Consider the following 54,266-nt stretch of genomic DNA (forward strand, 5'->3'; position numbering starts at 1 on the left):
TACTCCCCAGACTCCCGCCCACGACCAGCGCGAGCACCCCGGGGACCGGTCACACCAGCCCTTTGACCTGCTACTTCAAGTTGGCGAAGGCTCACGGCGAACGCACTCTCTCAGTGGAGCCATCTCAGACCGGAAAAGTGGGGCCGACCCAAAGCGTTAAAGCCACGATGGCTCGGGAAGCATCTGGAAGCTGTAGAGCACGTTGTCGTGGAACCGGTCGATGATGTCGCCGCGGGTGACCCGTTTCTCGCACGGGAACGGTTCACGGTTGATGCGCCTGCACAGCCACGGCGGGGCCCGCCACCTCGCTGGTTCAGGAGGCCGGTAGTGCGGCCACTGAATGCTGCACGTAGCCGCTGGGTGCCTGGACCAACCCGTAGCGGTCTCGCAATGTCCGGGCCTCGGTCGCGGTCGGGTACTCGGGGGTGTGACCGCAGGTCGGCGTCTCGGCCGGACGCCGGGTGGCCAGGGCGGGCACCATGTCGGGACCGAAGGGTGATTTCCCCACCGGTTCCGCAGCCCTCCACCACAGCGACATGTACTGCGGCGCCCGAGTGTGCTCTAGCACCGCCGTCCCGTGAGCCAGCCGGGACGAGAAGCGACGCCACAGCACAGCAGGGGGCTTGCCGCAGACCACGGTGCGTCCCGAGTTCGCCCAGTCGCCCGTCAAGGTGGCACGGTCCCGGCGAAGGTAGGTGACCGATGCCGAGGCTCCCAGCAGGTCATAGCCAGCGGACCGCGGGAAGTGCACGACGCGATCGGTGGTGATGTCTGCGCCCGGCTCCAGGACGGCGACCGCGCCGGACCGCCCCAGGACCGGACCCTGCGCGAGCAGATCGAATCCCTGTACCTCCGTCTCCCGCAGCAAATCCCGCTGCTGGTCCGCCAGGTCCTTCTTCCAATCCCCGGCCCGTCTCGCCCCCGGCGCTGGCGCAGCCTTCCGGCCGCTGACCTGGTAGAGCGACCCCAGAACGTACAGCCCAACCTTTCCGGTGTTCCTGGCCCTCACGCGCACTACAGCCTCGACCCTGCCGGACCTGTCCACGACCGAGCGGAGCTCCACCGTGGTGACCACCTGAGCGATCTGCGAGTACGGCGCGTACACCTGGGCTTGAGCGAAGTTGGCGAGTCCGACCAGAGCGGTCACCACACCCGCGCCGGCCGCGAATCCACGCATACGCGGAACCAGCCGGTGCAGGCCGTGCCGGTGGAGGACCGCCAGGGCGCAGAGGCCCCAGGGCAACAGCAGGGCCCAGAACCAGACGAAGGATGTGCGGCTGCCGGCTTCGATGTTCAGGCCGAGGAAGAGCAAGTTCGCGAGTAGAGACACGATCACGCCGGAGACGACCAGAACCGCCGAATCCCCGGACGGTTCCGGGGAGAGCGCTTTGGGAGTCGCGGAGGCCGCGCCAGCGACCAGGAGGGCCCCGAGGAGGAACAGCACCCCGCAGATCCGTCCGGCGTAGGTCAGGGCGCCCCATGCATCGGTCAGGCCGAAGAGGACGAACTCGACGGCCGTCGCCGCCAGACCCAGCATGATCACCGCTGGCCCCATGGCCTCTGTCGCCCTGCTCACGCTACACACAGTGGCCCAAAACACGTCCCCACGCATGCATCACACGCTGCAGCCAACGGGTCACTTCAACCCGCAGCCGGCACGGTACCGGTGGCCGTGGTGATCTCCAGCACCAGGTGCTGCGCGGAGGAGGGTGCCAGGGCGATGCCACGGTGCGCACGGCGTTGGCGAGGTAACCGCCGACGCGCAGCCGCAGGCATCGGGTGACCTGCTCGCGGGAGTCGAGGCCGGTCAGGACCAGTGACGGCGGCCGGGTCCGATAGCGCGAGCAGGTGGTGTGCGGCGGTTGTTCCGTAACCCCATCAAGCAGTCCGGTGCTCTCGCTGATGCTCGGAGCTGCTCATTTTCGAGTACCGCGCAGAACACCATGGATGGACCTGCCCGAGCACTTCGGGTTGTGGAAGGCCTCCCACAACCGGCTGCGGAAGATGGCCGCCTGGCCCAGTCACCGGGCGCGTACCCACTGACATATCTCTGCGCGGCACTGACATTTACCCTGCGCCCGACATGTGGGGTGGGAACACCCCGGCGGCCCGCCGGAGGCTTCTCGTGACGGGCCGTGCTGAACTGTGGAGGCCTTGCTTCTCAGGATGCCAAGAGGTCGCCGGTGGTTGTGCGCAGTGGAGGCGGGGGTACTGCGTGGGGCAGGTTCACAGGCTGGGTCGGGGCGGAGTCGCCGGTGAAGGTTCCGGTCTGGAGGGTGAGAGTCAGGACGAGGGCGAGCAAGGCCCTGGTGGAACGGCCGCTCAGCAGACGGGTGGTATCGCCGATGCGGGAGTGGGCGGAAGGAGGCAGGGAGAGCCCGACACATCCGTTGCGGCCGGGGAGGGCGAGAGAGACCGCAGCACAGTTCTCGGTGTCGTTGTACTCCTGACGGTCGTAATACACAGGGCGCTGGCCGGTGGTGGTCAGGCTGCGCTCCAGCTCCGGGAGATCGGTGATGGTGCTGGCCGTGAGTTCGATGAGCTGGTGGCGGGTGAGGTGTTCCTTGCGCTGTTCGCTGTTGAGCTGTGCGAGGGCGGCTTTGCCGAGGGCGTTGGCATGGGCGGTCTCGCGAAACGGCACGTACTCGTGGACGGGCGGGGTGTCGGGTCTGTGCCAGGAGCGGGTGGCGTCGAGTTCGCCGTCGACGTATTCGCCGAGGTAGACCGCGGCGTGGGTATCGGCGCTTAGCTGTGCCAGGAGCCATGAGGGGACGTCCTGGCCGTTGTGGATGGCAGTCAGCAGGGGGCCTGCAAGGTAGGTGCCGTCGTTGAGTTCCCTGGCCAGTCCGGCGTTGGTGAGCCAGACCAGGAGTTCGCGTACGGACGGGGCCAGCAGGCCGGCCGAGCGGGCGAGGTCTGTGTCCGTGAGCGGGGAGGAATTCTGCCCGAGGGCATGCAGGACCTCCATGGTGCGCAGGACCCAGTCCCAGCGGCCTGGGCCGCTGCGGGGCTGGCCGGCGGGGGCCGCCCAGCCGACGGCGGCCTGTGTGCTCAGGTCGCTGATGGGCGCCGGCCTGGAACCCTCGCGGGGCTCGGCGGGCCGGGGTGCCGTCGTTGGGGGAGATGACGGCCGGAGGGGTGCTGCTGCCAGTGAGCGGGCGGCGTTCATCTGCTCCCACAGGGCGCGGAGATCGTCCGGGCTGCCGCGCAGCGCGGCGGCTAGCCGGGCGACGAATGACCAGTCCGCGAGGTGGGCGGCCGGGTTGTCGGACTCTAAGGCGCCTGTGATCTGTTCGGGGGTGAAGCGTCCGTTGCGGCACAGGGTGTCGGTGTCCGGGTATCCGGCGGCCAGCCGCATTCCGCGCAGGGTGGTCTGCATGGCCCGTGCGGTGCGGGGATAGTCCTCGGGGCTTGGGGGTGGGACTACGCGCAGGCCTTGGGCCTTTTCATACAGGGGCCGCAGGTCGTCGGGGTCGGCTCCGCACAGTTCGGCGAACTCCTTCACCACACGCCACTTGGGCGGGCGCTTGCCCAGCAGGATCCGGGAGAGCAGGGAGGGTGAGATCCCCAGCCGGGCGGCGAGGGCGCGGCCGGTCATGCCCGCGGACCGCTGCAGGTGGGACAGGGCGGTGGAGAGCTGGTAGCCGGGGTGGCCGGGCAAGGAGGCGTCGGGGGGCGGATTGTCATCGGTGGCCAGACGGGTGTCGCCGCGGGCGAGGGTCGGTGCCCGGACGGCGGGCTGCGGCATCGGGCCGGCCCCGAGGCTGGATCGGACGGCCAGGACCCGGGCCACCTTCTCGTTGCTGAACCGGTTGCGGGCGGTGCCGGGGTCGAGCGAGAGGACCTTGCCGATCTCATACCAGAGAGCGCCCATTTCGTGGGCCTGGCGGACCGCGACCGCTTTCAGGTCGTTCAGGTCGCGTTCCATACGCCGGACCTCGGCGATCAGGTCGAGGGGGCGGGCGGGAAGCGGGCGCTTGCTGAGCTGCAGGGCGGTACTGGCCTTGTTCTGCAGGGTTTCGGCGATCTGCTTCACGTCGGCGTCGTGGGCGGCGGAGGAGCGGCGTGTTGTCGGCTGTTGCCGTCCGCGGTAGGCCGCCTTGCGGCAGGACGTCGAGCAGTACGAGGGCGGCCGGCCGGTCAGTTTGGGGCGGTCGAACGTGTTGTGGCAGTGCCGACAGGTCAGAGGGCGTGCAGCGGCTTCCGGCATCGATTCCTCGGCAGTGGTGGGGGAACAGCCCCGAGGGAGGGTCCGTGCGGAGTTTCGTCATCTGTCGCCCGGACCCCCCGGGAAGAGGGCGGAGTGGGAGAAAGGGGGCTCCCGGCCGCGGGGAATCTGCCTGCAGCCGGGAGCGGATGGTGTGACTCAGGACGTGGAAGCCAGTGGCGGATGCCCGGCGAACCGGTGCCGGGTCCGGGAGAATCCCCAGGCAGACCGGCGTCCGGCCGTCACCAGGACCGGCAGGAGCACGATCAGCGGTTCTGCCAGCTGGGGTTCACGGATCAGGATCACTCCCGCGAAAAGGATCCCGATGAACGGCATCACCTGCGCGTTGACATGGCTGTCAACCCGCTCTGCGGAATAGGAGGCCTTGCACGGGCGCATGTTACGGTCGAAACCGCAGCTCAGAGCGGCAGTGAGGCCCTGGGTGAGAATTCGAATAGCGGACATAGTTCTTCCTTGTGCGACGTTCGAATTGATGTGGAACAGCTGCCCCCCGGACTTTGGTTTGACGGCCTGCCGGGGGGCAGTTGCATCGCGACCCTAACCCGGCCCGGGCGGGAATCCGGACCTGCGGCTGGAAGAAACGTGCAGGTCCAGCGGACCTCTCAGATAAAGCGATGAAGTGAACGTCGAATCGAGCAAATTCGATCAGCGCGATTCGAAACCGGACATCACAGAGCCTCCTCCCCCGGCCGCCCCGCTGCGCCCGCCCCCGAGGGCTCCTCCATCCCGCAGCCACGCCCACCCCTTTCCCGCGTCGAGGCATCAGCACCGTCACCCGGACGCGCGCCCTCAGGACCGACGCCTCCCGCCTCCCGCGAGGGCGTCGACGAGCTGGTCGTGCGTCATGGCCGAGCGGCCGGGGATACCGGCGGCCGCGGCCCGCTGATAGAGGTCGGCCTTGGTCAGCGAGGTCAGATCCCGGGCCTTCGGCGTGGAGCGGATCCGCTTCTTCGGGCTCTTCTTCCCGGGTGTTGTGCCGCTGGCGGTGGCCTTGGCCTGGGTGTCCTTGGGGCTGCGGGCCCGGCTCGACGCTGGCGCGCAGGGCCTCCATCAAGTCGACGGCGCCGGTGGCCCTGGCGGCGGGCTCTGCCTTCTCGACGCTCTCGCCGGCCTTCTTCGCCTTGATGAGGGCGGCGACCTTCTCCTGGAAGGTGTCGTGGAACTGCTCGGGATTCCAGGTCATGCTCAGGGCCTCGATCAGTTGCTCGGCCATGCGCAGCTCCTTCTCGGAGGCCTTCGCCTTGCCGGGCAGGGTGTCGATCTCTTTCTTCGGGTCCCGGATCTCGTCCGCCCAGTGGAGGGTGTGCAGGGTCAGGATGCCGTTCTCGGCCTTCACGGCGACGAGGTACTCGTGCTGGCGCATCACGAAGGTGGCGATCCCGGCTTTGCCTGCCTTCGCGAGCGCCTGCTCCAGGAGGGAGTAGACCTTCGCGTACTCGGCGCCGCGCGGGCCCAGGTAGTACGTCTTGTCGAAGAAGATCGGCTCCACGTCTTCCAGGTCCACGAATCCGGCGATCTCCAGTGAACGCGAGCGGCCCGGGGCGATGTCGTCGAGCTCGCCCGGTTCGACGATCACGTACTCGCTGCCGGTGTCGTAGCCCTTGACGATCTCGCCGAGGTCGACCTCGTCACCGGTGCGCTCGTTGACGCGCCGGTTGCGGATGCGGTCCGAGGTGCCGCGCTGGAGCTGGTGGAAGCGGATGGTGTGGCTGTCGGTCGCGGTGTAGAGGCCGACGGGCAGGCTGACCAGCCCGAATGCCAGGTTTCCTGCCCAGACGGGTCTGGCCATCACCCACACCTCCAGCGCTCATCCCCCACCTTCAGCTCAGCCCCGCCGGGCGGTGATCGCATCCGTGGCGGTCAGAGGTCCAGGAGTCCGAGGGCGGAGTCGGCGCGGCAGATCTCGCACGCGCGGGCCGGGGTGTTCTGCAGGGTCTCGACGGCCTGGGCGCGGGTGGCCGGGCGGGAGCGGCCGGAGGCCATGCGGCAGTCGCCGGTGTGGACGAGCTCGGGCCGTCGTTGGGCGCTGATGCCGTACTCGATGACCCACTCCACCACCGGCGGATGGCGCCGGGCGGCGTCGGCGCGGATCCGCTCGGCTTCCTCCAGGCCGGCGATCCGGCGCCGGGTCTGGTCGAGGAGGACGGCGAGGAGGGTCTCGACCGTGCGCAGCCGGTCCAGGTCCGGCGGGAGCCAGGCCGGCTCATCACCGGGGTCCATGACTACGCCTCCCCGCCCTCGGGGGCCCGCTTGAGCGCCATCCGTGCCGCCACGACCTGCTCGCGCTCCACCGACTCCCAGAACGGGTGGTCGCCGACGGCGGCGGCCGGGCGGCGCAGCCGCCGCTCGAAGGCGGTCTTCCGGCGGCGCTGCTCGTCGGTGTAGCCGGGGCTGGGCGGGACGTTGCCGCGGTGCGTGTAGACGCCCTCGGCAGCCTGCCAGCCCGGGTGGGGTTCCGCGGACCGCGGCAGGGCCTTGCAGTAGGCGTTGTAGTCGGCGCGTACGCGGTGGAGCTGGGCCTGGAGGGCCTGAAGGCGGGGCGGGAAGTCGAACGGCATACACAAATCGTACTAGCGTTCGAACATCGTGGTGTAATCAAGCCATGGCGGAAACCTGCTTCCCGGAGGACTTGATCCAGCTCAGAGCGGAGTGGATCCGCACCTACAACCGGCTCTCCACCCCGCCTCCCCCTCCCGACCCCGCCGCCCTCGACCGCCGGCTGCTCGACCTCTCCTTCCGGATCCGCGCCCACCCGCACTGGCAGGAGCACCAACCGACCCCCGCGGCCCGGGCCGCCCTGCACCGGGCGGCCGTCGCCTCGCCCGGCGGGGAGCCGGAGGTCGTGAAGAAGGTCATCGACGGCCGACTCGTCGTCGTGCCCCCGGGCGGATTGGCCCCGGGGCACGACGAGGACGGCTGAAGAGCGCAGGGGGCTATTGCGGGGCGGGGGTATAGGTGACGGTGTCGGTGCCGCAGCCCGCGGCGATGTCGAGGAGCCGGTCCTGCTCGGCGGCGTCGACGGCCAGATCCCAGCGGAGCTTGGTGGCGGTCCACTCCGAAACGTACCGGCACAGCGCCCCCGGGGCCGGCGGCAGCCACTCGGCCGGGTCCTGGTCGGCCTTGGACCGGTTCGACCGGGCGGTGACAGCGATCAGCGACGAGGCCTGACCCTGGTCGTTGGCGTAGGCCTCGCGCCGGGCCGCCGTCCAGGCGGAGGCCCCGGAGTCCCAGGCCTCGGCGAGCGGGACCATGTGGTCGATGTCGAGCGCGTTCGCCGGGGTGACGGTCTGCCCGTCGTAGTACGACCACCAGGTGCCCCCGGTGATCGCGCAGCGCGCCCCGACGGTCGGGGCCTCGACCGCTTCGGCGAGGAGGACCTCGGCGCGGGTGTTGCAGCCGTCACTCGGGTTGTCGCCGGCATTCCAGTGCTTGAACGCCTCGCGCCGGTAGCCCGTCCGGGACTCGTCGGCCACTTGGAGGGCGGACACGGCGACGCCGATCGGCAGGACCTCGGGCTCCAGCATCTTCGCCTGGGCGGGGGCGGGCAGGGAGAGGGGAAGCACGGCCAGGGCCAGGGCGGCGGCCGTACGCATCACGGTGATCATCACGGGGCCGGTTGTAGCCCCACCGATCGCCTGAAGTCCGGGCTCCTGCCCGCCCGTCACCCGATCGGACCGGCGGATTCACTGCAGAAACGAAGCAGCCAGACTCGTCGAGGAGGCCAGCCCCGGTGACCGCCCGCGGAACCCATCAGCCAGCCATGAGCATCCGACAGGACAGTTGGACGCCGTCAGGCGGTGTGAATGGAGCAGTCACTGGCTCGCTGCAGAGGGATGTTCCCGTTGTTCCTCGGCTGCAGCGGCAGTGTCCAGGCCGCACGGATGCCGTCCAGCAACGTGCGCGCGCTGTACGGAGAGATCCCCAGTTCCTGCCGGGCGTCGGCCAGACGCTGGAGGTCGCCCTCGCGGCCGAATGCTGCGGCAAGGCGGGTGCGTCGGTCCAGGCCGCTGGTGCTGAAGATGTCGAGCAGGGTCAGGGAGAAGTAGGCGTAGGCGGACGCTTCCTCGATGAGCTGGCGCGTCGTGTCGACCAGGTCGGGGTCGGCGCTGGAGTCCGGATGGTCGGCACTGCCGTAGAAGGCGAACCGCTCGAGGCTGGGCTGCAGGCTGATCTCGGCGCATGGGCACGGAAGCTGCAGATCTCGGACTAGTGCGCCGAACGAACCGAGGATGGTGCTCGTGCTGCGTGAGAACTGGTGCTTGCTCAGCAGAGTCCGGAAGCCGGCCAGTGTCTCGGCCAGCTCTTCCAGGATGAGGTGCCGTGAGATCTCGGTCAGCTCGTACGACTGAGACTTCTCCTGCATCTCCAGGATCTGCAGCCCGTAGCGCAGGAGATCGCGCAGGCCCCCGCCCGACAGGGCGTGGGCCAGCGCCGCCGCGTGCGGGCTCGTCAGCGTATCTGAGCGGCTGGAGAGGATCTCCCGGGACTCCTTCAGGGTGCTGGGCTGGACATGCAGGATGTCGTCGAGGGAACTGTCGGTGACATCCCGGTGCGGCAGGCCCCGCCGGACGAAAGCGGCCCCGACGTCCTCCGCCACCGAGATCAGGTAGTAGACATCCGGCACGCCAAGGATGGCCTTGATCTCGCTGAGGAACGCGAGTGCCTTGGTATCGGACCCCAGCCGGTCGACCTCGTCGATGGCGATCACGACGACCTCCCCCACCCTGGCCTTCTCCGCGGCGATGAGCCCCAGCAGGCGCCGGAAGTCATCGACAAGCTCAGGAAAACTGACCGGCACCGTCGAGAGCGAAGAAGTGTGGGCGGTGCCCAGGGTCAGGACCTGGGCGACCCCGCTGTTCACCGCGTTCGACGACGACTGGACGGTCTGAAGCCGGTAGAGGTAGTCCTGGCAGCGCTCGACGAGTGCGGACTCCGCGGGGCGGGGCTTCCACAGCGCGACCTTCATCAGCAGCACCGCGACCACGAATCCGACGAGCCGCAGCGGGTTCTCAGAGTCGGCGAGCAGGGCCCGGATCTGGTCGTTGCGCAGGAGAAGGACGACGAGCAAGCCGCCGACGAGATACGTGGCAGGGCGGAAGACAGCCCTGGCCGAGATCTCCCAGTAGCTGATCCAGACCGTGGCGTCTGACTTCTTGGCTGCACGACAGGTCTCCCAGACCAGGAACAGGACTCCCAGGATGAGCGCGGTGCGGATCTCGAAATGCCGGAGCACGAACAGGATCTGCTTGTCGGTGACCAGGTCAAGGACGAGCAGGGCGAACAGCAGAACTCCCATCACGCCGACGAACACCACGGGAACCTGGAGCAGAACGCGGACGACCCCAGCCCTCCGCCGTCCCCGCCACCACAAGAGCCCCGCCACCGCAACCAGCACACTGCCGGCCACCGAGTGCCCCTGCCACAGCTGTACCCCAGCGCGGCTCAGACGGCTGAAGACAACGTCTACAAGATGAGCCCCGGCGGCAAAGTTGTCGGCGTACACCGAACGCACCGACGCTGCCGAAGACACCACCACCAACGCAGCAGCCGGCACCGCGAACAGAGCCCACAGCCCCGCACGTTTCACACTGGCCCTGACCCGCCGGCCAAGCCGGGAGAGGGGCGACAGCCGCGTGAACTCGGGCACCGGCTTGCCGCTCTTGCGGATGTACGCCTGGCACAGGCGCACCGACAGCGACACCAGGAAGTCATGCGGGGTGTACGAGGCCGGCGCCTGAGCGAGCACGCCGAAATCCGCCTGCCTGACAGCTGCCTCCAGGAGCGTGGTCTTCCCCGAACCCCGCGGACCACAGACGGCGATGGTCCCGCCGTCGATCTGCTGCACCTTGCGCTTCAGCTGCAGAAGCGCAGCGTTCTCCACCAGGTAGTGGGCGGCTCGCGGCGTACGCAGACCGTCTTCGTCCTCGCCGCGGATGAGGAGGGAATCAAGATCCTCTCCCAGCATCTCCCGGACCAGCACCACAGCCGAGGGCCCAGTCCCCTCCCTCTCCAGAGTCCCGGCCCATTCCACGGCGCGAAACCCTGCACTGACACGGCACCTCAGCCAGCGGTACTTCGAAGCTCCCGCCCGCAAGCACTGCCACAAGTTCACCCACACCGTGCTACCCCGAGAGTGCAACCAGGCCAGCACCCCCGCCGCCAGCACAAGCACGACCGGCGCAATCAGCGGACCACCCCACACGACCAAGGTGAAAACGCCGACCGCCAGCAACACACAGACCGGCGGCCAAGGCCACTGCGCCCCCTCGACCACGCGCTCGTGAACACGCGCGGCCTCATCTAACTGCGCACAAGCCCTCTCAAAACGGCTCCGAGTGCGCAGCCGATCAGCACACCGCCCAATCACCTCTCCGCGATACGGCTCCGCGCACATGCGCTCCAGCGCTGCGGCGTGATCGATCCCCTCGCGCCGGCCCAGAAGCCGAGCAGCCTTCTCCTCACGCAGAGCGGCACTCGCACACCGGTAGTAGATCTCTTCCGGATCCGGCGCAGAGAAGAGGTGCTCAGCCCTCGAAAACCAGGTCTCCAGCTCAGTCTCCGACGTCCCCATCGCTCGGCCTTTCCCCCGGGGTGAAAGAACCAGCGGATGCTACGCCCCCGACCAGCCAGCACACGCCGACCGGCTAGAAACCATCGACCCACAACGAGTACCTGGCGAAAACACAACGCTCCAACTGAGACCGCCGCCCTTGGACATCGCGACGGTCAAGGCAGACAGCCGGTCCGCGAACGGCACAGAACACCGACCCGAAGCCTCCTCTGGCAGAGGCACGCCTGGAACGTCTCACGGGCGACCGCTGGCCATACCCCGGGAGCACTCCACTCCTGGTCTGTTCCCACGGCCCGGCGCCCTCGGCTCTCAGCCGCACGTACGCGGTAAGCGGTGTCGTTGCTTCCGGTTAGTCTGCGGCCGTGATGATCGACAGCGACACCGAAGCCCTCCTGCCGGCCTTCGAAGACGAAACACTCAACCAGCTGCTCCGCGAACAACTCGAGCAGGCAGACCAGGACGACATGCTGGCTGCCTTCCTCTGGGTCGCGGAAGGACGCCTGGCCCGCATCATCCTGGACCGCCTCACCTTCCACCGGACTACCGTCCAACGGGAGATCGACGAAGCAGAACGACGCAAGAGGCACCGTGCAGTCCTTCCTTCAACCAACCCTCTAACCCGAGAACTACTGCAAACCCATGCCCTCCTGTTCCGGGCACTCGTACCCGAACTCGAAGAAGCGCAGAGCGCGGTCGAAGAGGCAGAACAGGTCGTTGACGCAATGAGCCGCGGACTGGGCACCGGCCACCGAGCCCGCCGCTTCACCCCACAGCGGACTGACGAACCCACCAGTCTTGACGGACTCGCACTGCTCTGGGACCAGATGGACGAAGCACAAACCCGTCTCAGCACACTGTTGAACCAAGACCGAGACAGACTCCACGCCCTCGCCCTCAGAGAACAAGCCCAGGTCAGACTCCCACCCGGCATCGACGGCCTCTCCCGGGCTGAATTCACCACACTGGCCAGAGCCTGCCTCGAACGCGACGGATACGAGGACTTCTCCCACCTGACCGAATCAGGGCCCGACGCCCTCGCCTGCCTGCCCGACGAACACTTCATCGCGCTCTACTGGCTCCCCAAGAAAGACGCCACGTGGATCAGCGGCACAGACAACAACAAGGCCACCCTCCACGACATCCACCACCTCAACTGCAACCCCCACCCCGACACCGGCCTCGTCACGATCGTCGTCGTCAGCAACGCCCGCTTCACACCCGCAGCCAAGAGACACTCCACCGCCTCAAACATCAGACTCTGCGACAGAGACGACCTCATAGCCTGGACCCACTACGCCACACCCCTGCCAGAGATCCTGGCCTCCCGACCGGCCCCCGCCACGAGTCGAGAGAACTGAACATGCGCATAGACCGGAACGCCAGAATCAGCCCGGCCAAGTACGCCGACCCATGGCTGCGCCACGCCATTGGCAAGGCCATCGCCAGAACCGAGCAGGACGACCTGTTCGCTGCGTTCCTCTACGTAGCCGAAGGCCGCATCGCAGCCGACATCTGGCACGAATGCAACAGCCACCTCAAACGCCTGCAACGCGAGCATAACGAAAGCCAGACGCGAACCCGCCTGTTCTGGGACGCAGACACCTGGATGACCAACAGGACACCGACCAGCGACGCCGTCAGCAGCTCAGCCTCAGAACTCGCCACCACGCTCACCATGGAAATGGCCAAGACGGAACACCTGCTGACAGACGCCTACACCGCCTGGGAGTCCCTCACCCACCTCTACGGCCGTATCCCCCGCTACCAGCAGAAAAAGGCCGCCAAACCCTACACGTCACCCCTCGACGACGCCGTCAAGGTCCGCCACGCGCTCGCCGAAGCACGCGAACGCCTAGAAGCCGCCCTCCGCCAACACCGCGAAGCCGTCCACGCCCTCGCCCACGCCGAGGCGGAGTACCAGGATTTCCGCAAGACACCAAACAGCATCACCATCTCCGACATCGATGCCATGACACCCTTCCAATTCGAGAAGGCCATCGCCACCCTCTGCCGACGAGACGGCCTCACCATCCAGCGAGAACGCGGAGGTGCCGGCGACCTCGGAGCCGACGTCATCGCCACCACACCCGACGGCCGCAAAATCGTCATCCAGTGCAAGCACGTCCGATCCCGCACCACCACCGTCGGCTCCCCCGTCCTCCAACGTCTCAACGGAACAGCCCGCCCAGTACACGGCGCCGACATCGCCCTCGTCGTCACCAACGGCCTATACTCCCGACCGGCCTGCCGGTTCGCAGCGTCCCAGAACATCCACCGCATAGGCACCTACGACCTCAAACGCTGGGCGGAATGGGGAGAATCCCTCCTCCACGTCCTCGACCTCGACAACGCAGCCGCCATCGTCTGAAGGCGACCCCAGGCGCCGATTCGAGGTAAACAAGAAGGCCCACCCCGCTGGGTGGGCCTCTCGGCTCCTCCTCACTCGGCAGTCGCCTCCGGTTCGCCAGCGTCCGGAGAATCGCGATCGTCTACTTCGCCGGAGCCAGAGGACGCCTGAACCTTGGCCGGCCCGTCCCAGCGGCGCATGACCGAGTGCTCATGACGTGACCGGTCGAACTGGGCATTCCAGTTGAAGGTAGCCCCGGCGTTGACGAGCTCCAGGACCGCATCCGCTCGGGACGCCTGAAGGGCTGACTCGATGACGAAGTTCAGAGCCCACGCGTAGTCCTGCCCAGTCACCACTTCTTCCTGAAGACAAAAGCCCCGCATAGCTTCCTCGCCGGCACCCAGGTATTGATGGCCGACGGCACCCGCCGGGCCATCGAACACATCCAAGTCGGCGACCTCGTCACCGCCACCAACCCCACCACCGGGGCCACCGCCCCGCAGCCGGTCACCCAGACCATCACCACCCCCGACGACCGGGACTTCACCGACGTCACCCTGACCGACGGCTCCGGCCTGACCTCCACCGACCACCACCCGTACTGGGCAGAAAACCGCAAACGCTGGATCGACGCCGTCGACCTCCGCATCGGCGACGCCCTGCGCACCCCCGTCGGCACCGCGATCCAGATCGGCAAGACCAGCCACTGGAAGGGCCTCCAGCCCGCCTACGACCTCACCGTCGACAACACCCACACCTACTACGTCAGCACCGGCACCAGCGATGTCCTGGTCCACAACACCGACGGGCCCTGTCCCGCCTGGGTATCCGACATCCAAGACCAGCTGCCTAAGAGGTCCTAACACAATGAGGTAGTCACCAGCAGGCGACGCACTGGGTGAGGTCTTCCGACAGGACAAGGATGAATCGCCTCTGCGACCCAGTGACGGTCGCCATGTAGACCCGAGCTGTTCCTGCGGCCTGGAGTCCGGTGATGGCTTCGGCAAGTCCGGGCCGAGGTGTGACGCCCGTTTCGAGCATGACTTCGTGCCGCCAGGACCAGATGTCCCAGAGCTGTTGAGCAGAAGCCGTTTGGTTCAGGAAGACCTGGAAGTCCGCGCCTGCCTCCAGCTCGGCCAGGGCTGCGCGTGCTGAGATGCTGCCGTCCTGGGACAGTGCGGATTGCAGGGCGTCGCGGTTCATGCGATCAGTTTGCCGGGCCGGCCAAGGACAGCACCTGGCGGTGGGTGATCAGGCAGCACGCGAGTTTGAGGAAGGCTTCGTGGATGTCGGCTCGACGTTCCCAGCGGACACGAAGTCGTTTGAAGCCGTGGAGCCAGGCGAAGGTGCGCTCGACCACCCATCGGTAGGCGCCCAGGCCGCTCCCATGCGCTGTGCCGCGGCGGGCGATGACGGGGAGGATCCGACGGGCCCGGACCTGGTCGCGGTAGATGTCGTGGTCGTAGCCGCGGTCCGCGAAGACCTACTGAGGCTTGTGGCGAGGCCGCCCGGGCCTGCCGCGGACTGGTGGGACGGCATCGAGCAGGGGCATGAGCTGGGTGACATCGTTGCGGTTGCCGCCCGTGAGGATGACGGCGAGCGGGGTGCCGTGTCCGTCGGTGATCAGGTGGTGCTTGGAGCCGGCTCGTCCCCGGTCAACTGGCGACGGGCCTGTCTGGAGCCCCCTTTCAGCGCTCTGACGTGGCTGGAGTCGACAACCGCCCGCGACCAGTCGAGCCGGGCCGCCGCGTTCAGCTCGGCCAGCAAAACCTCGTGCAGCTGCTGCCAGACCCCTGCCTCGTTCCAGTCCCGCAGTCGACGCCAGCACGTCATGCCGGACCCGAAGCCGAGCTCCTGGGGCAGGTGTTCCCACTGAATGCCGGTATGCAGTACGAACAGGATCCCGCACAGCACCTGCCGGTCCGGGACCGGCTTGCGACCCGGGTACCTGAACCGTCTCTCCCGCTTCGGTAGAAGCGGCTCAATCCGCTGCCACAGGTCATCCGACACGATCCACGGCGAAGCCCCCATGACACGGACAACGCCGAACCCGCAGACCGGACACGGCCACCAGGGCCGATCCATCTCATTGTGTTAGGCGCTCTAAGTGGACCAGAACTAGCGCGACTAAAGCTGACAAGACTAGGGGACAGCTCCGCGCTCCGGACGGAACTCACTTCCCCAATCTCCCGAAAGAGCTCCGCGAAGCAATCAGCGGGGAAGTCCTTCGGGACGGCAGTCCTGACCCTTGGTACGTGAAGGCCCAGAAAATGATTTACACCTCGGATGCCGGTGACTTCAAGAGGCCCAGCAAAGTCATCCCAGGGTATCCGCCGGCATCGCATGTGGAAGGAAAATATGCGGCCTGGATGGCAGAAAACGGAATCAGCGAAGCATCCGTCGTGATCAATAACAGCGAAGGTGTCTGCAATAAGGCTCTCAACTGCAGCATGGCGATCGAGGCGATCTGCCCGAAGGACACAAGCTGCACGTGTACTACCCTGGCGACGGCTCGCCCAAGACGCTGGTCGGCAAGAGAAAGAATCCGGTGCGATGATCTTGTTTGTTCATGTCGATGAACCCCTCGTCCTTGCTGGCGAGCCCGAGGCGCTTGAGGCGGTCAACCGTGCGCTGACGGAACGGATCAGCAGTCTCGGCTGTGATACCACCTCCTTCCTCTACAGGGAGGAGACCAACCTGTCACGCACAGAAGCCTCACTTACCGTATCGGTGAACCACGAGAACGGATACGGCGGCCTTGCGTGGTTTGCTGACGGAAACACTGCCAAGCGCTTGATGAACACCAGGGGCGAAGAGTTCGCTGATTCCATCTGGGTCTCCATGAACCCCACCCCGCCAGAGTTCGATCCGGAGATTCTTAGCGACCCCTGGGTGCCGACATACATTCATCGAATCAGCGCTCTCCCGATCCCGACACTACGTGCAGCTTTGGAAGAATTCTGCAAGGCCGGGACCGGCGATCGGCCGGAATGTGTCAATTGGGTGGAAGGTAACTTCAATGGGACGCTTCTCAATCCTCCGATTGAATAGCTTGAATCCTGCGGTCTGAAGTTAGATGCGGGGCACCGCCTCGGTGGCGGTGCCCCGCGTGGGTGTCTACCGCAATTTAGTAACGAAGAAGTGGGTCAAGGCTTTACGTCGGAGGTCGAGAAGTCTGCGCGGATTAACCAAGGCAGGTATCCGAATTGATAGACTTCCTCCTCTTTGGGCTCCGCTAACAAGGATTGACCCCGGAGGTATCTGAAGTCGTAGCCGAGGGGGCAACAGTCAGCGAGGTGGCGTCCTTGACCGGGAGGAGGGTCCGTACCCGGGCGTCCGGGTGGCGCTGCTGCCGGCGGGTGCCCACATCGTGGGTGTCGATCAGGCGCAGCTCGATGTCCGCGAGGGCGATGGTGTCGCCGTGGACGGCGAGGGTGTGGCGTCCGGCGTCGTGCCGGGCCGCGTTCACGCTCGGGGTGCACGATGTGCCCCTGCTGCCGGCAGGTGCTGCATACTCACACGATGCCCACCGGTAGGGGCATCAGCTGGCGCAGCTCCTGCGCCGTCGGCGCGCTGCTGTCCTCGGTCGTCGTCATGCCCGGCCCAACGAGGCCGAGCGCAGGACGGTACGCCGTCCGGCCTCACCCGCCATACCGAGCCCGGTCGCGGGGGCCAGGCTGGGCGCGATGGGCAGTGCGGACCGGCGAGGAGGCCTTCGGGATGGTGCTGCGGCCGCCGGTGGAGCCGAGGCTGGCACAGGCCGCCGAGGCGATCCCGGGCCCGGCCGCGCTGCGCGCGGGGGTGGCCTATGAGCAGAAGTTCGACGGGCACCGCGCGCTCCTGTTCACCCCGGCAGGCCCGGGCGGGCGGTGCTGCTCCAGACCCGGCGGGGGTCGCTTGCCCAGGACCGGTTCGCAGACCTGGTGGCGGCCGCCGAGGCGCAGCTGCCGCGGGGCCTGGTCCTCGACGGCGAACTCCTCGTCTGGGATCCGGATGCGGGTCGGCTGTCCTTCGAGGCGTTGCAGCGTCGGGCCGCCGCCCGCGGCCGCAGCGCCCCTGTCCTCGCCGCCTTGCTCCCGGCCTACTTCGTGGCGTTCGACGTCCTGCAACTGGACGGCGAGGAGCGGCTGACCCGCCCGTATGCCGAGCGCCGCACCTTGTTGGAGGCCCTGTTCGAGGAGTACGGGCTGACGGCCCCGTGGACGCTGTGCCCGATGACCACCGACCTGGCGAAGGCCCGGGAGTGGCTCCAGGCCTGGACAGACGTGTCCGGCGTCGAGGGGATCGTCTGTAAGCCACTGAACAGCAAATATCTACCGTCCTATCGTGGCTGGACCAAGATCAGAAGACGCGACACCACCGAAGCGATCATCGGCGCGTTCACCGGCACCCCCGCCCGCCCGCAGCTCCTCGTCCTCGGTCGCAACGACGAGCACGGCCGGCTGCGCGCGGTCGGCCGCACCGTCGCGCTGCGCCCGGAACAGGCGCGGCAGGTCGGCGAGCACCTCACCCTGGCCGACCCCGGCCACCCCTGGGAGGGGATGCGGTTCGCGGCCGCGTGGGGGTCCCGCGAGGTCCTGGGCGTGGTCCTGGTCCGGCCGGAGGTGGTGGTGGAGGTCAGCGCCGACCGGGCCGTGGACCGCGGCGGCGTCTACCGCCACCCGGTCCGCTTCAAGCGCCTGCGCCTGGACCAGGAGGCGGCTGACGTCCCGTCCTTCGGCCAGGGCGGGGTTGCCGCTGCTGGCTGACGGGGACAGCGCCCGGCCATTGTGCTCCGGGGCGGGCCGATGGGCCGACTGCCCCGCCGGTGGCTGGGCCGTTCGTGCGCCTACCGGCGCCGCCGGAGAACGGGCACCAGCACGACCAGCGCGGCGATGTACACGCCGAGCGCGCCAAGGTCGCCGACAAACTGCACCGCTACGCCCGGTTCTTCACCCGGGCGGACAAAAGCCGGGCCGCAGCGGCGGGTGGGCGGGAGCGGCCGTTGTGGCGGTCGGTGTGGACCGCATCGGACGAAGGCCGCGAGCAGCCGCCCCCGCCGGTGGCGCTGGTGTTCACCAAGCAGATGGGGCCGGAGGCGATGGACGCCTGTATGCGGGGGATCGCGGAGCTGTCGGAGCCGGTGTGGCGGGGCCGGTGGCACGCCGCCGGCACCGGCGGGGTGGACGGGCGGCGGGACGGCTACCGCAGCTACGACGGGGTGGTGCCGGTGGTGGCGTGCCGCCTGGACAGCCTGGAGGTTGAACGGTGGCGGTGCAGGTGTCAGACAAGGGGCCTCATGCCGGAGTCTCCGGAGATCCGCATCCGGCTCTGTCCAGGTCACCCGGACGCATGACAGCGCGTGCGCCATGTTGCCTCGTGGCGCAGAGTCGGCGGGGGCAGCCATGGTCTTCTTGACTCATTCCGCAATCGGCCCTGGACCGAGCAGGGTCCCGCGATGCAGTGCCACGGCGGCCCGCACAGGATCGCTTGATGTGGCCGTGAAGGCTGCCTGCTTCAGATTCTGGACGAAGAGAGAGGTTCCCATGGAACTGACCGGGAAGATCAACAAGATTCTGCCCAATGCCGAGATCGCTGGGGACGACGGCAAGAGGTACCTATTCGGGATCCAGGATGTGACCGGCTTCTCAGCGAACGACCTGAAACTGGGCCTGCGGGTGAAGTTCGAGAACGGTGACAAGTCCGGCCGGGCCCACCGCGTCAAGCTGCTCTCCGCCGGGAAGGCGGCTGCCAGCGAGCCCAACCCGGACGACGTGGGCTACGCCGTCGGGGAGATCGACATCCCGCCTTCGGGCAAGTGAGTGCCTGTCTTTGGTCCTTGACCAGCGAGTTGAGTACGTCGAGCTGAGAAACCCGCAGATCAAGCAGAGAGCAGCAGTGCGGGCCGCCACCCAAGGGGTGGCGGCCCGCACTGCTGCGCGCTCAGGCTCCGTCGGTATCCGGCCGCCACACGGCGGGCCCGCCGCCGCGCCATTCGATGAGCAGCGGGTCGTTCAAGCAGGTAGGCGGGCTGTTGCGGCAGATAGGTGGAAAGTGTGGCGTCTGGGTGAATTGTGCTCGGGCTGTGCACGCAGCCTGTTTGCGCAACGTGACACTCTCCAGCAGGGCTCGTTGATCATGACTGCATGGCGAATGCGTTCACCCGGGCCCGGCCGTGGCATTCCCGCGGCTGGTAGAGAGTCCCGAGCCGGAGGCAGACCGCCGTGGTGGCGAACGGAAACCCCACCGTCAGAAGACGTCGGTTGGGCGCGGAGCTGCGCCGGCTCCGCCTGGCCTGTGGCCTGACGTGTGCGGGACCTGTGCGGCCTCTACGGAGTCACAGACCCGCAGGTCATCGACTCGTTGATGCGGATGGCCACCGAAGCGGACCGGCAGGGCTGGTGGGTGGAATGCGGCGACGTCCCGTATGCCGTCTACATCGGCCTGGAAACGGCAGCCTCCTCGATCCACCGAGCCCCTGGTGATCCCCGGCCTGCTGCAAACCCCCGCCTACGCCCGAGCCGTCATCGAGGAAACGATCCCTCTGGCCACCGCGGAACAGATCGCGGTGCGCCATGAGGTCCGGCTGCGCCGCCAGGCCCGGGCCCACCACCCGGCCCGGCGGTTGCGCTTATGGGCCGTGCTGGACGAGTCCGCACTGCGCCGTATGGTCGGCGGTCCCGCGGTCATGCGCGAACAGCTTGAGTACCTGAACCGTCTCGGCATGCAGCCGCACGTCACCGTGCAGGTCCTGCCGCACGAGGCGGGAGCCCATCCGGGCGTCTCGGGGCAGTTCTCCATCCTCCGCTTCCCGGACAGCGAGGCGGGGACGGTCTATCTGGAGCGTTTCACCAGCGACCTCTATCTGGAGAAACGGTCCGACGTACAGCACTACAGCGTCATGTACGACTACCTCCAGGCCAAGGCGATGAACCCGGAGAACACCCGCCACTTCATCGCCCGCGCCGCCCAGGAGTTGCTGACTGCCACATCGCTGCCCTGCCGGAGGTGATCGACGTACCGGCCGGAGGTCGGCCGAGGCGGGAACAGCCGCTCGCACAGACCCGGCGGAGCCGCAGGCTGCGTGACGGCCGCACGCGGCGATTGCGGCCGGCCGACGGTCGGGCGAGCGAGGACCACATCGAGGGCGGGATCCACTGCACGGACCGCGCCGTCAACACCCAGCCCAGCATCGCGTGCGGCGGAGTGGCGAACACGCTGACCGTGTTCACCGGCAGCAACAGCGGCGCGGCGGACTACCCGTTCATGCTCCTGGTTCCCTGACCTCCCTGCCCCGCCCCTTCCGCAGACGGCGCGCGACCGGGGTTGCTCCCCCGTGGATGCACCGTTCACTGTCGCCGTCCTGTAGGACGCCCACGGCGCCGACCGGCGTGGCGCTGCCGGCTGGTGCCCGGGTGAGAGCATTCTGCGGTTGCCGGGCCCGCCGGGCAGCGATGCGTGGGGGCCCCTACGCCCGGGAGGACCGGTCGCGCGCGGGCCGGGCGCGTGTCGGTCTGGGACTGAGGAGTCTGCAATGAGCAGTGGCATTGCCATCGAGGACAGCTGCCTGAGCGCGTACAAGGAGCTGACCGCGCGGAAGGTCAATACCGTCGTCTACCGGCTGAGCGATGACCTCAGCACGATCGTGCCTGAGCGAAAGGGCACGATGACGTACGACGAATTCGTGAAGGCGTTGCCGGAGCACGAGCCCCGGTACGCGGTCCACGACTATGAGTTCACCACCACCGGCGGCCAGAAGACCAGCAAGATCGTCTTGTTCAACTGGCTGCCCGACTCCAGTCCGGTCAAGCACAGGATGATCTTCGCGTCGAGCAAAGAAGCCCTGCGCGCGAACCTGTCCAGCGTCGTCGTGGAGATCTCGGCCACCGACCACAGCGACCTCGACCGCGAGGACGTCAACGCCCGCGTCGTCCGCTGACGGCCCGCTGAGGCGGACGAGACGTTGGAGACCCGGCGGGCTTCGGCAGGGGCTCGCCGATGCCACCACGAGTCCGCGACCCGGCCCTGCGGGGTTCCGCCAGCGGGCGGCGGTCTCGCCTCGAACCGCCGCCTCGACGCAAGACCGTCCCGCGGTCCGCCGCTTGCGACGCCCCTGACGGAACCCCCGCGCGGGCCACCACCACTTGGTGGCGGCCCGAGACCAGACGGGGCCCTGCTGGCGCTGCGCGGAGGCCGCCTATCGGGCCTCGCTCAGCAGCGCCCTCAGGGCGCCGCGCAACTACTTGACGGCTTGTCCGACCTCGACCTTGACGTCGCACGGGAAGAAGCCGTTGTGGCCCACGACGATCTGCTCCGCGGGCAGGGTCGACATGGCGAGGGCCCGTTCTGGGCGTTCGTAGCTGAGGTTGTAGACGGCGACTGCTTGCCCCTCGTCGTTGAGGAGGAACAGCTCGGTGGGGATCTCCCTTCCGCCGGTGACGGCCAGTACGGGCACTCCGTCTTGGTATCGCAGGCTGAGCTTGCCTGCGTTGGCCTTGCTGCCCTTGGCCGGCCGGAGGATGAGCTGGCCTTCGTCCTTCGGTCCCTGACTGCCTGCCATGAATCCACCTCTGTGTAATTAAGTCGCTACGTTCTGTCATTCATTTTGCCATGTAGAGGCTGCTGAGGCCGCGGCGGCTGCGGTCCGAAACAGGCGCCAACTCGGCTGGGCCCACTCCACTCCGAGGGGGCAAGGGCGGCGAGCCGGCCCGGGTCGAGCCGGTCGCGACGCCGTGGCGGCGGACCGGTTCGCACCCCCCCGGTGCCGGGAATTGAGTGGTTCGTCATGGAGTGTTCCCTCCCGTTGGACCCGTGCGCGGTCTGACCAGGTACGTAAGGCGCCGCGAGGTGAGTAGGCGTACTCAGGTGCCCAGGCCCGGCAGCTTCGAGACTTGCTGCAGGACGGATGGGAACGGGGAACGTGATGGAACAGCGCTGGTCGAAGCCTGAGATGTGGGTTCCCGGTGGGTACTTGGCGCTGGTCGCCGCGATGATGGTCTGGCTGGAGGTGGCCAGCCGAACGGGGCACGACGTCGGCATGGGCGCCATCTGGCCCATGTTGGCCACGGCGCCGGTCAGCCTCCTACTGGTGGCCGCCTTCGGAGCCGCGTCGGGCGCCCTGGAGCCGGGCTTGACCCCGGTACCGATCGTGGAGCCCTCCTACGGGGCGCAGCCGCCGACCACGCTGCCCACGGACTTCCCCTCGCCGTCGGATGCGCTCCCCTCCGACTGGGTGCCGCACACGTCCGTGGCCGACAAGCCCGAGATGTGGGACGCCTTCGGCCTCTACATCCCGATCCTGGTGGGCGCCCTGATCAACGCCGCGGCGATCTGGGCCCTGCTCCGCTGCTGGGCGCGGTGGCGAAGCGCGCGATCGGCGTCCTGAGCAGCGATGGGCCGGGCTGCTGCCTGTTGCGGGGCCGGATTCGGACACACGCTCATGCAGGGCTGCTTCCGCACTCCGCCCCCATCTGTCCCTCGAGGCGGCATCCTCTCCTCTGTCCGGAAGCTGGTCTGGCTCAGCCGGCTCCGACGGGCAGCAGGCCGAGCCGGTTCTCGAGCCGGGTCGGCAGAGGCAGCAGGCGGACGCCTTCTTGCTCGTTCGGGTCGGTCCGCGCGACCAGGCACACCATGTCCTGGTCGCCGCTGTTGACCGGCATGTGCGGGGTGTCTGGGGGGATGTAGATGTAGTCACCCGCGCGCAGCACCGTGTGCTCGGCCAGGTCCTGCCCGTGCCACACCTCGACCTGCCCGGACTGGATGAAGATGGCCGACTCGTGCCCCTCGTGCAGGTGCGGGCGGCCCCGGGTGCCCGCGGGCATCACCAGCCGATGGAGACACAACCGCTCGGCCCCGGCCGATTGCGCGCTGACGCCCGTGCCGAAGGTGCCGCCCTGGATGCCCTCGTACTGTCCGGTTCGGACCACCGTGCACTGCTTCTGATCTGTCACGTGCGCAGTACACCAGTCGACCCGCGGCGGCCGATCGGTTCACGCCATGCCTGCCAGGGGTGACCTCCCCGTGCCTGGCAGTCCAGCCCTTCATCCCCGACAGGCGCCGCACCCACCCAAGGCGCCCGGTCCATCCCTTCAGCCTGTCCTTCTGGCGCCGGCAGCCCGGGGCTGCACCGGTGAGGCCGGCAGCAGATGCCGCGCCCGGTCCCTGCCCCTAGCGCAGCAGCAGTGATCCTGTACGCGTTTTTGATCTTCCCGGGCCTTTGGTGGTGCCGGTGGTTCATGGTGGGGCTGTTTGTGACGTCCGGTCGGCAGGGTTCGAGGCGTGGCGGAAGATCGCGGGCTGGTGCCTGGGCGTCATTCGGTTGGCGGTCCCCTTGGGCGCCGCTCCGGTAGTAGGCAAGACCGGTATCAGCGGTGCCCCGACTGCGGCGCCGACCGACGCCTGGCCCGCGACTACGAAACCCTGCCCACCCGCTCCGCAGACATGATCCACATCGCCATGACCGACCTCATGGCCCGCCGCCTCACCAGCGAGAACACCATCTCCTGGCGCGACCCGCAGAAGACCACAGAACACCCGCTTCTGGGATGAAACATCGGACGAAAACGACCTCTCACCGCCGGCCGCGACGGAGCCCTCTACACCGACGACGTCCGGTGCCCAGTGTTCGTCGAGGACCTGGCCGCTGCCCTGCTGGAGCTGGCGGACAGCGACGCTGCCGGGATCCAGCACCTGGGCGGGGCCGACGCGGTGAGCCGCCACGAGCTGGGCACCCTCATCGCCCGACGCGACGGTCTGGACGCTTCCCGACTGCGCGCGGGCTTGCGGGCGCAAAGCGCCCTGCCGGGCGGACTCGATGTACGCCTGGACAGCCGGACGACCCAGAAGCGGCTGCGTACGGTCCTCCGCGGTGCCCGAGAGTTCTGCACGCTGCCCAGCTCGAGGGCTGAGCTCGTCGACGCGTGAGCGTGCGTCCGCCGGAGGGCCACCCGGCTCGCGCGCCCCCTGCTTCAGGGCAGCACGCACGGTCTCTGTGGTGGTGCGCACCGCGAGCCGCCGGGAGAGAAGCTCGCCGGACGCAGTTTCTCTCTTGGGCCGCCCTGCAGCAAGAGCGTGGGGCGTTGGCGCCTCACACGTGGGGGCGGGAATCCCAACGCCATAGCAGTTGGCGATGGAGGTGAACGTCGTTCAGTATTTGGCTCGGACCGCTCTCGCCGAGGTCTGGGACAAGGGAGGGCCCCGCAAAGTGAACCTCAGGTCTCACTAAGAATCGCCCAGCCGTTAGCGGTGGGACGGACTTCCCATCCCGTCGGCCAGGAATGCGCCAAGGGGGTGCCATCCGGCGTTGTCAGCCGCGCCCGTGCGCCGGCGAACGAGGCACCTTGTTGGAACGTCGCGCCAGCGAACGAGGTGGCGCTGTTGAACGTGACCCCATCGAACGAGGCACTCTGTTTGAACGTGGTCCCATTGAAGGAGGCGGTGCTGGTGAACGTCGCGTTATCGAAGGAGGCGATGCTGGTGAACGTCGCGTCATCGAAGGAGGCGATGCTGGTGAACGTCGCGTCATCGAACACGGCGCCATCACTGAAAGTCGCGGAGTCGAACAAGGCCGGATTGGTGAACATCGCGCCTGTGAAGCTTGCCCAGGTGACGTGAATTTGGCCGAATCCGTAGTAGGTGAAGGTGGCGTGGTTGAGGTTGACACCCATGCCATCCCAGAACGCGTAATCGACAGGGGTGATCTCTCGCTGGTCCGGCGCGCGGGAGTCATGGAGGTGGATAACAAGGATGTACTCGGCGGCGTTGCGCACCTGGAGTTCCTGGTGCCGTTGGCTGTCCGCCTTCCTGCCGAAGAGTGCACGGGCAGCCTGGCGGGAACGGGACACTGGCCACCATGGCGGGGGTGGCATGTAGGGCATGCGTAGGTATGCGCAGATGACATCCACGATGGTCTGCCGGTGGTCGGCAGCCGCCTGGCCGAGCCGCTCCAGCGTGTACAGCCCGCCCAGACGCACCGGGGCTTCAGTGCTGCCAAGCTGCTCGACGGCCTTGATGTAAAGCTCGTTGATACGCCGTTCGCTCGCGTCATATTCGGTTCTCTCGGTGGCCTCCTCGTGGTGCTGCTGTCGACGAAGAGCCAGCAGCACCGTAATGGCAGCGCCCACGCCGGCCCCAGCGGCCAGAGCGGTACGCACCGCCTCGATCCGCTGCTTCGACCGTTCGCTTTCTGGCTGCAGATCGGTGATCTGGGGCAGCAGCAGGGCCGTGGTCGCCCACACAGCGGTCAGCACAGCCGCGAATGCAAGCGCCACCCACCACCAGCGGATACGCGGGGCGAACCGCCGTTGGAGCTCTGGCTGCGTACGCTTGTACATCTGGTCCGATACGGCGGCACAGCCCACAGCCCCGATCACGAAGATGAGCGGGACCAGCGGGATGCGGGCGGCGAGGCTGACCACTCGGTCCCATGAGAGAACGGCCGCGACCAGAAGACAGGCCGAGACCACGGTCAAGCCGTGCGCTACGGCCCGCAACCGCCACCGCACCGAGCCCATTTCGTACCCTCCCGGATCGGCGACCTCCAGCCTCGGAAGACACCGTGAGCGGGAACGGGTGCCTTGGGCACTGTCGCCTCGCCGTCGACCAGCGCGAACCACCCGAGCAGGCCAGCAGCCACAGCAGAAGGCCAGCCACGAGAGGACAGGCACCGACCCCGGCATGGGGCTCTCACTACGCCTGGAGCAGGGCCCTTTCGGCCGTCAGCAGCACCCCACGGCCGATGCGTTCGTGGAACCGTCACTGTGACTGTTCCACGAACGCGGGTAGCCCCCCCGGTCTCCCCGTTCACCTTGCCGACCTGTGGCTTTGGGTTCAGAAACAGGCACTGATGAAGGCGCAGCCGCCCGCTCAGCGCGGTGTGCTGATCGAGACCGGCGGCAACCGCATCGTCTTCAGCGCCTACGACTTCGACACCGCGGTGTCGGTCATGGTTCCGGCCGCCACGCCCGCCGGGAAGGGCTCCTCGCTCCTCGACTTCCCGGAGCTGAAGAAGATGCTCGCGGCCATGATCGCCGGGGAGACCAAGGCCGTCGCGGCCCAGACCCGCGTCTCGCTCGCCGGAGACCTGCTGGCCACCGAGCACCTCACGGTGCCCATCACCACGCACGACATCCACGAGTACACCCAGCCGCTGGAGGCCGTGCCCGCCATGGCCACCATGGACGCGCAGGCCTTCCTCGGCCAGCTCAACCGCGTACTGCCCGCGGCGGGCAGCGACGACACGCTGCCCGTACTCACCGGCATCCAGGTCACGCTGGATGGCGAGACGCTCACCATGGCCGCAACGGACCGCTACCGCTTCGCCGTCGCGGAAGTCCCGGTTACCCACACCGTGCAGCCGCCGGAGAAGCCTTTGGCCGCGCTCATCCCGGCCGCCACCCTCTCCGCCCTGGCCAAGCGACTGAAGAGCCACGACGGGCCCGTGGGCATCGGCGTCCTCGAAGACAACCACGCCGAAGGGGAGCCTGTGGCCACGTGGACCACTCCCCGCGCCACGCTGTCGCTGGGCGCCATCACCATCACGATGCGCTCACTGGACGGCAGCCTCCCCAAGTACGGGAAGTTGTTCCCCGAGACGTGCGAGACGTCGGTCCGGCTCGACCGCGCTACGACTGTCCGGGCCGTCAAGAAGTGCCAGGCCGTTCTGAACGCGAAGGGACTCAAGAACGTTCCCGTGAGGTTCGCCTGGGACACCGACGGCAACCTCACGCTCGCCCCCCGTATGGACACGGCCGAAGGAACGGCTCGCACCAAGGGCATGTCCATTCCGACGACCATCACCCACGGCACCGGCGAAGGTCTGCGTGGAGGCCTCGCCGCCTTCAACCCGGGGTTCCTGCTGGACGCGCTCGGCACGTTCGCCGGCGACACCATCACCCTGCACCTGGGCGAGATGAAGGACGGGCAGATCAGCAAGCCCGGCCTCTTCACCGACGGCCCCGAGATGGCTGGTCAGGGCTACAAGCACCTGGTGATGCACGTCCGCCTCTCCTGAGCGAACAACCACCCGCGGGGGTGGGGCGTGCCGCCCCACCCCCGCCCCGGCGGGGAGTGGCACCCCGCCGGTCCGAACACACACCCACAGGAGGTACCCCATGGCCTGGATGCTCGACTGGCGAGGAACCCCGATCACGCACTGCGCCCACGTCCTCTTCCCCCGGAAGTGGGGCCGCAGCGCCCACTCGACCGAGATGGTGGAAGGCGTCGTCCAGAGCTTCAGCCCCACCGGACGGATCACCGTCGACGTCCTTCGAACATCCCGTCCGCGCGAGACGGGAGGTACTGGCCGTGCCCGCTACGCGGTCCCGGCCCACAGCGTGACGGTCGTGCCCGCTCCGGCCGGCCTGCGCACCGGAGACGCCCCGGGTGACGCCGCACCGAGCCCACCCCCCCCAGACGCCCGCCCCAGCCGCGGCTCTTGAGCTCTTGACGGTCGACGGAACGCAGTACGGGCCCTACCCCGGGCAACCCACCACAGCGACGCGCTCCCCGTACGACATCTACCTGTTCACCGGCGAGACCGCGCAGCGCATCGTCGAAGACCTGCACCGGGACAGCTGCGGTCTCACCGCAGCGTTCGAGTACGACGGCACGCTCACGTTCACCTGGGACGCGACCTACCGGGACGAGCCCGGCGCCGAGCGCGTCACCCCGGACGCCCAGGGCCGCTACGCGATCGGCGGACTCTGGCCCTGGGACACCTGGCCCGAGACCAGCAGGGCGACGCCCCAGCCCTGACGCTCCACCCAGGCGGCGGCCGGGGCGCGGTGCTCGCCCTGCCGCCGGCAGACCTGCGCCCCGTCAGGCATCCACGTCCGCCGACTCCCGCTCCATCACCAGCGCCAAACACACGCAGGAGCACCAGCAGGGACCACCCGTATGCACGTAGTACGCCGTGCTCAGCGGACCCTCGCAGGTGGGGCACTTCGCGGCGCAGCAGCAGACCCCGCAATCGGCGCACTTCATCCGGTCGCACCGTGCGCACAGAGAGTCTCGTGGAGGCGGGTGCGGCGGTGTCGAGCCAGGTGTCCGGAACCGAAGTGAAGACGGGCCGTTGAAGAACGGGGGCAACGTTGCAGACCGTCACAAGCCGCCGACAGCCAGGTGGGGTTACAACTACATTGACCAGCAGTGCACTTGAAAGGAGCACCGATGGCCACACCGCCACCGCCTACCCCTGGGGGCCCTGCCCCGCAGCAGCCACCCAACGGGGGTCCCTTACCCGGGGGGCCGACTCCCACTCCCGGGCCTCAGCCCGGGGCGACTCCCACTCCCGGGCCTCAGCCCGGGCCTCAGCCCGGGGCACCGCATGTGTGGGTGGTACCCCCCGATCCGGATCGCTACCCGCGGGATGCGAACGAGATTGCCCGCGCAGCCCACGTGACAAGCCGCAGGGCCCTGCGGCTCACCTTCTGGCTCGGCATTCCCACACTGATCGCGACAATTGTGGCCGGGTACGTTGCATATCGCGCCCTCAGTCCGGCCGAAGAGACAAACCAGAGAGAAAAGACAGACCATAAAGAAGAGCAGGAATTCGAAGCCGGCTCGCCCGTAAAACTCACGCCCGGAGAATCCTACTATGGCCCGTCCTGGTATGCGTCGGCCGAAAGTGCACGGAATTACGAAGGTGAAGTTTTCGACATGGCGTCGACCGATCCGGGCAAGCCGTCATTTCCGTGGCTGCGGAAGCACTGGACTCCGCTGAACTCAACTGGCGTCGCAGTAAACGTTCTGAGTAAGCATAAGCACACCGTACTGGTTCAAGGCGTTGAAATCTCTCAACTGAAATGTGCAGACCCCGCAGCTGGCGCCCTCTTCAAGGTCCCGCCCATCGGCGACGGCGGCACACTCGAAAGGCCGGCGGAGTATGCGATGAACATTGACGCGGCCCGCCCGGTCACCCGGAAACTGGGCGATGACGGCCTCCCTGGCCCCCCGGAGAACGTCAGCGTCACCCTCGATCAAGGAGACCAGCGCGAGATTCGAATCGAATTCTTTTCGAGCGCAAAATCATGCACCTTTCAGGCCGCATTGATCATCTCGTCGGAAGGGGCCAAGTACAAGGAAAGACTGCCGGCCTACTCGGGCGAGACCGGGGAAGAGCTCTACACGTTCCGGGTCACAGCGCCCAGTCGGGGCTCCTCCTACGAAAAGCGGTACGTAACAGGCAATGACCCTGCTGCTCCCCCCATCGTGCGTGTACCAGCCGATCAAATCGCTTGGGACAAGCACGGCCGCCCCAGCTATCCGGGAACTCTGTGAGAGGGCCCGGCGGCCAGCCGGGGCGGATACGTGGGTGAGCGGGCTCTGCTGCGTTCGCTGCTCAGGGCGCCCGACCGCCCGCAGCCCCATGCGGGCTCGGCGGGCGCGGCTGGCCAGCCGGCGTCGAGGCGGTCGCGCCCCGGGCGTTGGCCGGCCAGGCCCTGCACCTTGCTGGAGACCGCGGAGGTAGAGAGATGACCACGACCCGCGAGGAACGCGCCGAGCGCGACGCCCGTGAGGCGGACGCCCTGCAGGCCGGGGACGCGGCCGCAGCGGGGCTGTGCGAAGCCCTGGCCCGCGTCGGCATCCCGCCGGAGTGGGGCGGGGAGTACGTGGCGGCGCCGCGTGTGAGGGTCTGACCGGTGGCCCTGGGTGTGGTAGGCCATGCCGCACCCCAGGGTCTCCGGCCCGCTGGGGGACTTCCCCGCGGCCGTCGTGCACGCTGACGGGCGGCGTGTGGTGGAGCTACTACGACGGCACGCTGACCAACGAGGCACGGGCGTTCGATATCGACCACATGGTGCCGCTCGCGGAGGCGTGGGACTCCAAGTAGGCGATGTTGCGCTGGCTGCATCATTCCGCCTGGCCCGGTAGGGGCCAGCACCCGATACGAGGTGCGGGACTTCCTGGTCTGGACGGCCAGGCGCGGCCACAGCGACGACCTACTGGTTCCTCACCGGGGCAAGGCCGAACCAGAGGGAATCGACGAGGACACCCACTGGGACTTCCTCCAGCAGTGCCTCCACGACGAGGACCTCCCCCTGGACGTGAGGGCGGCTGGATCCCTGCTCCTGCTGTTCGGCCAGCACCTCACCCACATCATCACCCTCACCACCGGGCACCTCGACCACCAGGACAGCCACCAGACCATCCGCCTCGACAGCACCCCCATCCGCCTCCCGCAGCCCCTTGCCACCCTTCTCACCCGACTGATCGACCAGCAGCCCAGGCAGGGATGGCGCGGCAACACGCCCGGCACCTGGCTCTTTCCCGGCAGCCTGCCAGGCACCCACCGCTCCGCCAGCTCCCTCGCCCGAGCCTTGACCAGACACGGCATCCCCATTCGTGCCTCCCGCGCGACCGCCCTGGTCCAGCTCGCCGAGGAGATGCCGCCCGGGGTCCTGGCCCCGCTCCTCGGGCTCCACGTCATCACCGCGCTGCACTGGCGTCGCCGAGCCGCAACCGACTGGACCGCCTACCTCCAGGCACGCCAGCGCGCGCTCGCGGACAGACGACCACCGTCCGGGCCGTGATCGTTGCCGGCCTCGGTCATCCAGTTCTCACAAGCGGCGTGAGAGGAGAAGCCGCTTCAGCCGGTTCCGGTGGGGGCGCAGAGGCAATGCAGCAATGGCGCTAGCGCAGGACTGGGCAGTTGGCAGCCTCATACTCGTCCGCGATGGTGAAGACGCTGGCACATCTCGGACACTCGGCCTTGCCGAAGAGATGCGCGATTCCTTCAGCGAGTGCGACTTCCTCATCGCGGACAGCAATCTCGTGCATCCACCGCCCGACGCCCGTGAGCTCCTCGCCGGGCCTCGGCCGAAGATCACGCCGGTCCACGTCGCCCAGGTTCCAGTCCCGGATCGCCGAGTAGCGCCCGTAGTCGCCGATGGCGACGGTCACCTCCACACCGCAGTGAGGGCACTGCAGGTCGTAGAAGTCGTCCGCGAAGTCCCCCAGGACGTTGGCCCAGTGGTACTGCTCCTCGACCGCAAGCAGTGCGCGGAAGGTAACCAGGTAATCGGATGGCCGCGACTGCAGGTGCCGGTCCAGGAGAGCGCCGAACTTGGCGATCACGTCGGCGCTCTCAACCAGCAGTTCGTCGCTGCCATGGTGGCTCGCCGCACGCTCCATGATCTCGCCGGCCAGGTGGCGTGCCTCCCTGTTCCCCGATGCGAGGCGCACCAGCAAGGGCAGGGCAGCGATGCTGGCGGGCGACACCAGGTCATGCTCGAGGATCAGCCGGTGTCCCAGCTCCGTCCACGCTTCCGATTCGTACTCACGCTCCACCCGAGCGAGAAGCTCAGGGACGCGATCTACGTCAGAGTGACAGTCGTACATCTGTGCCCAGTTCACCACCCAGGCATTGAACCGTCCCGCGAGCTTCGAGTCGACTCTGGACCCCCAACACCTTCCCGAGAGACATCGTCAACTTGATGCCTGGCTTCGTGGGGTGTGCGCTCCCGACCCTCCCAGACACCGACGTCGTTGCCCAGGGGAGTCGTACCGACATCAGGGGAATACCGCACGCTTTGAATAGCGCTCCCCGCCAGCTGGGGCGGATGAGTGGACGGCGGCGCGTCGGGAGGCGTACGCGAACGACCTCGGTCAGGACGCTTCGCTGGTGGCGGTGTCGGCGCGGTCGAACAGGTCGAAGGCTGATCAGGATCCGGCCCAGTGGCTGCCGCCGGCGGGGGACGCGCTGTGCCGGTACGGCGCGGAGTGGACCGCGACGAAGCTGCGCTGGGGTCTGGCGGTGGATGAGGCGGAGCGGGAGCGGCTGTGGGACATCGCGGCGGGCTGTGGGGGTACGGAGGTGGAGTTCACCCCCGCTCCGTGACCGGATGTGTTGAAGGGCCGCTGCCCCTCCTTGGGGGTGGCGGCCCTTCGTCGTGCCCAGGGGTCGGGTGGGCTGAGGGGTTGTGCCGGGCGCCGGCTTCCCGTGGGGCGGGATGGCCGGCGCCCGGCATGGTGGTGGGCAGGGTCAGTGGCGGCTCCCTGCGACGGCCGGGGCGAGGTAGAGGCTGGTGGTGTGGAGGACTTCCGGGCTCGGGAGGAGTGGCGGTTCCTGGGTTCGCACCGGGAACTGGATCACTTGCGCGTCCAGTCCTTCCTCCTCTTCTTCCGCCTCCACGAGGAAGCTGTACTGGGGCGTGTAGCTCGGCCAGTGGTCGGCGCCGATGCGCGGGTCCGGCTGCTGGGAGAAGTCAGGGTGCCCGTGGGTCAGAGCGTCCCCGTCTTGCCGGGACAGGTTGGCGTCGTGTCGGCCGGTTTCCAGGGTGGGTGGGGCGGTGGCCAGCAGCAGGGAGAGCAGCAGGCCCGCCGAGCGGCTGGAGAGCGTTCTGGCTGCCTGGATCAGGCGGCGGTGCTGTGCGCGGGGAAGCGACAGGGCCACGCAGCCGATTTCGTTGCCGATGCGCAGAGGGACGGCGAAGCACAGGGCCCCGTTCGAGTATTCGAACAGGTCGAATTGGGAGGCGTGGGGGCCGTAGCCGTCAAGGCTGTGGAAGAGCGAGGCGCGGTCGGTGATGGTCCGCTGGGTCAGCATGATCGGCCGACGCCGGGCGAGGTGGTCCATGCGCTGCTTGAAGTCGAGCTGCGCGAGGAGGCTCTTGCCCAAGGCCGTGGCGTGCCCGGCTTCCTCGAACGGCGCCACCTGCCGCACCCCAGGGGTGGAAGGACCGTCCGCCAAGGCAGCGATCTCCACCTCTCCATTGCGGTAGATGCCGATGTAGACGGCCGCACCGACGGCATCGCGCAGCGCCGCCAGGACCTGCTCGATCACTGCTCCCCGGCGTTGCGGGTCGGGCGCGGCCAGCAGCCGCAGCGCGATTCCCGGCACATAGCCGCCGTCCGGTGTGGGCTGCACGAGCTGCTGCTGGCCGAGCCAGACCAGCAGCCGCTGCACCGCGGGGCGGGACAGGCTGGTGGCCTGCGCCAGATGCCGCTCGCTCACCGACCTTCCGGCACTGGCGATGATGTGCAGCACCTCCAGCACCCGCTGCGCCGACTGCCACCGCCGAGCCGGCCGACCCGCCCCGGGAACCTGCTGGGCCAGGTCCATCAGCGACGCCTGCCTCAATGGGCCCGGTGCATACCGCGGTCCCGCATCCGGTCGCGGAAGTGGATCGCTATCGCCCGGCTTCTCCTCTCGACGGACTACGGTGTCCGCCCAGGGCTCTGCCGTCTCGGTGACGGCCGACTCGACCGTGTCGGCGACGGTGCCGCGCGGGCGGGGAACCCGAGCGGCCCCCGCCGAGCCCAGACCCGGGCGGACAGCCCGGAGCAGCGACTCGATGTCGGCCGTGAACTCCGCGTCCTGCCGGCTGCCGGTGCCATCGTCGCTGTGGGAGGCGAGGCCGATATCGGCCAGGTCCCATCCCGCCTGGTGCAGCAGGATCCGGGCATCTCCGTGACCCCAGCGGGCGGCACTGACCAGGACCGGCAGAGCCTCGTTGGCGGTGTGCGGCCCCGACCGCCACAGGGCTGCCGCAAGACGGAAGGCCGCTCCCGGGTGCCCTTCGTCCAACGCGCGCCGCAGCCAGTTCCGGGCCAGCTCCAGATCCCCGGCGCGCAGCGCAGCCGAGCCGAGCCGGTAGCAGGAGTTCGCGTGCCTGCGCTGCTCGCGTTCTGCGGCCCGCCGTACCTGGGCCTTGCCCCAGTCGCCGGTGGGCCGGTCCCAGAAGTCGGCTCCCTTCCCCTCGGACAGCAGGGCGGCGATAGCGGAAGGCATCGCCCTCCGGAGCCCGCCCTGTCCGCTGTCGTTGACGCTCACATCACTCACCTTCGCCCTCTTCTTGGCTCCGGGTCTTCCTGGGTTCCTCTTTGCGGATGTGGAGCCGCACTTCGGCATCCGCCCGTAGTTCCTGCGCTGCCTTGCTCTTCAGGGTCTGGATGACGGCCACGCCGCGGTTCATGCGTTCGGCGATGGCCTGGTCGTCCATGCCGAGGCTCTGCATCTCCGCGACGGCCTTGCGCTGCGTCGGCTCCATCCGCGAGATGGCGGGCTTGAGGACTTCCTCCATCGGGTCGATCGGAGAGTGCGGCGCCAGGCAGCCGAAGGACAGCGGCAGGTCCGAGGTCCTGCCGGGACGCAGAAGGATGTGGCGCTCGATGTCCTGCATCGTGTTCTCGTCCGCAGGCCGCGACGGAACCTTGTAGGCATCCTTGGCCATGTTGTTCACGGTGGTCATGAGGTATGGCAGGACCGTGCGGCCGGCCTTGCCCGGGTCGTCCAGCCACCTCTCGTACGCCCGGCCGATAGCCTCGGCCGCCATGTGTTCGGCGTGATCCCGCAGACGTGGATGGTGGCGGCTGACGTGCCCGGCCAGGGTCGACTTCCAGCCCTCCAACACCTCGGGGTTGCCGAAGAGCTGGTCCACTTCCCGGCGCCAGCGCTCGTCCGGCCCCTGTGGGGGCGCGCTGTCTACCACGGGCCCCGCTCCCCTCCAGGAGAGGGCGACGTTCCGCAGGCAGCGGATGCTATGGCCCACACCCTGACCTGAACGTGAAGCTCCAGGCACATCACCACGGTTTGCCGGCACTCGCAGACCTCACCAGCGCAGACCTCCCGGCCACGCGCGGGGGATCCCTTGCGGTTCCGACGACCGCGCAGAACCCAGCAGACGGTGACCACCGCCTGAACCACACCGGCCGCAGCCGAGAGAACCCCGGCAACATCCAGCGCTGTCATTTGCTCTCCAACAAGATCGTTCCACCGTGACGCACAAGCGCGCCACGCCACTCCTACGCCCACAGCGGCCCGGTCTTTCCTCGCGAACGAAAGTGATCGGAACCGGCGCTTCCTGTTCGATCGGCGACGCGCACAGAGCGGAGCCAGACATGAGATGCCCCCTCGCGCAGTAGTCGGCTGGTGATGGCCGACTACTGCCGGGTGGCGGGTCAGTGGCGGCGGAAGCTGCCGCCTATGAGGCCGGCGCCGCCGATGGCGACGGCGAGGGGGTCGGCGTAGTGCTCGCGGTAGAACGCCAGGGCGACGGCCCCGACGACGGTGAGGTTGAGGGCGGTGCGGGCGGGGCGCCACAGGCGGCTGCGCGGCCGGCCTAAGCCCACTCCGGCGCCGTCGGGCGTGGGCTCGGGCATCTGGCCCGGTTCAAGCCGCTGCGCCTGGACGTGGCCGCTGAGGACGTTCCGGCTTTCGGTCAGGGCGGGACCGCGGCCGCTGGCTGAGGAGGGCGGCGCTCGATCATCCGGCCCCGGGGCGGGCCCGTGGGCCCGGCCGCCCCCGCGGCGGCCGGGCACCTCGTGCGGGCTACCGGCGGCGTCGCAGAAACGGCACCAGTACGGCGAGCGCGCCGACGTACACGCCGAGCGTGCCGAGGGCGACCTGCGCCGGGTTTACCCAGGACGGGGCCAGTCGTATGACGAGGCCCGCACCGCCCGCGAGGACGGCGCCGATGCCCAGGAGCAGCAGTACGAACAGGACGTCGCGCTGGAGCCGCAGCCGCGCGACCTCGGCCCGCTCCTCGGCGCCCACGCCGACGTCGGCGGCGTCGGGGCCCTGGGGCGCCGTGGCGGTGCTGCTGGTCGTTGTGGTCATGGTCATGGTGGTTCCTTTCTGAAGACCGGCGCAGGGGCCGGGAGCGAGAGCAACAGTGCGGCCGCGGACCGGCTCGGCGCAGTTCTCGCGAAAATCCGTCCTGCGCCTGCCCGGAGACCTCCGGAACGCGGATTCGCGGGGACTTGACGCAGCCCTCTGCCGTTGCTGGATGAGGCTGCACGACGCGGGGGTTAGCCCCGCAACCCCCAGCCGGGCGGCCTTCACCATCCCCGCCGAAGAACCGCCGCCGCCCCCGCCGTGGCCACGCTGCGCAAGGCCGGCGTCCGCTACCTCTTCGATGACGACCAGGGCCACGCCGGCGGGTTCACCCCGCACGCCCCGAAGCACGGCAGGGTCGAGGCGTACCCGTGGGAGTTCGCGCTCGACGTCCTGCACGGCCTCACGGCCGACCCGGCGCCGTAAGGAAGCTCGGTCCTCCCGGATCCGCAGTCCTGCGGGGCCACCGCTGCCCGTCGGCAGGCGGCAGCCGCCGCCCGGGATGTGATCCGGGCGGCGGCTGCGATCAGGCTGGGTCGGGGCCCGGAGGGCCCCAGGGATTCAGTTCTGGCTGATGGGGGCTACCTCACCACGTACTCATTGACCTTGATCTCGAAGTTGCTGTAGAGCGGTTCGGGCTGGGGGAGGCGGAACCAGCTGGAGGAGTGCAGTTCGCTGGGGTCGGGGGTGGTGATCTTTGCCCATGCGGCCTTCCAGGCGTTGTCCTGGTCGTGGATGCCGCAACCGTGGACGAACGCGAGGAGCTGGCGTTCGTCGGCGGGGGTGGTTTCGCGGGCGACGATGCGGCTGATGGTGCTGATGGGGAGGGCGTGGGCGTTGCCGCTACGTTCCTGCATCTCGCGGAACGAGGGTGCGCCTGCGGCTTCGTAGACGTATTCCAGGGCCTTGCTGAGGTCCCGGCGGTCGCCGATGAGGTGGACCTTGGGGGCGCGGAGGGTGGGCAGGACGCCGCGGGCCTCGACGCGGGCCTGGACGCGCAGACCGAGGAGGATGGCGAGCTGGTGAGGGGTGGCGCCGCAGATTCGGGCGTACTCCTCGATGGTGGCGGGCCTGGGCACGGTGGTGCCGGAGGCGGCCCTCTTGAGGGTGGCGGCGGACAGGTGGCTGCGGTCGGCCATCTGCTGGAAGGTGAGCCCGGAGCGGCGGCGGGTCAGGCGCAGCAGCCAGGCGAGCCTGCCGAGGGCGTCGCGGTTCTGGATGGGGTTTTCCTTGCGTCCCATGACGGCCTCAGCTCTGCTTCTCGGTGAGCTTGAGGAGGCCGTGGGCGATGGCGGTGGCGAAGCCTTCGGCGATGCGGCGGCCGCCGGTGACGGCGATGGCGGCGCCCGCGCTGATGGCGGCGCAGCCGCCGAGCAGGTAGAGGATGTCGTCGGTGGGCATGTGGCCGACGAGGTGGAGGACGGTGCCCAGGGTGGGCCAGGTCGCTCCGAAGAGGACGTGGGGCAGGGTGATGCGGGCCGGCCCCTGGTTCGGGGTCTCGGGCTTGCTGCTGTGCGGGGTGGAGGTGTTCCTCGACACGGTGGTGCCCTTCGAAGGTGTCTTCGGAAGGGCGCCGGCCCGGGGGCCGGCGCCCTTCGCCTACTGGGTGCAACCCGCGCGTTCTCACGGCAGTTGACGCTGCCGTGTACGGGCAAGACATGAGTGTCCCAGCACAGTCCGTGAGGGCGGTAATACAGATCAGTGATCAAATAGCCTCTTTGTCTGAATTGCCGGATGATTGGCTCAACCGCGCCCAAAGATCTTCGCGTTGCGGGGAGTTGACGCTGTGGGGCGGCAGGAAGGGCAGAGTCCGGCCCAGGCGGGGCTGATGGCACTGCTGGTCACCCCGTGGTCAGCGGATTGGTTCATTTCCGTGCATGGCGACATTGCCGACTGCACGCCCGGACGGGCATGGTTGGGACGCGAATGAGCCCGCCGGGGGTATTTCCCCGGTGGCCCATGGCCCTGCCTACTGGGTGCAACCAAATGACCAGGGCTTTTGCAGCGAAACCGTGTTGACGCGCGGCTCGCTCGAAGGGCCGGCCGTCACGACGGCCGGCCCTTCTGCATGAACCAGCCGGCGCTCGCCGCACGTGCGGACCGGTGCCCGGACGAGGTGTAGAGGTTGGGGCCGCGCGTTGACCAGAGCGCGGTGGGGCCCGGCTACCGGACAGGTGCCTCCGGCAGCAGTATGGGGCGTGCGCGCGGTCAGGGCCTGGGGCCGGCGGGTGTGCAGTGGCGTTTCGCGGGTGAATGGTGAGCCCCGGGAGGGTGAACCGGGCGGGGTGTGACTGTCGCTGACGGTGTTGCAGTGGATACAACCGGCTCATGATGATCATGATGCGGGCCGCCGTCGCGGCCGCTGCTGCCCTGGGTCTGTCCCTGCCCGCCGCTACCGCCGACGCCGCCGAGGGAGAGCGGGTGGTGCCGCAGGTTCTGCCGATCGGTGTCGCGGTGACCGCGCTGCCGGTCGCGGTCGAGGACCGGACCGGCTACCAGCGCACGTCCTTCAAGCACTGGAATGCGGGTGCGAATCCTTCGGACGGCTGCAACACCCGGATGGAGGTGCTGATCGCGGAGGCGGTTCAGGCGCCGGAGGTCGGTCCAGGGTGCACGCTGACGGGCGGCGTGTGGTGGAGCTACTACGACCGCACGCTGACCAATGAGGCACGGGCGTTCGATATCGACCACATGGTGCCGCTCGCCGAGGCGTGGGACTCCGGGGCCTCCGGCTGGACGGCGGCGCGTCGGGAGGCGTACGCGAACGACCTCGGTCAGGACGCTTCGCTGGTGGCGGTGTCGGCGCGGTCGAACAGGTCGAAGGCTGATCAGGATCCGGCCCAGTGGCTGCCGCCGGCCCCGGACGCGCTGTGCCGGTACGGCGCGGAGTGGACCGCGACGAAGCTGCGCTGGGGCCTGGCGGTGGACGAGGCGGAGCGGGAGCGGCTGTGGGACATCGCGGCGGGCTGCGGCGGTACGGAGGTGGAGTTCACCCCCGCTCCGTGACCGGATGTGTTGAAGGGCCGCTGCCCCTCTTCGAGGGTGGCGGCCCTTCGTCGTGCGCGGGGGTCGGGTGGGCTGAGGGGTTGTGCCGGGCGCCGGCTTCCCGTGGGGCGGGATGGCCGGCGCCCGGCATGGTGGTGGGCAGGGTCAGTGGCGGCGGGCGACGCCCCGCCCTTCGGCCAGGGCGGGGCACGGCGCCCGGCCATGGTGCCCCCGGGCGGGCCCGTGCCCGCCCGGTCGCCCCCGCGGCGGCGGGGCGGGCAGTCCGTGTGCGGGCTACCGGCGGCGGCGCAGAAACGGCACCAGTACGGCGAGCGCGCCGACGTAGACGCCGAGCGTGCCGAGGGCGACCTGCGCCGGGTTCGCCCAGGACGGGGCCAGCCGTATGACGAGACCCGCACCGCCCCCGAGGGCGGCGCCGATGCCCAGGAGCAGCAGTACGAACAGGACGTCGCGCTGGAGCCGCAGCCGCGCGACCTCGGCCCGCTCCTCGGTGGCCGCGCCGGCGCTGGCGCTGGCGCCGGTGGCGGCGGAGCCCTGGGGCGCCGTGGCGGTGCTGCTGGTCGTCGTGGTCATGGTGGTTCCTTTCTGAAGACCGGCGCAGGGACCGGAGCGGGTGAGCGAGAGCAACAGTGCGGCCGCGGACCGGCCTGGCCCAGTTCTCGCGAAAATCCGTCCCGGGCTTGCCCGGAGGCCTGCGGAACGCGGATTCGCGAGGACTTGACGCAGCCCTCTCACGTCGCCGGATGAGGCTGCACGACGCGGGGGTTAGCCCCGCAACCCCGGCGGACAACACCGCCCCGCTCCGAGCCGGCCTCGCCCTGTGAGCCGCACCGCGGTGTCCTCCCGGAGGGTGAATCTGCACCACGCGTACGCACGCCCAGAAAGGATGCGAAAGTCCAACTCGCCCTGAAAGTAGGCCTATTGACTCTGTTGTGATGTTTCGTCATAGTTCTGGCGCGGTCCGGTGGTTGGGCCGGCCAATGTGCGATCGGAGTGTGGTTTGGATGACGCGTTCGGTACGTGAGGTCTACGACGAGGGGCAGGCCGCGAGCCGGCTGCGGGTGCCGGTGGCAGCCTGGCGGTGGGCGGCCGGTACGGGCTTGGTCCCGCCGGCGGACGCCGGGCCGGGGCGTTGGTCGCGGGCGGTGGACGAGGCCGCCGAGGCGGAGGCGGTCCGCGCCGTCCTGCGCGGAGTCGGCGCGGGGCGGGCGGCGGACCGGCTGTCCGACGCGCTCGGTGTCCCGCTTCCCCGGTGCCGGCCGCAGGGGGCCGGGCGAAGTGTCCCGGCCGCGGTGAGGAGTTTCCGGGACAGCCTGGTGCGCTGTGCGGGGGCTGTCGGCTGAGGTGCTGGGCCCGGCCGCCGGGTGGCGGTCGGACCCCTGCGTGGCGTGAGAGGCGATCGTTCAGGGCGTGTTGTTCACCCTGGAGGTCTCGTTGCTTCCTGTGGTCGCGCCGGGACTGAAGACGTTGCTGCCTGTGTTGTTGTAGATCGGGAGGAGTCCGCTGAGGCTGATGGGCAGGAGAGAGTCGCCGTCTCCATCTCCTCCGTCCGCTCCGTTGCAGCTGCCCCCGGTCACGGTGGTGGGGTCGGTGGCACTGGCTGCCTGCTGTGTGTCGTCATCCCTCACGGTGGCGACGTTGGTTCCGGAACAGGGTGCATTTGGTGCGATGTCCACGGTCAGGACGACCGTGTAACCGCCGCCCGACGCGAAGACCCGGCTGCTGTTGCACCGGAACAGGCTGGTCCCCGAACCGATGCACGTGACGCTTTCCGTGCCGCGTAGGGCGACCGCGTAGTCGCGGACGGTGAAACCTTCCGGGAGATTGTCGGACAGGGTCGTTCCGTGCTCGGTGAAGATGTCGCCGTTGTTGGAGACCGTGATCGTGTATTCGCCGGTCCCGCCTCTGGGGAAGTTGCCCACGTGGGTCTTGGTGATGCGCAGCACGGGATCCGCCGACGCGGGAGCAGCCCCCACACCCAACGTCAGTGCCATGCTCAGCCCCAATACGGTTCCGAAGGCAGAGGCGCGCCGCTTCAACACCTGCGTGATCATGATCAGCCTTTCTCTCATGTGGAAGTCCGCCGGGACGTGCCCTGGATCGCACCACCCGCCTTGCCGTTCAGGTGAGATTGCGCCTGGACACGGACGAATGGCCAGCCGAGGGAAGGACCCGGACCGTGTCATTGACCGAACCGACTGCGCCCCGGAGCCGAAAGGTGGCGACCCGAATCCGGAGTGAGCCATGACGCCACCAACGCTCGCAACGCACGCTCCGTAATGGGGAATCGACCGGCTGAGGAGCCGATTCGCCTGAGTGGCCCAGCGGCAACCGGGCACGCAGCGAAAGGCAGCCGCGCCCGAGCAAGGCCCCGCCCGCGCGGCTGGGAAGCTGACCGTGCCCACCGCCCTGCCGACGGGGACGGTCGTGGTGCGGGGGACCGGTTCAGCCTTCGGGTTGTTCCGGCTGGAGGATCCGGCGTTGGCGCTGGCCGAGGACGCGGCCGGGGAGGACCGCTTGTCGGGCTGGGCCTGCCCCGCAGACGTGGGCGCGCTTGGCGTGCTGCTCGATGGGGGCAGCGCAGCGCTGCCCGGGACCTCGTGGTGATGGACACCGGCGAGGACCCGGGGACGTTCACGGCCGAGGCCTCGGCGCAGCTGCGGGCAGCCGCCACCAGCAGCGAGCAGCTGGCGAAGGAACTTACGGCCCCGGCTTCGACCATGTTCCACATGGGCGGCCGGTAGCCGCAGTTCACCCCTCCGGGGCTGGATTGGGTGTCCCCCGCCCGGCCGCCGGCCTCGGGTGGGAGGCTGCGCGGATGGATGCTGTGTGGTGGGACCGGTGGGTGTTCGGGTCGGAGCGGGACGAGCCGGAGAGCGGGCCGCGGCCGGGTCACGACTACGTGGAACTGGTGGGCGGTCCCCTGGACGGGATGTTGTTGGACGTGACCGGCTGGCCGCCACAGGAGGTGGTGGACGGGGCGCTGCTGATGTCGGAGCACGGGTGGTTCGGCCCCGGGGGCCGCTCCGAGTACGCGCCGGCCGAACCGGTCTCCGGCTCCGGCGACGTCGGCCGGTTCGTGTGGCGGGGCGACGTCCCCTAGGTGTATTGACCTGTAGCGTTGTTTACGCGGCTGATGGGTGGGTGTCCGTCGAGTGCGGTGTGGCAGCGGTGGTGGTTGTAGGTGTGGAGGAAGTCTGCCAGAGCCGCTGTCCGCTCGTCGTTTGAGGTGTAGGGCCGCAGGTAGGCCCATTCGTCGAGCAGGGTGCGGTTGAAGCGTTCGACCTTGCCGTTGGTCTGTGGCCGGTAGGGCCTGATCTTCTTGTGGGCGATGCCGGCCGCGGTCAGGGTCCGGGTGAACAGCTTGGACTTGTAGCAGGCGCCGTTGTCGGTCAGGACGCGTTCGACGGTGATGCCGTGGGCCTGGAAGAACGTGTTGGCCCGCTGCCAGAAGCCGGCGGCGGTCTCCTGCCGTTCGTTGGCCAGGACCTCGCTGTAGGCCAGGCGGGAGTGGTCGTCGACGGCGGAGTGGACGTAGCTGTAGCCGATCACTGGTGTGGAGCTCTTGCGCTCGGTGGTGGTGGCCTGCCGGTTGCGGTCCCCGGCAGTTCGGCCCACGGCCCGCCATCCGCCGCCGTGAGGGATGCTGCCGAGCTTCCGTACGGCGGGTCCGCCGCCGCGCCATTCGATGAGCAGCGTGTTGTCGAGGTCGAGGTCGACGTCGTCGAGGCCGGCCCAGCGCAGGAACTCGAAGATGTCCGCCTCGCCGAGGGCGCGGCCGAGGCTCTCGCCATTAACGCGGACGCGGTAGCTGCCCTGGGCGTCGGGCGGGTAGGCGATGACGCGCAGGCCGGGGCTCATGCCTCTACCGTGCCGGTGCCCGGTCACTCTGCTCCGGCTCGGGCGGGCGGCCAGGAGCGTGCACCAGGCGGTGGAGGCCAACCGGGCCCGCATCAGCGCGGTGGGCACCGACCGGTGGGTGAAGCTGCTCAAGAAGACGATGCCCGAGGGCCTGGTGCGCGACGCGAGGCTGGTCTCCCCGGCCTGGCCGGACATGGCGCTCCTCGACCAACGAGGGGTCGATGTCGCCGGATTCCTGACCGCCGCGCACCGCCAGGGTGTCGGTGTCGACCGGGCGGTCGCCGCGCTCCTGGCCCAGCCTGGCGCCGCCGTTCCGGCGGCCGGACCCGCGGTGACGAAAACGCTCTTTATGGCACTGCCGGGCCCGACAGGTACCTGCCCTTGCGGTCGTGGGGCCATGCATTGGCCTCGCAGCCTGCCAGTCCCTTGAGCTGCTGCATCATCGCGGGGGCCGGCTTGCCCGGAGCCGGGCACGTTTCGTGGCCGCGGCCTATCTCGTGGCCGACTTCGTGGTTGATGATCAGCGCCCGGTATTCGGAGACCGGTCCGTCGAACTGGGGCGAACCCCGCTGCCACCGCTTGAGGTTGACCACGACCGTGTGGTTGGTACTGCAGTTGGTCTCTCCGACCAGTTCGGGTGTGGTGATGTCGCACAGCCGGTTCGTGGTCTGCGGCGTGGCGATCCGTACGGTGAAGTCCACCGTGCCCTGCGCGGCCAGCTGGAAGCCGTACCGCTCGTCCCGGATCCACCCCCGCCGGTCCGCGAGGACCGTGTCCACCTCCCGCGCGGCCTGGTTGGCGTCCAGGCCGGAGCCGTCCTCGACCTCCACCCGATAGCGCCGCACGGGCCCGTTGCCGTGCTTGCCGGCCGAGACCTTGGCGGCGGTGAAGGTGCCCGCCCCCGACGGGGGCACGTCGCTGTGCGAGGTCCGGCTCGGTTCGGGCGTGGGCTTCGCAGAAGGCGACGTGGATGGCAGCGGCGGGGCCGGGGAGGACGGCCCCGGACGCAGGGCCGCCTGGGCCCCGGACTCGTCCACAGGCGGGTCCACCCGGAGCAGGACCACCGCGACGCCGGCCCCGCCGGCCGCGCAGACCAGCCCCAGGACCGAGCGGCGGAGCCGCCTGCGGCGCTTGGAGCGGGCCTGGGCCATGCGGGCGGAACTGCGCCCCCCACTGCGTGTGCTGTTCGATTCGCGCATACATGTGCCGTCTGGAACATGTCCGTTCGGCCTTCCCCCTGGATACTCGGTACGTGGAACTGAGGAGACGGCACTGTTCGACGAGCTGCTGAGCGTGCGCCCCTGGCGGTGCGAGAGCTGCGGACCTCGCACGACCGTGACCTCACCGCGGCTGCCCCCGCACGGTGGTGAGGCGGTGCCTCAGCCCTTGCGAACGCGGATGACGACGGTGCTGCACACCTTGTCGGCGAAGGTCTGCTTCTTGGGGTGCCAGATCGGCCACAGCCAGCCGATGTGGCAGGGGAGGCTGTCGAGGATGTGGGCCAGCTTGCGGATGAAGGCCCTGCCGAATCCGAGAGTGCTGCCGTCGGCTTCGCGGCGCAGGCTGATGCCGAGCGCCTTCTTGCCGATCGACTGGCCGGTGGAGCCCTCCTTGAAGAGCTGGAAGAAGCCCATGGCGACCGCGTACACGAGACCGACCACGAAGAAGACGCCGGGTTCGGCTGTGTCCGGGTCGGCGGCGGTGGCGAGGTCGACCAAGCGCAAGGCGTACATCGGGCCGAGGACGATCAGCGTGTCGAGCAGGTCCGCCCCGACGCGCAGCCCCCAGTGGGCCAGCTCGGGCATCCCGCCCGGCACACCGGGAGCGAGGTGGGCGCCGTACGGAGCCGGCTGCGGGTGGCCGTACTGCGCGGCAGGCTGCTGGGGGTACCCGTACTGCGGGGGCACGCCCTGCGGGGCCGGCTGCGGGTACCCCGGCTGGTACTGCGGGGGCTGCTGGCCGTACGGGTTGTTCGGGTCGCCGAAGCTCATGGTCAGATCTCTTCGTTCAGGTATGCGGGGGAGGACGTGGGCCGACGAGAGACGCACGCCGTCTGATCAGCACTTGTCCGCCCCGCGTACATCGGGACCCGGGGGCACACACTGACCCCCACCTCGCCGGCCGTCAGGCAAGAGCCCGGCGAGGTGGGAACGGACAACGGACATCAGTCGAGGACGTCGGGGATCGGCTCGGTGTTGCTGCGCTGGACGGCGTTCTTCGAACCGGCGGCCGGGCCGAGGGCCCAGTCGGAGAGGGCCATGGAGTCCATGTACCGCTCCTCGTCGTTGAGCAGGACCCCGATGATCGTCTTGCCATTGCGGGTCACGGAGAAGACCAGGCACTTGCCGGAAGGGGTGGTGGTGCCGGTCTTGATGCCGATCGCGCCCGGGTACGCGTAGCCGGTCGGGCGCGGCTGGATCAGGAGGTTGGTGTTGCTCCAGGCGGCGACGTTGGCGGTGCCGCCGGTGCTGTAGCTGGTGGTCTTCACCAGGGTCTGGAACAAGGGGATGGTCATCGCGTGCTGGGTGAGCTTCGCCAGGTCGCGCGGGCTGGTGAGGTTCTTGCCGGTCGGCGAGATGCCGTCGAAGGAGTCGTACTCGGTGTTGGTCAGACCCAGTTCCTTCGCCTTGGCGTTCATCTTGGCGATGAAGTCCGCCGTGCGGGCCGCCATGGTCGTACCCGATCCGAAGGTGTCGGCGAGGGCGTACGTGGCGTCGGAGCCAGACGGCAGCATGGCACCGTACAGCAGCTGACGGACCGTCGGCGTTGCCCCTGCCTTCAGCTGTGCCGAACTCGCCCCCTGGCGGTAGACGTAGTCCAGGTACTCCTGCTTGACCGTGACCTTCTGGTCGAGGTTAAGACCCGGCAGGGTAGTGACCACCACGGCGGTCATGATCTTCGTGGTGCTCGCCATGGGGCGCTTGGTGTCGGCGTCCTTGGCCATGAGCGTGGCCCCGTTGGTGCCGTTGATCACGATCGCGCCGGCCGCGGTGAGGGTCGGCGCGGGCGCGGCCTGAGCGGGAGCCGTGGCCGAGAGCAGGGCACCGGTGGCGATGGTCACTGCGAGCGCGCCCTTGGCACGCCGCATCAGGGTGGAGATCACTTCAATCCTTGATCATGTTGAAGAACGCCGGACGGAGGCGCCACGAGGGCGCCCCCGTCCGGGAGAACGCCCGGATCCCGGCGTTGCTATCAGCCGAAGCCGCCGGGATCCGGTGAATGGGCGCCGCCGCACCGCAGGAGGTGTCCCGACTGGTGCGTGCCGCGGCGGGCAGCAGGGTCAGGGCTGGACGCCCTCGAAGGTGCCGTTGCCCCTGCCGCGGTGGAAGGACATCTTGTTGCCCTTCCAGCTGACGATGTCGAGCTTGCCGTCGCCGTCGACGTCACCGGTGACGATCTTCAGGTCCGTCCAGGTGCCGGCCGCGGCCAGACCGCCGGAGTCCAGGGTCCCGTTGGCGTTGCCAGTCCAGCGGACCAGGGCGCCGTTCTCCCAGACGCCGACGACGTCGTCACGGCCGTCGCCGTTGAAGTCACCGGTGCCGAGGATGATGACGTTCTGGAAGGAGGCGTCGGGCCAGATCTTCTTGCCGCCGCCGAAATCGAGCTGACCGTTGCTGCCGACCTTGTAGGCGTACAGGTCGCCGTTGGGACGGGTCGCGAGCACGCCGTCCTTGGGGCTGGCGGGGTCGAGCTTGTAGCGGGTCAGGTGCTTGAGCTGGGCCCAGGTGGCGTTCTGCGGGCTGAGGGTGACGGTGGTGGAGAAGGTGCCGTCGCCCTTGCCGGCGTGCAGGAGGATGCGGTCGCTCTCCCAGACGGCGGCGATGTCGCGCTTGCCGTCGCCGTTGAAGTCACCGGCGAAGACCCGCTGGACCGTCTTCCACACCCCCGGGGTTCCGACAGCCGTCGGGGTCGGCTCGAAAGTGCCCTCGGCGCGGCCGCGGTAGACCTGCAGGGTGCCGTTCTTGTCAACGGCGGCCAGGTCGGCCTTGCCGTCCCCGTTGAAGTCGGCCAGCGCACGGTGGTCGGTCAGGTTGCTGGTGTCGGGGCCCGGCTCGGTGGCGTTGGCCTTGATCCACGGCCCGAGGTCGTCGACGCGGACGGTGTAGGCGCCGGTGGTGGTGCTGGCGGCGTCCAGGCAGCCGGTCTGGCCGGAGCGGGCGGTGATGCCGACGAGGGCCGGCTTGCCGGCTTCCGTGCGGACGGCCGGGCCGCCTGCGTCGCCCTGGCAGACGGTGGCGTCGGCCGGTTCCTTGGGTGCGAGGAGAACGCCGCTGGCGTCGGAGGCACCCGTCGTGAAGGTCGCGGAGTGGAGCTTGGAGGGCACCCAGTCCGTCTTCGTGCGGCCGAAGCCCGCGATGGTGACGTCCTGGCCCGCTGCCGCAGGGGCCGTGGACAGTGCCACCGGAGTGACGGTGGAAGCAGGCTTGTCCAGGCGTGCCATGACCAGGTCGCGGTCAGCGTGGGGGACGAGTTGGACGATGTCCGCGGTGTGGCCGCCGGACGTGGTCAGATCGGTGCGGCCGACCGTGACAGTCGTCTTCTCCTTGGGCGTGCCCGCCGTCACGGTGCTGGTGTCCGCGGGGTTGTCCGCGAAGCAGTGCTTCGCGGTGAGGACCCACCGGGGGTCGACCAGGGTGGCGGTGCAGGACCGCTTGCCTTCGCCGATAGTGATCTTTCCGGTGAAAGCGAGAGTGGTGTCCCCTGCGGGGGCGGGCGGGTTGGTGTTCTCGCCCGTGACGCGGAGCTCGATCAGGGCGGACTTGACGCGGTCCGAGGTCGCCTCGCCGTAGCCGGTGAAGTCGTTGGCGGGGGCGTCGATGACGGTCTTGGTGCCGTTGGTCTCGATGGTGGTCTTGACCGGGTAGTTCCCGGTCCACATCCCGAACGCGGACGGCAGCTCAAGGGAGAGGTAGGCGGGCTTCGCCTTGACGTCGAAGCAGTAGTCCTTCAGGCCACGGGTGTTGACGATCACGTCCTGAGTACCGTCACACGCCTGCAGCATCAGGTTGCCGTCACCGCGCTTGAGCGTGACGCCCTTTTCCGCCTGGATGGCCGCCGCGCCGGGGTAGGAGAAGTCCTCCACCGCGTACGACATCGCGTCCACCCCTGGAAGAGCGTCAGCGCTCGCCGGGGGTGCGGCCGCGAGAGACAAGGTGGTCAATGCGAGCGCTGACGGAACATTCACTATCAGATATCTGCGCGCGCGGGATACAGCCATTACGGACCTTCCGGGAAGCAGGATACAGGGGACTCAAGCCCCCAATAAATTTCTCCCGCAAGCCAATCACAACCTTGATCAAGACTCCGCCGAATAAGCGATGATCAACATCTCAAAAAAAACCTCGCATCGCAGTACAACCGTTGGCACTACTGACGAGTGGTCAGATGAACGACCCTGTCAACACCGGGACCCAACCCCCCGACGCGCTCACTGATGGCTGAGATCATATGGCTGAAAGTGCAGGTCAATGGACTATGGCGACGAGCGGACAAGGTGCGGAGGAGGTCGGTCGCGGCTGTACGATCTTCGAGACCAAGCCCTCTCGAACGGCATGACGGGCAGACCCCAGGCGCTCACATCAACCCAGAGTTCCGTCCATCCTATTTCCTCGGGTCAATTCCATGCCGCCTTGAAGGGATTAATTTCGACATTTCAAAGGGGGAGTCGCATGAGACGGAGAATACCCTCCCGACCATTCGATTCGGGAGCATTGAAAAGTTTTTCCGTACGCAACTTCGGTCTGCGGGGACTTCTCGCGGCCGGCTTGCTGTCCGGGCTGTTGGGTACGACGCCAACGGCAGCGGCCGCGGAAGCGCCGCCCCTGTCACCGCAGGAGGTGCGGGCGGAGATCGTCGCCCTCTGGGAGACCGGCGGCCCGGGTATCAAGGAGGCCGCCGAGCAGGCGCTGCTGGGCGGTCCGGAGGCGATCAAGAAGTTCCTGGACGAAGCCGGCTCCATCGAGCACGACGACAACCGCGTCGATGCGGCCCGGATGGCCATGGCCGGCGGCCCCGCCGTCCGGCAGGCCGCCAAGGACGCCATGCTCGGCACGCCCGCCAGCCTGCGCACGTTCCTGCTGGACGGCTACCAGACTCCGCTGGATGACGACCGCAGGGTCGACATCGCACGGATCGTCACCTACGGCGGTCCCGGCGTCCGCGACGCCGGCAAGGCAGCACTGCAGGGCACCTTCGCCAACCGCGAGGAGTTCTTGAACTCCGGCCAGTACGCGGCCCAGCAGGACGACAACCGGGTGGACGTCGCCCGGATGACGAACACCGGCGGCCCGAACGTCAAGGCCGCGGCGAAGGCCGCGCTGAAAGGCACGCCCGAGGACATCGTCGAGTTCCTGGAGGTCGGACAGTTCACCGCCCGCAGCCGCGACCAGGTCCACGCCTCGATCGAAGAGCTGACCGAGCAGGCCAAGCAGGCCGGCAAGCAGGCCGAGGGCGCGACCAAGCTCGCCGAGGAAGCCTCCGCCAAGGCCGTCACCGCGGCAGAGCTCGCCAAGAACGCTGCCCAGAACGCCGCCCGGGAAACCCAGGCCGCCAAGAACGACTCGCAGCGCGCTGCCGTCAAGGCCAGGCAGGCGGCCGACGCCGCCCGGGCCGCGGCCTCCGCCGCGCAGGAGGCCATCGGTTCGGCCAATGCCGCCAACCGCGCCGCGCGCCGGGCCGCACTGGCCGCGGCCCAGACCGCCTCGGCAGCCGCCGCAGCTGCCGACGCGGCCAACAGGGCCTACAACGCCGCGATTGCCGCGGCCGGGAACGCCGGACAGGCCGAAGGCGCCCGGGCCGCTGCCGCCACTGCGCGTGCCGCAGCGCAGTTCGCCAGGCAGTCCGCCGCCGCGGCGGACTCTGCGGGCAGGGCCTCCACAGCTGCTGGTGTGGCGTCCAGCGCGGCCAAGGGCGCGGCGGCGAACGCGGATGCCGCGGCGGCCGCCGCCGAGGAGGCGAACGGATACGCCGACCAGGCGGGCGTCCACTCGGGCGAGGCCCGGCAGGCCGCCGGTGAGGCACGCCGCCACGCCAATGCCGCGCGTGCCGCTGCGGACCGCTCGTCCTCGCTGGCGAGCCGCTCGGCCAGCGCGGCCTACAGCGCGAAGGACTCCGCGAACTCCGCGGCCACGCACGCCGACAACGCCGCGGACTTCGCCGAGGAAGCCGCCCGCCAGGCCGGCAACGCCGCCACCTACGCCGATCAGGCCAAGAAGAACGCCGACGCCGCCAAGACCGCGGCAGAGACAGCCACGGCCGCGGTGAAGAAGGCCAGGGAGGTCTTCGACCTCGCCAACGAGACCGAATCCGCCGACCTGGCCACCCGCACCGAGGCAGCCATCGAGCGTGCCCGCTCGGCAAAGTCCGCCAGTGACCAGGCCATCTCCGTCTCAGCCGCCACCCAGGCCAACGCCTTGGAGCTGCAGGACACCGCCGCCCTCCTCGCCCAGGAAGCGGCCCGGCCCGACGTCGATGTCGCCGCCGCGGCCAAGAAGGGTCGCGAGCTGGCGATGCAGGCGATGAAGCTCCTGGGCCCCTGGCACCAGGAAGCCTCCGCCCGCGCCCTCGCCGGCACCGACCAGGACGTCCTGGACTACCTGCGTACGCGCTGGAAGGAAGCCGAGCAGCAAGACGTGCGCCAGCGCGTCGTCAACCTCAGCACGCAGAGCCCCTATGCCGGGGTGCGTGCCGCGGCCGTCGAGGCGCTCAAGGGCGCGCCCGAGCAGATCCAGGGCTTCTACACAACCGGCCAGTACGCCGCCGGCGCCGACGATATGCGGGTCGACGTCGCCCGCCTGACCAACACCGGCGGCCCCGGTGTCAAGGAGGGTGCCAAGGCCGCCCTCGCCGACGGCACCGGCAAGGCCCTTGCGACCTTCCTCCAGATCAACCAGTACACGCAGCGACTTGATGACGAGAGGGTCATCGCCGCCCAGCTCGCCACCGCGGGCGGGGACGAGGTCAGGGCCGCGGCGAAGATCGCCATGGCCGGACCGGCCAACCAGCTCCACGAGTTCGTCGCCACCGGCCAGTACATGGCCCAGCGCAAGGACGACCTCGCCAACCATCACAAGAACCAGGTCGAAACCCTCCTCGCCGAAGGCGACACGGTCGCCGCCAAGGCACAGGAGAGCCGGTGGAAGGCCGCCGAAGCAGCCTTCAGGGCCAAGCAGGCCGCCGCGGAGGCCAACGATGCAGCCGTCCAGGCCCAGCAGTCCGCCAGCCAAGCGTCCGGCTACGCTGCCTCGGCGAAGGCCTCGGCTGACAAGGCGGCCGCCAGCGCCACCGCGGCCGCGAACTCCGCCGCCACAGCACGCGGCGCCGCCGGCCGTGCCGAAGCCGACGCCTCCGCAGCGGAAGGCTCCGCATCACAGGCCGAGTTCTCCGCCAGCTATGCCCGCCAGTCCGCCCACGAAGCGAACAAGTCAGCAGACCAGGCGCGTGCCTCCGCGACCGCCGCGGGCAAGAGCAAGGACGCAGCTGAGGCCGAGGCCCAGCAGGCCTGGACCGCTGTACTGATCGTCCGGGAACGGGAAGAGGCCGAAGCACGCCGCCAGGCCGAGGAAGACCGCAAGCGGCAGCAGCAGACGAAGCCCAAGCGGATCTGCGTCCCGCACCCCACCCGAGAAACCATGGCTCCGATCATGGCCTGCGCGGCGGACCCGGAGAACTCCGAGATCCGCATGCCCGACATCGACCCCACGCTCCGTGCAATCGTCTGGGAACTCACGGGCCTCAACGACGTCAAGGCCTGCATCAAGACTCCGACACTCTTCGGCTGCACGATGGCTGCCGCCGGCGCCCTGCCGGTCGGCAAGCTGAAGCTGCTGACCAAGGTCGATGACGCAATCGACGGCGTCCGGAGCATGCGCGCGTTCCGGCGCACCCCCGACTGTCTCACTAAGAAGAAAACCGCGCATAGCTTCCCCGCCGGCACGCAGGTATTGATGGCCGACGGCACCCGCCGGGCCATCGAACACATCCAAGTCGGCGACCTCGTCACCGCCACCAACCCCACCACGGGGGCCACCGCCCCGCAGCCGGTCACCCAGACCATCACCACCCCCGACGACCGGGACTTCACCGACGTCACCCTGACCGACGGCTCCGGCCTGACCTCCACCGACCACCACCCGTACTGGGCAGAGAACCGCAAGCGCTGGGTCGACGCCGTCGACCTCCGCATCGGCGACGCGCTGCGCACCCCCGTCGGCACCGCGATCCAGATCGGCAAGACCAGCCACTGGAAGGGCCTCCAGCCCGCCTACGACCTCACCGTCGACTCCACCCACACCTACTACGTCAGCACCGGCACCACCGACGTCCTCGTCCACAACACGGACAGCGTCCCCTGTGAGATGTGGGTTCTCGAAGCATGGTGGGACCTGCCGAAGACGGATAAAACTGTGGGATACGCCGTCGTCGACGGTAAGCGATTCTGGGAAAAACCCATCTGGAGCGGGAAAAGCGACCTCTCCGACGAGATTAACGAGATCCTTCGGAAGTCGCCGGATTTCGAACTCGAAAAGGGCGGAGTCTGGGCCGCCGATCATGTAGAAGCGAAGCTCGCCCTTTTCATGCGGAAGGGCAAGGCCCCGGACAAGATGGATGTCGTCATCAACACCAACTACGTCTGCCCGAAGAACGGAGGAAACCAGGGCTGCCAAAATGCCGTGCCAGCACTCCTCTGCAAGGGGCAGACCTTGATCGTCCACTATCCTCAAATGCCACAACCCAGGATACTCAAGGGACTCGCAACCGGAAAGGACTGCACAAGATCTGAATAAATGAAGGCACTGCTCTGAAAAGAGCAGTGCCTTCATTTGCCCCCCTCCGGAAAAGCCTTCCGAGAACAGATCATCTCACCAGGCGATAGGAAGGGAATCCCAATCCTCCTCGGCCCACTGCCCACCCAGCAGGATCGGTCGACTCAAGGATCGGTCCCCGTTCGGCCGAAGTTGCAGGAGAATACCTAGATCACGAAAACTAGGCAGCCCGTTTGAGGTGAAGAGAAGCTCATGACCGAGGTCAGCCATGCGGTCGATCCACGGATCAAGCTCAGACGGCAGTCGGCCTGTAAGGCCCTCGTCACCGAAACTCACCTGCGGGCCACGGAGAGAGTCCGCAGCCACGGCAACCAGCCTGGGGTCACTTCGATCAGAATAATATGCCGTAATCCCCAGCCCCCCAAAACGGGCCAAAATTACCGACCCGTTCCACTGGAGTCCATCTTCTTCCCCGAGCGTCGCAGCCACCTCGCGAGAATTCATACCGAACCGCAGCGGTCCTACGGACAGCAGCGGATCCAACGCCCAGAGACGGCGATTCTCAGACAATGGCTTCTGGAACCACATATTTCCTCACAGCAGCTTATCGGACAGTGGATGATCACATACTATTCGACAGTTGCTCAAAGTTCCCACCATCCACGGCCTCTCTTGGAGGGACACGGCTACGACGTCGCGAATCTGCTGGACCGAACGGACTGCCAGCTGGAGGTGCGGCGGCACGTTAGCACCAGGCTCTCGATCGAGAGCACCCGCGCCTGCAACACCCCTTCCTCAGCACAAGGCTGTCAGGGTTTCCTCGCAGCAGACAGGATGTCAGGAACCCTGACAGGCGTGAGGGATTCCGGGCTCTTTACCCTCCAGTGCCAGACGGACCCGGTGCCGCCCACGGGCACGGTGCGCTGCGCCGGCCGCTCCGCGACGGATGGCCGGCGGCCACGACACTGCGGCGCAGGCGGCGCAGAATCCTGTCGCAATGCCCGCGTCCGGTCTCTACAGTCGCGGCATGGCCGGCGAGGACGAGAACTCACAGCAGTCCGACATCACCGTGATGCTCAACGAGCAGACCAGTGCCTGCAAGGCAGCACGCGAGGCGATCGCCGCCGGCGGCGAGGTCAGGATCTACGACGGACAGGCGCCGGTGTGGATGGTTCTCGGCATCTCCGCGACCAGGCTGAGACGGTCGTTGAAGATCGGCCTGACGACCCTCGGCCTCGACGAGAGCGTCGAGATCCTCCGCGCCCGGCCCCGCGACGGACACCTGCGTACGGGCAACATCACCGCAGCAGACCGGTCCTGGTTCTTCACCCTGTACTTCGACGCCACCGGAACCGAACTCCTGGCCTGCAGCGCCGTCAAGAACCAGCCTCCCACCCGGCCGCCAGCCCGATCGCAGCCGACCGGCAGCTGACGGCCGACCAGGCCGCGCTTCCCGACCACGACGCTCCCGACACCGTACTGCGGATCACGCGCCGACCCACTCCGCCGCTGGGCGGCGAGCCCAGGAAGAGACTCCCCACGAACCGGCTTGGCCCCCCGCAATACCCGCAGGGCCGCGCGCGCGTAGTCGGGCGGGGTCGCGCCGGGGCGGTGGACTTCGGTGAGGGCCGCCAGCAGGGCCAGATACTGGGGGTCGGCGTCCGCCGGATCCTCGACGAGTTCGAAGGCGGCGGAGCGGAGCCGGGCGGTGCTCGCGTGGGTCTTGCGGCCGGCCTGGCCGCCGAGGTCGTGCTCGACGACGAGGTCGGCCCGGCTGTCGCGGACCTGAGATACCCGTGCGAATACTGCGCTCCAGGCCGGCCGGTAGCTCATGCCGAGCAGAGGACCGTTACGAACGCTTAGGAGTTGTCCGGCCGATCATGTGACTACTCCCTGCTCAGGTCGTTGATGTGGGCATGGGGCGGGGTGATCTGAGTGATGCCGAGTGGGAACGG

At 68.6% G+C, this 54,266-nt stretch carries 51 protein-coding genes and 8 pseudogenes; 29 read left to right on the forward strand and 30 right to left on the reverse strand.

Annotated elements, in window-relative coordinates; translation table 11 throughout:
* Window positions 1–313 precede the first annotated feature (313 nt).
* From ACZ518_RS36975 to ACZ518_RS37000, 6 genes are all read right to left on the reverse strand, one after another.
* Window positions 314–1,543 carry a hypothetical protein gene (locus ACZ518_RS36975; protein WP_469117423.1) on the reverse strand — a complete coding sequence of 410 codons (1,230 nt, stop codon included), beginning with the start codon at window positions 1,541–1,543 and terminating at the stop codon, window positions 314–316.
* A 618-nt stretch (window positions 1,544–2,161) separates the two neighbouring features.
* The gene (locus ACZ518_RS36980) at window positions 2,162–4,210 is read right to left on the reverse strand and encodes a helix-turn-helix domain-containing protein (protein ID WP_469117424.1); all 2,049 of its coding nucleotides are present in this window, start codon (window positions 4,208–4,210) and stop codon (window positions 2,162–2,164) included.
* A gap of 156 nt (window positions 4,211–4,366) precedes the next feature.
* On the reverse strand, window positions 4,367–4,606 hold the full coding sequence (locus tag ACZ518_RS36985) for a hypothetical protein (RefSeq protein ID WP_469117425.1): 240 nt from the start codon (window positions 4,604–4,606) through the stop codon (window positions 4,367–4,369).
* Window position 4,607: 1 nt separating this feature from the next.
* On the reverse strand, window positions 4,608–6,017 hold the full coding sequence (ku, locus tag ACZ518_RS36990; protein WP_469117426.1) for a non-homologous end joining protein Ku: 1,410 nt from the start codon (window positions 6,015–6,017) through the stop codon (window positions 4,608–4,610).
* A gap of 71 nt (window positions 6,018–6,088) precedes the next feature.
* Window positions 6,089–6,448, reverse strand: a complete 360-nt coding sequence (locus ACZ518_RS36995) for a DUF6233 domain-containing protein (RefSeq protein ID WP_469117427.1) — start codon at window positions 6,446–6,448, stop codon at window positions 6,089–6,091.
* Window positions 6,449–6,450: 2 nt separating this feature from the next.
* Complete coding sequence (locus tag ACZ518_RS37000; protein WP_469117428.1) at window positions 6,451–6,786, reverse strand: hypothetical protein; 336 nt, start codon at window positions 6,784–6,786, stop codon at window positions 6,451–6,453.
* A gap of 44 nt (window positions 6,787–6,830) precedes the next feature.
* Between ACZ518_RS37000 and ACZ518_RS37005 the strand changes: the two genes are divergently transcribed.
* Entirely contained in the window at window positions 6,831–7,148 is a 318-nt protein-coding gene (locus ACZ518_RS37005; RefSeq protein ID WP_469117429.1) for a hypothetical protein, read from the forward strand.
* A 13-nt stretch (window positions 7,149–7,161) separates the two neighbouring features.
* Here ACZ518_RS37005 and ACZ518_RS37010 read toward each other — a convergent pair whose 3' ends face one another.
* Both ACZ518_RS37010 and ACZ518_RS37015 read right to left on the reverse strand, forming a co-directional pair.
* Window positions 7,162–7,833 (reverse strand): HNH endonuclease family protein, encoded by a 672-nt coding sequence (locus ACZ518_RS37010; protein WP_469117472.1) that lies wholly within the window; start codon window positions 7,831–7,833, stop codon window positions 7,162–7,164.
* A 185-nt stretch (window positions 7,834–8,018) separates the two neighbouring features.
* Entirely contained in the window at window positions 8,019–10,211 is a 2,193-nt protein-coding gene (locus tag ACZ518_RS37015; protein WP_469117430.1) for a P-loop NTPase family protein, read from the reverse strand.
* Between the two features lie 953 nt (window positions 10,212–11,164).
* Between ACZ518_RS37015 and ACZ518_RS37020 the strand changes: the two genes are divergently transcribed.
* On the forward strand, window positions 11,165–12,157 hold the full coding sequence (locus ACZ518_RS37020) for a restriction endonuclease (RefSeq protein WP_469117473.1): 993 nt from the start codon (window positions 11,165–11,167) through the stop codon (window positions 12,155–12,157).
* 2 nt (window positions 12,158–12,159) lie between these two features.
* A complete protein-coding gene (locus ACZ518_RS37025) occupies window positions 12,160–13,167 on the forward strand; it encodes a restriction endonuclease (protein ID WP_469117431.1) in 1,008 nt (335 codons plus the stop codon).
* 71 nt (window positions 13,168–13,238) lie between these two features.
* Here ACZ518_RS37025 and ACZ518_RS37030 read toward each other — a convergent pair whose 3' ends face one another.
* Window positions 13,239–13,499, reverse strand: a complete 261-nt coding sequence (locus ACZ518_RS37030) for a hypothetical protein (RefSeq protein WP_469117432.1) — start codon at window positions 13,497–13,499, stop codon at window positions 13,239–13,241.
* 57 nt (window positions 13,500–13,556) lie between these two features.
* Between ACZ518_RS37030 and ACZ518_RS37035 the strand changes: the two genes are divergently transcribed.
* The gene (locus ACZ518_RS37035; RefSeq protein WP_469117433.1) at window positions 13,557–14,009 is read left to right on the forward strand and encodes a polymorphic toxin-type HINT domain-containing protein; all 453 of its coding nucleotides are present in this window, start codon (window positions 13,557–13,559) and stop codon (window positions 14,007–14,009) included.
* A 13-nt stretch (window positions 14,010–14,022) separates the two neighbouring features.
* On the opposite strand, the gene ACZ518_RS37040 is transcribed toward ACZ518_RS37035, so the two are convergent.
* The gene (locus tag ACZ518_RS37040) at window positions 14,023–14,349 is read right to left on the reverse strand and encodes a hypothetical protein (RefSeq protein WP_469117434.1); all 327 of its coding nucleotides are present in this window, start codon (window positions 14,347–14,349) and stop codon (window positions 14,023–14,025) included.
* Between the two features lie 4 nt (window positions 14,350–14,353).
* A pseudogene (locus tag ACZ518_RS37045) lies at window positions 14,354–15,177 on the reverse strand (IS5 family transposase).
* Between the two features lie 104 nt (window positions 15,178–15,281).
* Between ACZ518_RS37045 and ACZ518_RS37050 the strand changes: the two are divergent.
* A pseudogene (locus tag ACZ518_RS37050) lies at window positions 15,282–15,725 on the forward strand (DddA-like double-stranded DNA deaminase toxin); the annotation flags it as partial.
* Window positions 15,700–16,197: an Imm1 family immunity protein gene (locus ACZ518_RS37055; protein WP_469117435.1), complete on the forward strand. Its 498-nt coding sequence runs from the start codon at window positions 15,700–15,702 to the stop codon at window positions 16,195–16,197. The pseudogene ACZ518_RS37050 and the gene ACZ518_RS37055, both read left to right, overlap by 26 nt.
* 184 nt (window positions 16,198–16,381) lie before the next feature.
* On the opposite strand, the gene ACZ518_RS37060 is transcribed toward ACZ518_RS37055, so the two are convergent.
* Window positions 16,382–16,615: a hypothetical protein gene (locus ACZ518_RS37060; protein WP_469117436.1), complete on the reverse strand. Its 234-nt coding sequence runs from the start codon at window positions 16,613–16,615 to the stop codon at window positions 16,382–16,384.
* Between the two features lie 400 nt (window positions 16,616–17,015).
* Between ACZ518_RS37060 and ACZ518_RS37065 the strand changes: the two genes are divergently transcribed.
* The 6 genes and pseudogenes from ACZ518_RS37065 (at window position 17,016) to ACZ518_RS37090 (ending at window position 21,064) form a co-directional block, all read left to right on the forward strand.
* Window positions 17,016–17,894, forward strand: a complete 879-nt coding sequence (locus tag ACZ518_RS37065) for an ATP-dependent DNA ligase (RefSeq protein ID WP_469117437.1) — start codon at window positions 17,016–17,018, stop codon at window positions 17,892–17,894.
* A gap of 59 nt (window positions 17,895–17,953) precedes the next feature.
* On the forward strand, window positions 17,954–18,481 hold the full coding sequence (locus ACZ518_RS37070) for a hypothetical protein (RefSeq protein WP_469117438.1): 528 nt from the start codon (window positions 17,954–17,956) through the stop codon (window positions 18,479–18,481).
* 139 nt (window positions 18,482–18,620) lie between these two features.
* Complete coding sequence (locus ACZ518_RS37075) at window positions 18,621–18,947, forward strand: hypothetical protein (RefSeq protein ID WP_469117439.1); 327 nt, start codon at window positions 18,621–18,623, stop codon at window positions 18,945–18,947.
* Between the two features lie 402 nt (window positions 18,948–19,349).
* A pseudogene (locus ACZ518_RS37080) lies at window positions 19,350–20,137 on the forward strand (DUF5753 domain-containing protein).
* Window positions 20,134–20,409 (forward strand): hypothetical protein, encoded by a 276-nt coding sequence (locus tag ACZ518_RS37085; RefSeq protein WP_469117440.1) that lies wholly within the window; start codon window positions 20,134–20,136, stop codon window positions 20,407–20,409. The pseudogene ACZ518_RS37080 and the gene ACZ518_RS37085 overlap by 4 nt, the downstream one beginning before the upstream one ends.
* Before the next feature lie 250 nt (window positions 20,410–20,659).
* Complete coding sequence (locus tag ACZ518_RS37090; RefSeq protein WP_469117441.1) at window positions 20,660–21,064, forward strand: actin-binding ADF family protein; 405 nt, start codon at window positions 20,660–20,662, stop codon at window positions 21,062–21,064.
* 300 nt (window positions 21,065–21,364) lie between these two features.
* Here the strand turns inward: ACZ518_RS37090 and ACZ518_RS37095 are convergent, their stop codons facing one another.
* Window positions 21,365–21,685 (reverse strand): hypothetical protein, encoded by a 321-nt coding sequence (locus ACZ518_RS37095; protein ID WP_469117442.1) that lies wholly within the window; start codon window positions 21,683–21,685, stop codon window positions 21,365–21,367.
* A gap of 345 nt (window positions 21,686–22,030) precedes the next feature.
* Here ACZ518_RS37095 and ACZ518_RS37100 point away from each other — a divergent pair, with 345 nt between their 5' ends.
* Window positions 22,031–22,510: an SCO4225 family membrane protein gene (locus ACZ518_RS37100; protein ID WP_469117443.1), complete on the forward strand. Its 480-nt coding sequence runs from the start codon at window positions 22,031–22,033 to the stop codon at window positions 22,508–22,510.
* A gap of 133 nt (window positions 22,511–22,643) precedes the next feature.
* On the opposite strand, the gene ACZ518_RS37105 is transcribed toward ACZ518_RS37100, so the two are convergent.
* A complete protein-coding gene (locus ACZ518_RS37105; protein ID WP_469117444.1) occupies window positions 22,644–23,075 on the reverse strand; it encodes a cupin domain-containing protein in 432 nt (143 codons plus the stop codon).
* A gap of 442 nt (window positions 23,076–23,517) precedes the next feature.
* Here ACZ518_RS37105 and ACZ518_RS37110 point away from each other — a divergent pair.
* A pseudogene (locus tag ACZ518_RS37110) lies at window positions 23,518–23,673 on the forward strand (IS5 family transposase); the annotation flags it as partial.
* A gap of 21 nt (window positions 23,674–23,694) precedes the next feature.
* A pseudogene (locus ACZ518_RS37115) lies at window positions 23,695–24,048 on the forward strand (hypothetical protein); the annotation flags it as partial.
* 287 nt (window positions 24,049–24,335) lie between these two features.
* Here the strand turns inward: ACZ518_RS37115 and ACZ518_RS37120 are convergent.
* The gene (locus ACZ518_RS37120; RefSeq protein ID WP_469117445.1) at window positions 24,336–25,541 is read right to left on the reverse strand and encodes a pentapeptide repeat-containing protein; all 1,206 of its coding nucleotides are present in this window, start codon (window positions 25,539–25,541) and stop codon (window positions 24,336–24,338) included.
* A gap of 428 nt (window positions 25,542–25,969) precedes the next feature.
* On the opposite strand from ACZ518_RS37120, the gene ACZ518_RS37125 reads away from it, so the two are divergent.
* The 5 genes from ACZ518_RS37125 (at window position 25,970) to ACZ518_RS37145 (ending at window position 30,656) form a co-directional block, all read left to right on the forward strand.
* Window positions 25,970–27,136 carry a DNA polymerase III subunit beta gene (locus tag ACZ518_RS37125; RefSeq protein ID WP_469117446.1) on the forward strand — a complete coding sequence of 389 codons (1,167 nt, stop codon included), beginning with the start codon at window positions 25,970–25,972 and terminating at the stop codon, window positions 27,134–27,136.
* Between the two features lie 431 nt (window positions 27,137–27,567).
* Window positions 27,568–27,879, forward strand: a complete 312-nt coding sequence (locus ACZ518_RS37130) for a hypothetical protein (protein ID WP_469117447.1) — start codon at window positions 27,568–27,570, stop codon at window positions 27,877–27,879.
* Between the two features lie 579 nt (window positions 27,880–28,458).
* Window positions 28,459–29,403: a hypothetical protein gene (locus tag ACZ518_RS37135; RefSeq protein ID WP_469117448.1), complete on the forward strand. Its 945-nt coding sequence runs from the start codon at window positions 28,459–28,461 to the stop codon at window positions 29,401–29,403.
* A gap of 194 nt (window positions 29,404–29,597) precedes the next feature.
* On the forward strand, window positions 29,598–29,762 hold the full coding sequence (locus ACZ518_RS37140; protein WP_469117449.1) for a hypothetical protein: 165 nt from the start codon (window positions 29,598–29,600) through the stop codon (window positions 29,760–29,762).
* 255 nt (window positions 29,763–30,017) lie between these two features.
* On the forward strand, window positions 30,018–30,656 hold the full coding sequence (locus tag ACZ518_RS37145) for a hypothetical protein (protein WP_469117450.1): 639 nt from the start codon (window positions 30,018–30,020) through the stop codon (window positions 30,654–30,656).
* Window positions 30,657–30,756: 100 nt separating this feature from the next.
* On the opposite strand, the gene ACZ518_RS37150 is transcribed toward ACZ518_RS37145, so the two are convergent.
* The gene (locus tag ACZ518_RS37150) at window positions 30,757–31,482 is read right to left on the reverse strand and encodes a hypothetical protein (protein WP_469117451.1); all 726 of its coding nucleotides are present in this window, start codon (window positions 31,480–31,482) and stop codon (window positions 30,757–30,759) included.
* A gap of 193 nt (window positions 31,483–31,675) precedes the next feature.
* On the opposite strand from ACZ518_RS37150, the pseudogene ACZ518_RS37155 reads away from it, so the two are divergent.
* Window positions 31,676–31,963, forward strand: a pseudogene (locus tag ACZ518_RS37155) (HNH endonuclease); the annotation flags it as partial.
* A gap of 144 nt (window positions 31,964–32,107) precedes the next feature.
* Here ACZ518_RS37155 and ACZ518_RS37160 read toward each other — a convergent pair.
* The 4 genes from ACZ518_RS37160 to ACZ518_RS37175 form a co-directional block, all read right to left on the reverse strand.
* Window positions 32,108–33,898, reverse strand: a complete 1,791-nt coding sequence (locus tag ACZ518_RS37160) for an IclR family transcriptional regulator (RefSeq protein WP_469117452.1) — start codon at window positions 33,896–33,898, stop codon at window positions 32,108–32,110.
* 1 nt (window position 33,899) lies between these two features.
* A complete protein-coding gene (locus ACZ518_RS37165) occupies window positions 33,900–34,556 on the reverse strand; it encodes an RNA polymerase sigma factor (RefSeq protein ID WP_469117453.1) in 657 nt (218 codons plus the stop codon).
* Between the two features lie 469 nt (window positions 34,557–35,025).
* The gene (locus ACZ518_RS37170) at window positions 35,026–35,196 is read right to left on the reverse strand and encodes a hypothetical protein (protein ID WP_469117454.1); all 171 of its coding nucleotides are present in this window, start codon (window positions 35,194–35,196) and stop codon (window positions 35,026–35,028) included.
* Window positions 35,197–35,395: 199 nt separating this feature from the next.
* On the reverse strand, window positions 35,396–35,689 hold the full coding sequence (locus ACZ518_RS37175; RefSeq protein ID WP_469117455.1) for a hypothetical protein: 294 nt from the start codon (window positions 35,687–35,689) through the stop codon (window positions 35,396–35,398).
* 252 nt (window positions 35,690–35,941) lie between these two features.
* Between ACZ518_RS37175 and ACZ518_RS37180 the strand changes: the two genes are divergently transcribed.
* Window positions 35,942–36,106, forward strand: a complete 165-nt coding sequence (locus ACZ518_RS37180; RefSeq protein WP_469117456.1) for a hypothetical protein — start codon at window positions 35,942–35,944, stop codon at window positions 36,104–36,106.
* A 155-nt stretch (window positions 36,107–36,261) separates the two neighbouring features.
* Here the strand turns inward: ACZ518_RS37180 and ACZ518_RS37185 are convergent, their stop codons facing one another.
* Both ACZ518_RS37185 and ACZ518_RS37190 read right to left on the reverse strand, forming a co-directional pair.
* Window positions 36,262–36,921, reverse strand: a complete 660-nt coding sequence (locus ACZ518_RS37185; RefSeq protein WP_469117457.1) for a helix-turn-helix domain-containing protein — start codon at window positions 36,919–36,921, stop codon at window positions 36,262–36,264.
* Between the two features lie 7 nt (window positions 36,922–36,928).
* Window positions 36,929–37,219: a hypothetical protein gene (locus tag ACZ518_RS37190; RefSeq protein ID WP_469117458.1), complete on the reverse strand. Its 291-nt coding sequence runs from the start codon at window positions 37,217–37,219 to the stop codon at window positions 36,929–36,931.
* A gap of 789 nt (window positions 37,220–38,008) precedes the next feature.
* On the opposite strand from ACZ518_RS37190, the gene ACZ518_RS37195 reads away from it, so the two are divergent.
* A complete protein-coding gene (locus ACZ518_RS37195; RefSeq protein WP_469117459.1) occupies window positions 38,009–38,686 on the forward strand; it encodes an HNH endonuclease family protein in 678 nt (225 codons plus the stop codon).
* 273 nt (window positions 38,687–38,959) lie between these two features.
* On the opposite strand, the gene ACZ518_RS37200 is transcribed toward ACZ518_RS37195, so the two are convergent.
* Window positions 38,960–39,259 carry a hypothetical protein gene (locus ACZ518_RS37200; RefSeq protein ID WP_469117460.1) on the reverse strand — a complete coding sequence of 100 codons (300 nt, stop codon included), beginning with the start codon at window positions 39,257–39,259 and terminating at the stop codon, window positions 38,960–38,962.
* A 431-nt stretch (window positions 39,260–39,690) separates the two neighbouring features.
* Here ACZ518_RS37200 and ACZ518_RS37205 point away from each other — a divergent pair, with 431 nt between their 5' ends.
* On the forward strand, window positions 39,691–40,029 hold the full coding sequence (locus ACZ518_RS37205; RefSeq protein WP_469117461.1) for a hypothetical protein: 339 nt from the start codon (window positions 39,691–39,693) through the stop codon (window positions 40,027–40,029).
* A gap of 60 nt (window positions 40,030–40,089) precedes the next feature.
* Here ACZ518_RS37205 and ACZ518_RS37210 read toward each other — a convergent pair whose 3' ends face one another.
* A complete protein-coding gene (locus tag ACZ518_RS37210; RefSeq protein WP_469117462.1) occupies window positions 40,090–40,740 on the reverse strand; it encodes a hypothetical protein in 651 nt (216 codons plus the stop codon).
* 343 nt (window positions 40,741–41,083) lie between these two features.
* Here ACZ518_RS37210 and ACZ518_RS37215 point away from each other — a divergent pair, with 343 nt between their 5' ends.
* The 3 genes from ACZ518_RS37215 to ACZ518_RS37225 all read left to right on the forward strand — a co-directional run bounded on the left by ACZ518_RS37215 (window position 41,084) and on the right by ACZ518_RS37225 (window position 41,789).
* A complete protein-coding gene (locus ACZ518_RS37215; RefSeq protein WP_469117463.1) occupies window positions 41,084–41,293 on the forward strand; it encodes a hypothetical protein in 210 nt (69 codons plus the stop codon).
* The gene (locus tag ACZ518_RS37220) at window positions 41,293–41,430 is read left to right on the forward strand and encodes a hypothetical protein (protein WP_469117464.1); all 138 of its coding nucleotides are present in this window, start codon (window positions 41,293–41,295) and stop codon (window positions 41,428–41,430) included. The genes ACZ518_RS37215 and ACZ518_RS37220 overlap by 1 nt, the downstream gene beginning before the upstream one ends.
* A gap of 74 nt (window positions 41,431–41,504) precedes the next feature.
* A complete protein-coding gene (locus tag ACZ518_RS37225; protein WP_469117465.1) occupies window positions 41,505–41,789 on the forward strand; it encodes a hypothetical protein in 285 nt (94 codons plus the stop codon).
* Here ACZ518_RS37225 and ACZ518_RS37230 read toward each other — a convergent pair.
* The 5 genes and pseudogenes from ACZ518_RS37230 to ACZ518_RS37250 all read right to left on the reverse strand — a co-directional run.
* Window positions 41,786–42,349 (reverse strand): annotated as a pseudogene (locus tag ACZ518_RS37230) (integrase core domain-containing protein); the annotation flags it as partial. The gene ACZ518_RS37225 and the pseudogene ACZ518_RS37230 overlap by 4 nt on opposite strands.
* A gap of 545 nt (window positions 42,350–42,894) precedes the next feature.
* Entirely contained in the window at window positions 42,895–43,698 is an 804-nt protein-coding gene (locus ACZ518_RS37235) for a DUF3152 domain-containing protein (protein WP_469117466.1), read from the reverse strand.
* Between the two features lie 228 nt (window positions 43,699–43,926).
* A complete protein-coding gene (locus ACZ518_RS37240) occupies window positions 43,927–44,538 on the reverse strand; it encodes an RDD family protein (protein WP_469117467.1) in 612 nt (203 codons plus the stop codon).
* Between the two features lie 173 nt (window positions 44,539–44,711).
* Entirely contained in the window at window positions 44,712–45,650 is a 939-nt protein-coding gene (locus tag ACZ518_RS37245; protein WP_469117468.1) for a D-alanyl-D-alanine carboxypeptidase family protein, read from the reverse strand.
* Between the two features lie 177 nt (window positions 45,651–45,827).
* A complete protein-coding gene (locus ACZ518_RS37250; protein ID WP_469117469.1) occupies window positions 45,828–47,642 on the reverse strand; it encodes an FG-GAP-like repeat-containing protein in 1,815 nt (604 codons plus the stop codon).
* A gap of 574 nt (window positions 47,643–48,216) precedes the next feature.
* On the opposite strand from ACZ518_RS37250, the gene ACZ518_RS37255 reads away from it, so the two are divergent.
* Both ACZ518_RS37255 and ACZ518_RS37260 read left to right on the forward strand, forming a co-directional pair.
* Window positions 48,217–52,332: a DddA-like double-stranded DNA deaminase toxin gene (locus ACZ518_RS37255; protein WP_469117470.1), complete on the forward strand. Its 4,116-nt coding sequence runs from the start codon at window positions 48,217–48,219 to the stop codon at window positions 52,330–52,332.
* A gap of 1,006 nt (window positions 52,333–53,338) precedes the next feature.
* Window positions 53,339–53,743 carry a hypothetical protein gene (locus tag ACZ518_RS37260; protein WP_469117471.1) on the forward strand — a complete coding sequence of 135 codons (405 nt, stop codon included), beginning with the start codon at window positions 53,339–53,341 and terminating at the stop codon, window positions 53,741–53,743.
* Between the two features lie 137 nt (window positions 53,744–53,880).
* Here ACZ518_RS37260 and ACZ518_RS37265 read toward each other — a convergent pair.
* Window positions 53,881–54,144, reverse strand: a pseudogene (locus tag ACZ518_RS37265) (DUF6354 family protein); the annotation flags it as partial.
* Window positions 54,145–54,266: the final 122 nt, after the last annotated feature.

The sequence above is a fragment of the Streptomyces sp. NPDC033966 genome (assembly GCF_055575955.1).

Coding starts and splice junctions, on each gene's coding strand:
- ACZ518_RS36995 (WP_469117427.1), bottom strand. CDS start 6,448: ATGGACCCCGGTGATGAGCCGGCCTGGCTCCCGCCGGACCTGGACCGG.
- ACZ518_RS37095 (WP_469117442.1), bottom strand. CDS start 21,685: ATGGCAGGCAGTCAGGGACCGAAGGACGAAGGCCAGCTCATCCTCCGG.
- ACZ518_RS37125 (WP_469117446.1), top strand. CDS start 25,970: ATGAAGGCGCAGCCGCCCGCTCAGCGCGGTGTGCTGATCGAGACCGGC.
- ku (WP_469117426.1), bottom strand. CDS start 6,017: ATGGCCAGACCCGTCTGGGCAGGAAACCTGGCATTCGGGCTGGTCAGC.
- ACZ518_RS37005 (WP_469117429.1), top strand. CDS start 6,831: ATGGCGGAAACCTGCTTCCCGGAGGACTTGATCCAGCTCAGAGCGGAG.
- ACZ518_RS37260 (WP_469117471.1), top strand. CDS start 53,339: ATGGCCGGCGAGGACGAGAACTCACAGCAGTCCGACATCACCGTGATG.
- ACZ518_RS37250 (WP_469117469.1), bottom strand. CDS start 47,642: ATGTCGTACGCGGTGGAGGACTTCTCCTACCCCGGCGCGGCGGCCATC.
- ACZ518_RS37040 (WP_469117434.1), bottom strand. CDS start 14,349: ATGAACCGCGACGCCCTGCAATCCGCACTGTCCCAGGACGGCAGCATC.
- ACZ518_RS37255 (WP_469117470.1), top strand. CDS start 48,217: ATGAGACGGAGAATACCCTCCCGACCATTCGATTCGGGAGCATTGAAA.
- ACZ518_RS37235 (WP_469117466.1), bottom strand. CDS start 43,698: ATGGCCCAGGCCCGCTCCAAGCGCCGCAGGCGGCTCCGCCGCTCGGTC.
- ACZ518_RS37025 (WP_469117431.1), top strand. CDS start 12,160: ATGCGCATAGACCGGAACGCCAGAATCAGCCCGGCCAAGTACGCCGAC.
- ACZ518_RS37195 (WP_469117459.1), top strand. CDS start 38,009: ATGATGATCATGATGCGGGCCGCCGTCGCGGCCGCTGCTGCCCTGGGT.
- ACZ518_RS37020 (WP_469117473.1), top strand. CDS start 11,165: ATGATCGACAGCGACACCGAAGCCCTCCTGCCGGCCTTCGAAGACGAA.
- ACZ518_RS37140 (WP_469117449.1), top strand. CDS start 29,598: ATGACCACGACCCGCGAGGAACGCGCCGAGCGCGACGCCCGTGAGGCG.
- ACZ518_RS37210 (WP_469117462.1), bottom strand. CDS start 40,740: ATGATCACGCAGGTGTTGAAGCGGCGCGCCTCTGCCTTCGGAACCGTA.
- ACZ518_RS37100 (WP_469117443.1), top strand. CDS start 22,031: ATGGGAACGGGGAACGTGATGGAACAGCGCTGGTCGAAGCCTGAGATG.
- ACZ518_RS37185 (WP_469117457.1), bottom strand. CDS start 36,921: ATGGGACGCAAGGAAAACCCCATCCAGAACCGCGACGCCCTCGGCAGG.
- ACZ518_RS37200 (WP_469117460.1), bottom strand. CDS start 39,259: ATGACCACGACGACCAGCAGCACCGCCACGGCGCCCCAGGGCTCCGCC.
- ACZ518_RS37220 (WP_469117464.1), top strand. CDS start 41,293: ATGGACACCGGCGAGGACCCGGGGACGTTCACGGCCGAGGCCTCGGCG.
- ACZ518_RS37225 (WP_469117465.1), top strand. CDS start 41,505: ATGGATGCTGTGTGGTGGGACCGGTGGGTGTTCGGGTCGGAGCGGGAC.
- ACZ518_RS36980 (WP_469117424.1), bottom strand. CDS start 4,210: ATGCCGGAAGCCGCTGCACGCCCTCTGACCTGTCGGCACTGCCACAAC.
- ACZ518_RS37010 (WP_469117472.1), bottom strand. CDS start 7,833: ATGATCACCGTGATGCGTACGGCCGCCGCCCTGGCCCTGGCCGTGCTT.
- ACZ518_RS36985 (WP_469117425.1), bottom strand. CDS start 4,606: ATGCGCCCGTGCAAGGCCTCCTATTCCGCAGAGCGGGTTGACAGCCAT.
- ACZ518_RS37090 (WP_469117441.1), top strand. CDS start 20,660: ATGAGCAGTGGCATTGCCATCGAGGACAGCTGCCTGAGCGCGTACAAG.
- ACZ518_RS37205 (WP_469117461.1), top strand. CDS start 39,691: ATGACGCGTTCGGTACGTGAGGTCTACGACGAGGGGCAGGCCGCGAGC.
- ACZ518_RS37175 (WP_469117455.1), bottom strand. CDS start 35,689: ATGACCATGACCACAACGACCAGCAGCACCGCCACGGCGCCCCAGGGC.
- ACZ518_RS37055 (WP_469117435.1), top strand. CDS start 15,700: ATGATCTTGTTTGTTCATGTCGATGAACCCCTCGTCCTTGCTGGCGAG.
- ACZ518_RS37035 (WP_469117433.1), top strand. CDS start 13,557: ATGGCCGACGGCACCCGCCGGGCCATCGAACACATCCAAGTCGGCGAC.
- ACZ518_RS37240 (WP_469117467.1), bottom strand. CDS start 44,538: ATGAGCTTCGGCGACCCGAACAACCCGTACGGCCAGCAGCCCCCGCAG.
- ACZ518_RS37000 (WP_469117428.1), bottom strand. CDS start 6,786: ATGCCGTTCGACTTCCCGCCCCGCCTTCAGGCCCTCCAGGCCCAGCTC.